General features: G+C 69.6%; 43 protein-coding genes and 2 pseudogenes (1 of these 45 cut by a window edge). 23 read left to right on the plus strand and 22 right to left on the minus strand.

Features of this window, described 5'->3' with window-relative positions; translation table 11 throughout:
- Positions 1 to 141, plus strand: partial view of a TerD family protein gene (locus ACFZBP_RS20630; RefSeq protein WP_391414908.1) — the 3' portion only. 1,143 nt of this gene lie to the left of the window's left edge; only the last 141 of its 1,284 coding nucleotides appear in the window; its start codon lies beyond the left edge, outside the window; it ends in the stop codon at positions 139 to 141.
- Here the strand turns inward: ACFZBP_RS20630 and ACFZBP_RS20635 are convergent, their stop codons facing one another.
- Positions 142 to 1,335 carry a glycosyltransferase gene (locus tag ACFZBP_RS20635; RefSeq protein ID WP_391414910.1) on the minus strand — a complete coding sequence of 398 codons (1,194 nt, stop codon included), beginning with the start codon at positions 1,333 to 1,335 and terminating at the stop codon, positions 142 to 144.
- Positions 1,336 to 1,374: 39 nt separating this feature from the next.
- On the opposite strand from ACFZBP_RS20635, the gene ACFZBP_RS20640 reads away from it, so the two are divergent.
- Positions 1,375 to 2,160, plus strand: coding sequence for an aspartate/glutamate racemase family protein (locus ACFZBP_RS20640; RefSeq protein WP_391414912.1), 786 nt, complete (start codon positions 1,375 to 1,377; stop codon positions 2,158 to 2,160).
- 105 nt (positions 2,161 to 2,265) lie between these two features.
- Positions 2,266 to 2,808, plus strand: coding sequence for a hypothetical protein (locus tag ACFZBP_RS20645; protein WP_383449105.1), 543 nt, complete (start codon positions 2,266 to 2,268; stop codon positions 2,806 to 2,808).
- 3 nt (positions 2,809 to 2,811) lie between these two features.
- Here the strand turns inward: ACFZBP_RS20645 and ACFZBP_RS20650 are convergent, their stop codons facing one another.
- On the minus strand, positions 2,812 to 3,885 hold the full coding sequence (locus tag ACFZBP_RS20650) for an O-antigen ligase family protein (RefSeq protein WP_383449106.1): 1,074 nt from the start codon (positions 3,883 to 3,885) through the stop codon (positions 2,812 to 2,814).
- Positions 3,886 to 4,166: 281 nt separating this feature from the next.
- Here ACFZBP_RS20650 and lnt point away from each other — a divergent pair, with 281 nt between their 5' ends.
- From lnt to ACFZBP_RS20670, 4 genes are all read left to right on the plus strand, one after another.
- Entirely contained in the window at positions 4,167 to 5,777 is a 1,611-nt protein-coding gene (gene lnt / locus ACFZBP_RS20655) for an apolipoprotein N-acyltransferase (RefSeq protein WP_391414915.1), read from the plus strand.
- A gap of 68 nt (positions 5,778 to 5,845) precedes the next feature.
- Entirely contained in the window at positions 5,846 to 6,325 is a 480-nt protein-coding gene (locus tag ACFZBP_RS20660; RefSeq protein WP_383449108.1) for an NUDIX domain-containing protein, read from the plus strand.
- A 54-nt stretch (positions 6,326 to 6,379) separates the two neighbouring features.
- A complete protein-coding gene (locus ACFZBP_RS20665) occupies positions 6,380 to 7,189 on the plus strand; it encodes a 3-hydroxybutyrate dehydrogenase (protein ID WP_383449109.1) in 810 nt (269 codons plus the stop codon).
- A 75-nt stretch (positions 7,190 to 7,264) separates the two neighbouring features.
- The gene (locus ACFZBP_RS20670) at positions 7,265 to 9,211 is read left to right on the plus strand and encodes a helix-turn-helix domain-containing protein (protein ID WP_383449110.1); all 1,947 of its coding nucleotides are present in this window, start codon (positions 7,265 to 7,267) and stop codon (positions 9,209 to 9,211) included.
- A 73-nt stretch (positions 9,212 to 9,284) separates the two neighbouring features.
- On the opposite strand, the gene ACFZBP_RS20675 is transcribed toward ACFZBP_RS20670, so the two are convergent.
- The 4 genes from ACFZBP_RS20675 to ACFZBP_RS20690 all read right to left on the minus strand — a co-directional run bounded on the left by ACFZBP_RS20675 (position 9,285) and on the right by ACFZBP_RS20690 (position 13,959).
- On the minus strand, positions 9,285 to 10,670 hold the full coding sequence (locus tag ACFZBP_RS20675) for an MFS transporter (protein ID WP_383449111.1): 1,386 nt from the start codon (positions 10,668 to 10,670) through the stop codon (positions 9,285 to 9,287).
- Between the two features lie 467 nt (positions 10,671 to 11,137).
- Positions 11,138 to 12,646 (minus strand): DHA2 family efflux MFS transporter permease subunit, encoded by a 1,509-nt coding sequence (locus ACFZBP_RS20680; protein ID WP_391414919.1) that lies wholly within the window; start codon positions 12,644 to 12,646, stop codon positions 11,138 to 11,140.
- 111 nt (positions 12,647 to 12,757) lie between these two features.
- Positions 12,758 to 13,726, minus strand: a complete 969-nt coding sequence (locus ACFZBP_RS20685) for a DUF2236 domain-containing protein (RefSeq protein WP_391414921.1) — start codon at positions 13,724 to 13,726, stop codon at positions 12,758 to 12,760.
- Positions 13,723 to 13,959: a hypothetical protein gene (locus ACFZBP_RS20690; protein WP_383449114.1), complete on the minus strand. Its 237-nt coding sequence runs from the start codon at positions 13,957 to 13,959 to the stop codon at positions 13,723 to 13,725. Before ACFZBP_RS20690 ends, ACFZBP_RS20685 begins: the two co-directional genes overlap by 4 nt.
- 352 nt (positions 13,960 to 14,311) lie before the next feature.
- Between ACFZBP_RS20690 and ACFZBP_RS20695 the strand changes: the two genes are divergently transcribed.
- Positions 14,312 to 14,917 (plus strand): TetR/AcrR family transcriptional regulator, encoded by a 606-nt coding sequence (locus tag ACFZBP_RS20695; protein WP_383449115.1) that lies wholly within the window; start codon positions 14,312 to 14,314, stop codon positions 14,915 to 14,917.
- A gap of 509 nt (positions 14,918 to 15,426) precedes the next feature.
- The gene (locus ACFZBP_RS20700; RefSeq protein ID WP_383449116.1) at positions 15,427 to 16,053 is read left to right on the plus strand and encodes a TetR/AcrR family transcriptional regulator; all 627 of its coding nucleotides are present in this window, start codon (positions 15,427 to 15,429) and stop codon (positions 16,051 to 16,053) included.
- Positions 16,054 to 16,066: 13 nt separating this feature from the next.
- Here the strand turns inward: ACFZBP_RS20700 and ACFZBP_RS20705 are convergent, their stop codons facing one another.
- From ACFZBP_RS20705 to ACFZBP_RS20725, 5 genes are all read right to left on the minus strand, one after another.
- Entirely contained in the window at positions 16,067 to 16,198 is a 132-nt protein-coding gene (locus ACFZBP_RS20705) for a hypothetical protein (protein WP_391414924.1), read from the minus strand.
- An 82-nt stretch (positions 16,199 to 16,280) separates the two neighbouring features.
- Positions 16,281 to 16,670 carry an SDR family oxidoreductase gene (locus tag ACFZBP_RS20710; protein ID WP_391414926.1) on the minus strand — a complete coding sequence of 130 codons (390 nt, stop codon included), beginning with the start codon at positions 16,668 to 16,670 and terminating at the stop codon, positions 16,281 to 16,283.
- Between the two features lie 587 nt (positions 16,671 to 17,257).
- Positions 17,258 to 18,280, minus strand: a complete 1,023-nt coding sequence (locus tag ACFZBP_RS20715; RefSeq protein ID WP_391414928.1) for a substrate-binding domain-containing protein — start codon at positions 18,278 to 18,280, stop codon at positions 17,258 to 17,260.
- 263 nt (positions 18,281 to 18,543) lie between these two features.
- Positions 18,544 to 19,683: a cellulose binding domain-containing protein gene (locus ACFZBP_RS20720; protein ID WP_391414930.1), complete on the minus strand. Its 1,140-nt coding sequence runs from the start codon at positions 19,681 to 19,683 to the stop codon at positions 18,544 to 18,546.
- Positions 19,684 to 20,133: 450 nt separating this feature from the next.
- Positions 20,134 to 23,049: a glycoside hydrolase family 48 protein gene (locus ACFZBP_RS20725; protein ID WP_391414932.1), complete on the minus strand. Its 2,916-nt coding sequence runs from the start codon at positions 23,047 to 23,049 to the stop codon at positions 20,134 to 20,136.
- 1,253 nt (positions 23,050 to 24,302) lie between these two features.
- Between ACFZBP_RS20725 and ACFZBP_RS20730 the strand changes: the two genes are divergently transcribed.
- Positions 24,303 to 26,030: a glycoside hydrolase family 6 protein gene (locus tag ACFZBP_RS20730; protein ID WP_391414934.1), complete on the plus strand. Its 1,728-nt coding sequence runs from the start codon at positions 24,303 to 24,305 to the stop codon at positions 26,028 to 26,030.
- Between the two features lie 406 nt (positions 26,031 to 26,436).
- Here the strand turns inward: ACFZBP_RS20730 and ACFZBP_RS20735 are convergent, their stop codons facing one another.
- The 5 genes from ACFZBP_RS20735 to ACFZBP_RS20755 all read right to left on the minus strand — a co-directional run bounded on the left by ACFZBP_RS20735 (position 26,437) and on the right by ACFZBP_RS20755 (position 32,409).
- Positions 26,437 to 27,762 carry an amidohydrolase family protein gene (locus ACFZBP_RS20735; protein ID WP_391414936.1) on the minus strand — a complete coding sequence of 442 codons (1,326 nt, stop codon included), beginning with the start codon at positions 27,760 to 27,762 and terminating at the stop codon, positions 26,437 to 26,439.
- Positions 27,763 to 27,821: 59 nt separating this feature from the next.
- Entirely contained in the window at positions 27,822 to 29,351 is a 1,530-nt protein-coding gene (locus tag ACFZBP_RS20740; RefSeq protein ID WP_391414938.1) for an FAD-dependent monooxygenase, read from the minus strand.
- On the minus strand, positions 29,348 to 30,253 hold the full coding sequence (locus tag ACFZBP_RS20745) for an alpha/beta fold hydrolase (protein ID WP_391414940.1): 906 nt from the start codon (positions 30,251 to 30,253) through the stop codon (positions 29,348 to 29,350). Before ACFZBP_RS20745 ends, ACFZBP_RS20740 begins: the two co-directional genes overlap by 4 nt.
- Before the next feature lie 19 nt (positions 30,254 to 30,272).
- The gene (locus ACFZBP_RS20750; RefSeq protein ID WP_391414942.1) at positions 30,273 to 31,106 is read right to left on the minus strand and encodes an alpha/beta fold hydrolase; all 834 of its coding nucleotides are present in this window, start codon (positions 31,104 to 31,106) and stop codon (positions 30,273 to 30,275) included.
- Between the two features lie 622 nt (positions 31,107 to 31,728).
- Positions 31,729 to 32,409, minus strand: coding sequence for a TetR family transcriptional regulator (locus ACFZBP_RS20755; RefSeq protein WP_391414944.1), 681 nt, complete (start codon positions 32,407 to 32,409; stop codon positions 31,729 to 31,731).
- A 135-nt stretch (positions 32,410 to 32,544) separates the two neighbouring features.
- Here ACFZBP_RS20755 and ACFZBP_RS20760 point away from each other — a divergent pair, with 135 nt between their 5' ends.
- The 10 genes and pseudogenes from ACFZBP_RS20760 to ACFZBP_RS20805 all read left to right on the plus strand — a co-directional run bounded on the left by ACFZBP_RS20760 (position 32,545) and on the right by ACFZBP_RS20805 (position 42,393).
- A complete protein-coding gene (locus ACFZBP_RS20760) occupies positions 32,545 to 33,690 on the plus strand; it encodes a VOC family protein (protein ID WP_391414947.1) in 1,146 nt (381 codons plus the stop codon).
- Positions 33,691 to 33,720: 30 nt separating this feature from the next.
- Positions 33,721 to 34,680: a fumarylacetoacetate hydrolase family protein gene (locus tag ACFZBP_RS20765; RefSeq protein WP_391414949.1), complete on the plus strand. Its 960-nt coding sequence runs from the start codon at positions 33,721 to 33,723 to the stop codon at positions 34,678 to 34,680.
- Complete coding sequence (locus ACFZBP_RS20770; protein WP_391414951.1) at positions 34,677 to 36,260, plus strand: bifunctional 3-(3-hydroxy-phenyl)propionate/3-hydroxycinnamic acid hydroxylase; 1,584 nt, start codon at positions 34,677 to 34,679, stop codon at positions 36,258 to 36,260. The genes ACFZBP_RS20765 and ACFZBP_RS20770 overlap by 4 nt, the downstream gene beginning before the upstream one ends.
- Positions 36,257 to 38,224 carry an acetoacetate--CoA ligase gene (locus tag ACFZBP_RS20775; RefSeq protein ID WP_391414953.1) on the plus strand — a complete coding sequence of 656 codons (1,968 nt, stop codon included), beginning with the start codon at positions 36,257 to 36,259 and terminating at the stop codon, positions 38,222 to 38,224. The genes ACFZBP_RS20770 and ACFZBP_RS20775 overlap by 4 nt, the downstream gene beginning before the upstream one ends.
- Positions 38,221 to 38,574, plus strand: a complete 354-nt coding sequence (locus tag ACFZBP_RS20780) for a DoxX family protein (protein WP_383449131.1) — start codon at positions 38,221 to 38,223, stop codon at positions 38,572 to 38,574. Before ACFZBP_RS20775 ends, ACFZBP_RS20780 begins: the two co-directional genes overlap by 4 nt.
- A 333-nt stretch (positions 38,575 to 38,907) precedes the next feature.
- Positions 38,908 to 39,324 (plus strand): annotated as a pseudogene (locus ACFZBP_RS20785) (ATP-binding protein); the annotation flags it as partial.
- Between the two features lie 305 nt (positions 39,325 to 39,629).
- Positions 39,630 to 40,709 (plus strand): cytochrome P450, encoded by a 1,080-nt coding sequence (locus ACFZBP_RS20790; RefSeq protein WP_391414956.1) that lies wholly within the window; start codon positions 39,630 to 39,632, stop codon positions 40,707 to 40,709.
- 42 nt (positions 40,710 to 40,751) lie between these two features.
- On the plus strand, positions 40,752 to 40,949 hold the full coding sequence (locus ACFZBP_RS20795) for a ferredoxin (RefSeq protein ID WP_391414958.1): 198 nt from the start codon (positions 40,752 to 40,754) through the stop codon (positions 40,947 to 40,949).
- 605 nt (positions 40,950 to 41,554) lie between these two features.
- Positions 41,555 to 42,241, plus strand: a complete 687-nt coding sequence (locus ACFZBP_RS20800; RefSeq protein ID WP_391414960.1) for an FCD domain-containing protein — start codon at positions 41,555 to 41,557, stop codon at positions 42,239 to 42,241.
- 20 nt (positions 42,242 to 42,261) lie between these two features.
- The gene (locus ACFZBP_RS20805; protein ID WP_391414963.1) at positions 42,262 to 42,393 is read left to right on the plus strand and encodes a hypothetical protein; all 132 of its coding nucleotides are present in this window, start codon (positions 42,262 to 42,264) and stop codon (positions 42,391 to 42,393) included.
- A gap of 171 nt (positions 42,394 to 42,564) precedes the next feature.
- Here ACFZBP_RS20805 and ACFZBP_RS20810 read toward each other — a convergent pair whose 3' ends face one another.
- Both ACFZBP_RS20810 and ACFZBP_RS20815 read right to left on the minus strand, forming a co-directional pair.
- Entirely contained in the window at positions 42,565 to 43,644 is a 1,080-nt protein-coding gene (locus tag ACFZBP_RS20810) for a phosphotransferase (RefSeq protein WP_391414965.1), read from the minus strand.
- Between the two features lie 22 nt (positions 43,645 to 43,666).
- On the minus strand, positions 43,667 to 45,016 hold the full coding sequence (locus tag ACFZBP_RS20815) for an aminotransferase class III-fold pyridoxal phosphate-dependent enzyme (protein WP_391414967.1): 1,350 nt from the start codon (positions 45,014 to 45,016) through the stop codon (positions 43,667 to 43,669).
- Positions 45,017 to 45,340: 324 nt separating this feature from the next.
- Here ACFZBP_RS20815 and ACFZBP_RS20820 point away from each other — a divergent pair, with 324 nt between their 5' ends.
- Both ACFZBP_RS20820 and aspA read left to right on the plus strand, forming a co-directional pair.
- A complete protein-coding gene (locus ACFZBP_RS20820; RefSeq protein ID WP_391414969.1) occupies positions 45,341 to 46,510 on the plus strand; it encodes an ROK family protein in 1,170 nt (389 codons plus the stop codon).
- Positions 46,511 to 47,025: 515 nt separating this feature from the next.
- Positions 47,026 to 47,203, plus strand: a pseudogene (aspA, locus tag ACFZBP_RS20825) (aspartate ammonia-lyase); the annotation flags it as partial.
- Positions 47,204 to 47,235: 32 nt separating this feature from the next.
- On the opposite strand, the gene ACFZBP_RS20830 reads toward aspA, so the two are convergent.
- Both ACFZBP_RS20830 and ACFZBP_RS20835 read right to left on the minus strand, forming a co-directional pair.
- Complete coding sequence (locus ACFZBP_RS20830) at positions 47,236 to 49,863, minus strand: SpoIIE family protein phosphatase (RefSeq protein WP_391415127.1); 2,628 nt, start codon at positions 49,861 to 49,863, stop codon at positions 47,236 to 47,238.
- Between the two features lie 451 nt (positions 49,864 to 50,314).
- Positions 50,315 to 51,412 carry an extracellular solute-binding protein gene (locus ACFZBP_RS20835; RefSeq protein WP_391414972.1) on the minus strand — a complete coding sequence of 366 codons (1,098 nt, stop codon included), beginning with the start codon at positions 51,410 to 51,412 and terminating at the stop codon, positions 50,315 to 50,317.
- Between the two features lie 324 nt (positions 51,413 to 51,736).
- On the opposite strand from ACFZBP_RS20835, the gene ACFZBP_RS20840 reads away from it, so the two are divergent.
- A complete protein-coding gene (locus ACFZBP_RS20840) occupies positions 51,737 to 52,192 on the plus strand; it encodes an ABC transporter permease subunit (protein ID WP_391414974.1) in 456 nt (151 codons plus the stop codon).
- Between the two features lie 217 nt (positions 52,193 to 52,409).
- Here ACFZBP_RS20840 and ACFZBP_RS20845 read toward each other — a convergent pair whose 3' ends face one another.
- A complete protein-coding gene (locus ACFZBP_RS20845) occupies positions 52,410 to 55,298 on the minus strand; it encodes a glycoside hydrolase N-terminal domain-containing protein (RefSeq protein ID WP_391414976.1) in 2,889 nt (962 codons plus the stop codon).
- Between the two features lie 140 nt (positions 55,299 to 55,438).
- Entirely contained in the window at positions 55,439 to 57,670 is a 2,232-nt protein-coding gene (locus ACFZBP_RS20850; RefSeq protein ID WP_391414978.1) for an alpha-L-fucosidase, read from the minus strand.
- Between the last annotated feature and the right edge of the window lies 1 nt (position 57,671).

Genomic DNA, 57,671 nt, shown 5'->3' on the forward strand with positions numbered 1-57,671 from the left:
GCCCTGATCACCAACACCGGAAGCGATCTGGTCGTCCAGCGCGAGGCCCGCTACCTGGTGCCCGAGCGGGGGGTGAGCCCGCAGCGCACGGTCGACTACGCGTACGCGTGGGGCATGAACTGGACGCCCGGCCGCAAGTAGTCAGCCCTCGTCGGGCACCGCGTCCGGACGCGTGTAGGTGCGGCCCTTCCAGGCCGCGCCGCGCCCCCGGTAGTGCTGCACCGCGGAATCGACCGTCATGAGGAGATAGAGGAACGCGGTGAACGGCAGCACGGGAGCGAGCCACAGCGGCTGCCGGTAGTAGCGGAGCATCGGGACGTACGTCCCTGTCATCACCAGCCACGCGAGCCCGCCGGCGAGGGCCGCTCCCGTGTCCCCGACGGCCGCACCGGCGATCAGGGACACGGGCGGCACCAGATAGACCAGAGCGAGCCCGGCGACCGTCCCGGCCAGCAGCGCGGGGTTGTGCCGCAACTGTGCGTACGCGCTGCGCGACACCATTCGCCACAGGTCGTGCAGCCGGGGGTAGGGGCGCACGCTGTCCACGCGCTCGGCGAGCCCGAGCCAGATGTGGCCGCCGCCGCGCTTGACGGCCCGCGCGAGGGCCACGTCGTCGATGACGGCGTGCCGGATGGCGTCCGGAATCCGCGCCCGCTCCGCGGCCTCGGCGCGCAGCAGGACGCAGCCGCCCGCCGCGGCCGCCGTACGCGCACCCTTCCTGCCGATCCGGCGGAACGGGTACAGCTGCGCGAAGAAGTAGACGAAGGCCGGCACCACCAGCCGTTCCCACACGCTCTCCACCCGCAGCCGGGCCATCTGGGACACCGTGTCGAAGCCGCCGGCGCGCGCCGCCGCGACCAGCTCCCGCAGACTGTCGGGCGCGTGCGCGATGTCGGCGTCGGTCAGCAGCAGGTACTCGGGGCCACGCGCGCGTGCCAGCCCGATGCCGTGGCGCACGGCCCACAGCTTGCCGGTCCAGCCGGCCGGCGGTTCACCGGGGGAGGCCACGGTCAACGGCAGCCCGCCGTGCCGCCCCGCCAGCTCGCGCGCCAGCTCTGCGGTGCCGTCCGAACTGCCGTCGTCGATCAGGAAGATCTCCGCACGCCCCGGATAGTCCTGCGCGAGCAGCGACGGCAGGCTTGCCGGGAGTACCGCGGCCTCGTCGCGTGCCGGGACCACGACGCAGACCGACGGCCAATCGTCCGGTTCCGTCCGCCGGGGAAGCCTGACGTCCGTACGCCAGAAGAAGCCCTGGCAGAGCAGCAGCCACAGCCAGGCGGCGAGTGATCCGGCGGCGGTCCACACGATGGCGCTCACGCGCGCAGTCTGCCCCATACGGAGGGCCCGCAAGGGTCCATCGTCTATCGTGGCCGGGTGAAGATCGCGCTGATGGACTCCGGAATCGGCCTGCTCGCGGCCACCGCCGCCGTACAGCGGCTGCGACCCGACGCAGATCTCGTGCTCTCACTCGACCCCGACGGCATGCCCTGGGGCCCCAGGACCACCGAAGACCTCACGCGGCGCGCCGTCGCCGTGGCGGAGGCCGCCGCCGCGCACCGGCCTGACGCACTGATCATCGGCTGCAACACCGCGACCGTGCACGCCCTGCCCACCCTGCGCGCCCGCCTCGAACCCGGCATACCGGTCATCGGCACGGTGCCGGCGATCAAGCCGGCCGCGGCAGGCGGCGGCCCGTTCGCCATCTGGGCCACACCCGCCACGACCGGCAGCCCCTACCAGCGCGGACTCATCAAGGACTTCGCCGATGGCGTCACCGTCACCGAAGTGCCGTGTTTCGGGCTGGCCGAGGCCGTCGAGCACGCGGACGAGACGGCGATCGAGGCGGCCGTCGCCGCGGCCGCCGCGCTGACCCCCGACGACGTGACGACCGTGGTCCTGGGCTGCACGCACTACGAACTCGTGGCCGAACGCATCCGCGCCGCCGTCCAGCGCCCCGGCCTCCCCCCGCTCGTCCTGCACGGCTCCGCCGGGGCGGTCGCCGCGCAGGCCCTGCGCCGACTGGGCGAGAAACCCGCCCCCGCCGCCGCGGCGACCGGGACGCTGACCGTGCTCCTGAGCGGCCGCGAGGGCATGCTTCCCGAGCCCGCCCTCACCTACGAAGAGGGTCGTCTCCTCCAGGCGATCAGCCCCGCACGCTGACCCGCGGACCCGAAGCGGACGCCCTTGATCCGCCATGGCCCGGTCGGCGCAGTCACCCTGTGCAGCCCAGTACCAGCGCAGCGAAACCTGAGTAACCTCATAGGCATGAGGGACCACCCCCACGGCAGGAAGACGCACCCCGATGTCTGGACCGGGCGGGCGACCAACCGGGTCCAGTGGCTGTTGGCGCTCGTCGGCGCCGCCTGCATGGCGCTCGGGATCGAGCTCGCCATCGACTCCGCGTGGACCGGCGGCGTCGCCGCGCTCGCCATGGCCGTCGTCGGCTGCATCGCCGCCGGGTTGCTGGTCCTCTTCGGCACGCTGGCCTTCGTGCATGTCGCGCTGAGGGTCGACCAGGAGTGCCTCGAGGTGCGCTGCGGCCATCTCGGTGTGCCGCGCCGCCGGATCCCCCTGTCCGAGGTCGTGGGAGCCGACTTCGTCCCGCACGTCACCCCGCGCCACTGGGGTGGCTGGGGCTACCGGTGGCGGCCCGAGAAGGGCACCGCGGTCGTCGTACGACGTGGTGAGGGCCTGGTCCTGCGGCTGTGGGACGGCCATACGTTCACGGTCACCGTGGACGACGCCGAGGCCGCCGTGACGATCATCAGGGACCGGTTGCGCGCACGGACGGCCGACACGGCGCTCTGACCGCTACCCGTCAGGGGCCGATCGATCGCCACGCGCGCGTACGTCGATCTCGTGCCGCGCCGACTCGTAGGCGATCGGCCGTGCCGTGGCCAGTCCCGCCAGCAGGCCCGCGCCCACCGAGACCATGGTGAAGCTGAGCGCGTTGCCGACCGCGGCGATGGCCGCCAGCGCCGTCAGGGCCGCGCCCGCGGTGAGCGCGACCGGCGTGGGGCGCGCCGTGCGCCACAGCGCGAACAGCATCCAGCAGAACGCCGCCGCCAGCAGCAGTACGCCGACGACACCCTGTTCCGCCACCTGCTGCAAGGGCGCCGAATGGGGTTTGCCGTCGGACGGCAGCGTCGTGGCGGCCGTGGCACTGAGCTCTCCGAAGCGGCCCGGGCCCACACCCAGGGCGGGCTCCCGGCCCGCCATGTCCAGGGCGTCGTGCCAGAGCTCGACCCGATGGCGTGTGAGTTGAGCCTCCAGCCAGGCGGCGAGTCCGTCGGGCACCGCGTTCGCGGCGACCGTCCAGGTCAGCCCGGTGACCGAGACGGCGGCCAGGGCCAGCCCCGCGATGCCGACGCCGCGGCGGTGGAGGTGGCCCGCGGCGAGCGAGCACAGCAGCACGGCGGAACAGGCCACGAAGCCGGTGGTCGAGCCCAGCACCGCCGCGGTCACCGCGATCCCGGCGGCCAGCAGACGAAGCCCCAGGCGCAGGGCCGGCACCGACGTGACCCAGGCGGCACAGCACGCGGCGCCCGCCGAGAGAGTCAGTACGGCGGCGGTGGCCCCGGCGTGACCCAGCGGGGCGACGATCTGCGGGCCGGGCGAGAGGTGCGGAACGCCCAGTGTCAGGCCCACGCCCGCCAGTGCCCCCACGCAGGGCGCGGCGACCGGCAGCAACGCCCCGCTGATCCGCCCCGCGGCGTAGCCGGCGGCCACCGCGAGGATCGCGAGCAGGACCCCTTCCGGCCGTCCGTCGTGCACGGCGGCCGAGATCAGCGACCAGGCGGCGCAGGCCCCCAGCACCACTACACCGACCGCATCAGAAACGTTTCGTCTGTCGCTGTCCTCATCCGGACCTGCCGCAGACGTCATCCCCGTGACATCCACCCCGCCCCCCGAACCCGGTCCCCCGACCTGTGACGGACCCCGGCCCTCCGGACCTGACCGGCCGGTACGACTGAGGCTCCGGCTTACCGTAACGGCTGATGGTCGATTTGTGGACGTGTCGTGCAGGAACGACAGTCGACGCATCCCACAGGGCAGGACCGGTCCCCGGCGCCGACAGGACCGGGCCCCCGGCATGGCGCACCGAGCCCCCCTGCCGGCACGGACCGCGCTGTCCGTGCCGAGGTCAGCCGCCGTACACTCCCGGAGTGACCGTCACCGCAACTTCCGTGGGCGAGTCGGACCAGCTGCCGTCGCAGTCAACGCCCGCCTCGCGCGCGGCACGGCTCGTACGCCTGGTTCCCGCCCTCGCCGCCGCGCTCTCCGGAGTGCTGCTCTACGTCAGCTTCCCGCCGCGCACCCTGTGGTGGCTGGCCCTGCCCGCCTTCGCCGTCTTCGGCTGGGTGCTGCGCGGCCGCAGTTGGAAGGCGGGCCTGGGCCTCGGCTATCTCTTCGGCCTCGGCTTCCTGCTGCCCCTGTTGGTGTGGACCGGAGTGGAGGTCGGCCCCGGCCCCTGGCTCGCGCTGGTCGCGATCGAGGCGGTCTTCGTCGCGCTGGTGGGCGCGGGAGTCGCCGCGGTGTCGAAACTGCCGGGCTCGCCCCTGTGGGCGGCGGCCCTGTGGATCGCCGGAGAGGCGGCACGCGCGCGTGCGCCCTTCAACGGCTTCCCCTGGGGCAAGATCGCCTTCGGCCAGGCCGACGGCGTCTTCCTGCCGCTGGCCGCGGTGGGCGGCACACCCGTGCTCGGTTTCGCGGTCGTCCTGTGCGGCTTCGGTCTGTACGACGTCGTCCGGCTGCTCCTGGAGCGGCGCCGCACCCGGACCGTACAGCGGTCCGCCGCTGCCGTGGCCCTCCTGAGCGTGGCCGTACCGGTGGCGGGCGCCGTGGCGGCACGGCCGCTGGTCAGCGACAAGGCGGAGAACGGCACCGCGACCGTCGCCGTCATCCAGGGCAACGTCCCGCGCGCCGGACTGGACTTCAACGCCCAGCGGCGAGCCGTGCTGGACTACCACGCGCGGGAGACCGAACGCCTGGCCACCCAGGTCAAGGCGGGCAAGGTCGAACAGCCCGACTTCGTGCTGTGGCCCGAGAACTCCTCCGACATCGACCCGTTCGCCAACCCCGACGCCCGAGCGGTCATCGACACCGCCGCCAAGGCCATCGGCGTACCCATCTCCGTCGGCGGCGTCGTGGAACGCGACGGCAAGCTGTTCAACGAGCAGATCCTGTGGGACCCGGCCAAGGGCCCCGTCGACACCTACGACAAGCGGCAGATCCAGCCGTTCGGCGAGTACCTGCCGCTCCGCTCGATCGTCGGGGCGATCAACGAGAACTGGACCTCGATGGTCCGCCAGGACTTCAGCCGGGGCACCGAGCCGGGCGTGTTCACCATGGACGGCGCCAAGGTCGGCCTCGTCACCTGCTACGAGGCGGCCTTCGACTGGACCGTGCGCTCCGAGGTCACCGACGGCGCCCAGATGATCTCGGTGCCGAGCAACAACGCGACCTTCGACCGCAGCGAGATGACCTACCAGCAGCTCGCGATGTCCCGCGTCCGCGCCGTCGAGCACAGCCGAACTGTCACCGTCCCGGTGACCAGCGGCGTCAGCGCGATCATCATGCCGGACGGGACGATCACGCAGAAGACGGGCATGTTCGTCGCCGACTCACTCGTCCAGAAGGTGCCGCTGCGCTCCTCGGAGACGCCCGCGACCCGGCTCGGCACCCTGCCGGAGATCGCCCTGCTGCTGGTCGCGGCGGGCGGTCTCGGCTGGGCGATCGGCGCCGGGCTGCGGGCACGGCGCCCCGGTGACGTGTAGCCGTACGCCGGGCGCACGCCCCCGGAAGTCACCGAACGCGCTGTCATCGGCCCGTTAGGGTCGTGGTCATGGCTACTCCTGACTTCATTCGTACGATCCGGGCCGCCGCCGGTCACCAACTGCTGTGGCTCCCCGGTGTCAGCGCCGTCGTCTTCGACGACGAAGGGCGGGTCCTGCTGGGGCAGCGCGCGGACAACGGCAAGTGGACGGTGGTCAACGGCATCCCGGATCCGGGCGAGCAGCCCGCGGTCGCCGCCGTGCGGGAGGTGTACGAGGAGACGGGCGTCCGCTGTGTCGCCGAGCGGGTCGTCCTCGTCAGGGCGGGCAGCGAGGTCACCTATCCCAATGGCGACACGTGCCAGTTCATGGACATCACCTTCCGCTGCCGTGCCGTCGGTGGCGAAGCCCGCGTGAACGACGACGAATCCCTTCAGGTGGGCTGGTTCGAGGTCGACGCGCTGCCCGCGATGGACGAGAGTCAGCTGTTCCGGATCAAGCAGGCCCAGTGCGATGAACCCACGTGGTTCGAGCCCATGAGCTCGGACTGAAGTATGGGCTGTGACCATATGTGGCCTGGCGAGGGTGCTGCCTAGGGTCGAGCCATGACCCTGCCCAGCATCCTGCCGGCCCAAGGCTCGCCCTCGCCCGTCCCGCTCGACCTCGGCGGCCGCACCGCCCTCGTCACCGGCGCCGCCGGCGGTATCGGCCGTGCCTGCGCCCTGCGGCTCGCGGCGGCAGGGGCCAAGGTGAGAGCGGTCGACCGGGACGCCGCGGGGCTGGAGGAGCTCGCCGAAGCGGCCCGGGGCCTCGCCGGGGCCGTCGAACCGCACGTCCTCGACCTCACCGACCTGGACGCCGCCGAGCTCGCCGCCGCCGGCACCGATGTCCTCGTGAACAACGCCGGGCTTCAGCTGGTGCGTCCCCTCGAGGAGTTCCCGCCCGAGGTCTTCCACACGGTGCTCACCGTGATGCTGGAGGCGCCGTTCCGGCTCATCCGCGGGGCCCTGCCCCATATGTACGGGCAGGGCTGGGGCCGGATCGTGAATGTGTCCTCCGTACATGGGCTGCGCGCCTCTGCCTTCAAGTCGGCCTATGTGGCCGCCAAACATGGTCTGGAAGGACTCTCCAAAACCGCCGCCCTGGAGGGCGCACCCCATGGCGTCACCTCGAACTGTGTGAACCCCGCCTATGTGCGCACACCACTGGTCGAGAAGCAGCTCACCGACCAGGCGCGGGCCCACGGCATCCCCGAGGAACGGGTGCTGTCCGAGGTGCTGCTCCAGGACAGCGCGGTCAAGCGGCTCATCGAACCGAAGGAGGTCGCCGAGGCCGTGGCGTATCTGTGCGGCCCGCACGCCTCCTTCGTGACCGGCACGTCGCTCGTGCTCGACGGTGGCTGGACCGCGCACTGACCGGCCTGCGCCGGTGGAGTCCCGAGTTTTCCACAGGCCTGACGGAGTGGCGGTGCGATGAGCAATCCTGTCGGCATGTCTCGCGATCACGTGCACCCCGCCGAGCGCTCCGCAGCCCCTGCCGGAGCGCCCCTGAGCAGCGCGGAGACGCCGTTCCTCGAGCTGCTGGCCCGGGGCGCGTCCGCCGACGCCTATGAGCAGCCGGTGCTGCTCGCCCGCGCCGAGGGCAGATCCACCGAGCGGATCGTCGCCCTCGAACAGGCCAAGCTGCTCGCCCTGCGCGTGCGCTCCGAACTGGAGGGACGGCGCAGGCGCGAGGCCGAACTGTCGGCCCTGTTCGAGACGGCCCACGACCTCGCCGGGCTGCGCGACCTCGATGCCGTGCTCCAGGCGATCGTGCAGCGCGCCCGGTCGCTGCTCGGCACGGACGTCGCCTATCTCAGCCTGAACGACCCGGCCAGGGGCGACACCTACATGCGGGTGACCGAGGGATCCGTCGCCGCCCGCTTCCAGCAGCTGCGGCTCGGCATGGGGGAGGGCCTGGGCGGCCTCGTCGCGCAGACCGCCCGCCCCTACGTCACCGACGACTACTTCAAGGACGACCGCTTCCAGCACACCCTCACCATCGATTCCGGCGTGCGCGACGAGGGGCTGGTCGCCATCCTCGGCGTGCCGTTGATGCTGGGGCACCATGTCATCGGCGTCCTGTTCGCCGCGGACCGGCGGGCCCGGGTCTTCGAGCGGGAGCAGATCGCGCTGCTCGGCTCCTTCGCCGCCCTCGCCGCGGCCGCCATCGACACCGCGAACCTGCTCACCGAGACCCGCTCGGCCCTCGCCGACCTGGAGCGGGCCAACGAGATCATCCAGGACCGCAGCGGAGTCATCGAAAGAGCCTCCGACGTGCACGACCGGCTCGCCGAACTCGTGCTGCGCGGCGGCGGCGTGCACGACGTGGCCGCCGCGGTCTCCGAAGTCCTCGACGCCACGGTCGAGTTCGCGGAGGCCACCGCAGCACCGGCCGAAGCCCTGGAGATCTCCCGCGTCGAGGGCCACGCGGTACGGCACGACGACGACTGGATCGCCGCCGTGGCAGCGGGCGGCGAACTGCTCGGCGCCCTGGTGCTGCGCGGCCACCCCGGCCTCGATCCCGTCGACCAGCGCACCCTGGAGCGGGCCGCGATGGTCACCTCCCTGCTGCTGCTCGCCCGCCGCTCCGCCGCCGAGGCCGAACAGCGGGTCCGGGGCGAGCTGCTGGACGACCTGCTCGACGCCCGCGACCGTGACCCGCGTCTGCTGCGTGAGCGCGCGGCACGGTTGGACGCCGACCTCGACGCCACCCATGTCGTTCTCGCCGCCCGCCTCGACGCGAAGTCGGCCGACGCCGACCAGGAGGCAGCGGCCCGCAGACGCCTGTGGTCCGCCGCGTCCCACCTCGCCGCGACCCGCCACGGCCTGGCGGCCGCCCGCGACGGCGGCACGGTCCTGCTCCTCCCCCTCACTCCCGGCGACACCGCCACCACCATGGCCCGCAGCACCGCCCGGCACCTCGGCACGGCCGTGCACGAGGCGGTCACCGTCGGCGCCTCCGCCCCGGTCGAGGCCCTGGCCGCCCACCCCGACGCCGTGGCCGCGGCCTACGAGGAAGGCCGGCGCTGCCTCGACGCTCTGCGCCTGCTCGGCCGCTCCGGCGACGGTGCTGCCGCCGAGGACTTCGGGTTCGTGGGACTGCTGCTGGCGGGGGACCGTGACATCGCGGGCTTCGTCGACCGCACGATCGGGCAGGTCGTCGCGTACGACGAACGCCGCGGCACCGACCTGCTGCGCACCGTCGACGCCTACTTCGCCAGCGGGATGAGCCCGGCCCGTACCAAGGACGAACTGCACGTCCATGTGAACACCGTCGCCCAACGCCTGGAGCGCGTCGGCCGCCTCCTCGGCGACGACTGGCAGAGCCCCGCCCGCGCCCTGGAGATCCAACTGGCCCTGCGGCTGCACCGGTTGACGGCACCGACGCAGCGCTGACCCCCGTACGCACGGGGTGTACGGGGGCCGCTACTGAGGGGTCGGTGGACCCTTGGGGTGCCGGGAGGTCGGATCAGACGATGCGTGCGTCCGCCGCCCGGGCCGCAGCGGGCTCCGTGTCGGTCGGGGAGTCGATGTCGGCCAGGTCCCGGTGGCGGGTCTCCTTGGCCACGCCGACCGCGATCAACGTCAGGACGGACGCGGCGACGACGTACAGGGCGATCGGCGTGGAGCTGTCGTAGTCGGCCAGCAGCGCGGTCGCGATCAGCGGTGCGGGCGCGCCCGCCGCGACCGAGGCGAACTGGGCACCGATCGAGGCACCGGAGTAGCGCATCCGGGTCGCGAACATCTCGGAGAAGAAGGCCGCCTGGGGTGCGTACATGGCGCCGTGCAGCACCAGGCCCACGGTCACGGCGAGGATCAGGTTGCCGAAGCCACCGGTGTCGATGAGTGAGAAGAACGGGAACATCCACAGCCCGACGCCTGCGGCACCCAGCAGGTAGACGGGGCGGCGGCCGATCCGGTCCGACAGCGCGCCCCAGGCCGGAATGACCGCGAAGTGCACGGCGGAGGCGATCAGCACGGCGTTGAGGGCGGTCTGCTTGGAGACGCCGGCCGAGGTGGTGGCGTAGACGAGGATGAAGGCGGTGATGACGTAGTAGCTGATGTTCTCCGCCATCCGCGCGCCCATCGCCACCAGCACATCACGCCAGTGGTGCCGCAGCACCGAGATCAGCGGCGGCTTCTCGGCGTCGGCCGTGGGGGTGGCCTTGCGTGCCTCCGCCTGCGCCAACGCCTGCTTGAAGACGGGTGATTCATCGACAGACAGACGAATCCACAAACCGACGATCACGAGCACGCCGGAGAGCAGGAAGGGGATGCGCCAGCCCCAGCTGCCGAACGCGCTCTCCGACAGCAAGGCCGTCAGCAGGGACAGCACTCCCGTCGCCAGCAACTGCCCCGCGGGTGCGCCGGTCTGCGGCCACGAGGCCCAGAAGCCACGCCGCCGCGCGTCCCCGTGCTCGGACACCAGCAGCACGGCCCCGCCCCACTCACCACCGAGCGCGAAGCCCTGCACCAACCGCAGCACGGTCAGCAGCACGGGCGCCGCGGACCCGATGGTCGCGTGCGTCGGCAGCAGCCCGATCGCGAACGTCGCGCCGCCCATCAACAGCAGGCTCAACACCAGCAGCTTCTTGCGACCGAGCCGGTCACCGTAGTGCCCGAAGACCAGCGCGCCCAAGGGGCGGGCGGCGAATCCGACGGCGTACGTCAAGAACGACAGGAGCGTGCCGACGAGCGGGTCGGAGTCGGGGAAGAACAGCTTGTTGAAGACGAGGGCGGCGGCGGAGCCGTAGAGGAAGAAGTCGTACCACTCGATGGTGGTGCCTATGAGGCTGGCGGCGACGATGCGCTTGAGGTTGCCGGGGGGTGGGGGAGCGGTGGTTCCGGAGGCCATGTGCGCCACTTCCTCGTGTGCGGTGGGGACGGGTGGGTGTTCGCACACGGTAGGAATCTGCAGGTCAGGGGCACATGTGGTGGGACTACATAGTTCGGGGGTGGGGTGTGCGTGTTGGCCCTATGCCCGTGCTTCGAGGGCCGTATCCATGGCTCAGTCAGCTTGGGCTGGTCGGGCAGCAGCTGGTACACGGAGTTCGACCGGGGGACCGAGGCCGAGGCGACCGGGTGTCACCCGGCTGTCCCCCGACTCGCCGCGCGGAAAGCGCGCACGCACCAACGGGCTTTGGAGGCACGTACTCTCGGTTCACGCTGTCCGATGCGAGGCGCCGTGCGCCGACGGCCGGGCACCGCACTCCGGTCCGGGTGACCGGTCCTTGGCGCGGCCGCAGAGGACCGGCGAAGCCAGGTCGCCGAAAGGGCCGAACCGGCCCGATGCACAAGGTCGGTTCGGCCGCTGCTCCGCCGTCACATGTGCACGACGGGGACGGCGTCGGGGTTTTGCTCCGGTACGCCGCGCCGGTAGAGGACGACGCTGATGGCCAGGCCGACGGCGAAGAAGACGGCCGACCACCCGTAGGCGGTGGAGTAGGCCTCCAGGCCTGCGTGGCCCTGCACGGCGGGGTCCCTGGGGTCCTTGCCGGCCAGGTAATCGGTGGCGGCGCTGGTGGCGAGGGTGTTGAGCAGGGCGGTGCCGATCGAGCCGCCTACTTGCTGCATGGCGTTGACGGTGGCGGAGGCGACCCCGGAGTGCTCGAGGTCCACGCCCTCGGTGGCCAGGGCCATGGCCGGCGGCATCACCAGGCCGAGGCCGAGTCCCGTGACGACCAGTGTCGGCAGGACGTCCGTGACGTAGGAGCTGTGCAGGTCGAGGGCGGTCATCCAGGCCATGCCGGCGGCGGCCAGACCCATGCCCAGCGGCACCACCGGCTTGGGGCCGATGCGGGGGAGCAGCACGCTGGTGGCGAGGGTGGCGGTGATCATGAGCGCGCCGGACATGGGCAGGAAGGCCAGCCCGGTCTGGACGGGCGTGTAGCCGAGGCTCTGCTGCAGGTAGTAGGTGAGGAAGAGGAACACGCCGAACATGCCGGCGCCGCTGATCAGCACGGCGATGAAGGAGGCACCGCGGTTGCGGTCGAGCAGCACGCGCAGAGGCAGCAGGGGGTGGGAGGACCTGGTCTGCCACACGGTGAACGCGGCGAGCAGGACGGTCCCGGCGACCAGCCATCCCCAGGTCTGTGGCGAACTCCAGTCGTGGCTCTCGGCGTTGGCGAAGCCGTAGACCAGGCTGAACAGGCCGCCGCCGACGAGTACGGCGCCGGGGATGTCGAGGCTCGCGGTCTTGTCGCGGGCGGTACGGCGTAGCAGGAGGGCACCGCCGATGAACGCGGCACCGGCGAAGGCGAGGTTGACGTAGAGAGTCCAGCGCCAGTCGAGGTGCTCGGTCAGCACACCCCCGAGCAGCAGGCCGATGGCACCTCCGGCGCCGGCGATGGCGCCGTAGACGCCGAAGGCCTTCGCGCGTTCCTTGGGGTCGGTGAACGTCGTGGTCAGCAGTGAGAGCGCGGCCGGGGCGAGGAGGGCTCCGAACAGGCCCTGGCCGGCGCGCGCGGCGACCAGCATCTCGAAGCTCTCCGCGGCGCCGCCCAGGGCGGAGGCCCCGGCGAAGCCGACCAGCCCGACCAGGAAGGTGATCTTGCGGCCGAAGAGGTCGGCTATGCGTCCGCCGAGCAGCAGCAGACTGCCGAAGGCGAGGGCGTAGGCGGTGACGACCCACTGCCGGTCTGCGTCGGAGAAGCCCAGGTCCTTCTGGGCCGAGGGCAGGGCGATGTTCACGATGGTCGCGTCGAGGACCACCATGAGCTGGGCCACGCCGATGACGACGAGGATCCACCAGCGATGGCGAGGTGACGCGTGGCTGGACGGGAGCGGGGACACGGTGGCCGTGCCCGTCCTGTCGAGGGAGGTTTGGGACATGACGAGGTCTCCAGACGACATGGTCGAGGACAAGGAAGGTGCGGTGGCGCGACGCGGACAGGCTGCTTCGTCGGAGCTCGTCACGTGATGCGTTCAGTGATCGCGTAGCCGTCAAGCCGCCGGCGTACTTGAGCGGCGCCGGAGAGCGACGCCGAGGGGAAGGACTGCCGCGATCGGTTCGGGTTCGGGCCCGGGTTCTTCGGCGGCCTGCCGGCGAGCTGTCTGGGCCGTGGCGAGGAAGAAGGTCTGCCAGTACCGGGCTTGGCGGTTCAAGGTCTTGTTCAGCGGCATGAGGCCGGCAGCGGCCGCGACGTCGGGGATGCCCAGCCGATCTGCTGCCGTGCCCCCGAGGGACCGCCGGAGCAGGCAGTGGATGAGGTCGCGCAACTCGTCCTCGTAAAGAGCCGCGCCCGGCGCGTGAGCAGTCGCGTGGGCGTGCGCGCCGATCACGGCAGCGGTAGCAGTGCGTGAAGTGCCGTCGGGTGCAGGTGCCATGGCGTCCAGCAGGTCCCGCAGGTGGCAGGCGCCGGCATGGTCGACGACGGGCCTGTACAGGATCTCGTCGAGCCCCAGGAGATGGGCGACGCACGACCAGTACCGGTAGAGGTGGCGCTCCTCCTCGGACGTGGTGCCGATGCCTACGGCTGCCAGGGCATGGTGAGCGACGAGGGTGAAGCCGAGCCAGGTGCGTGCCACGTCGAGCCGGCCGATCGGCAGAGCCGGGCCGCCCGAGTCCCAGTCGGTGAGGGCGGTGGCCCGCAGACGGGCGTGTCGCAGCCGGGCCCCGACGGTGGTCACGTACCCGGGCTCTCCGCGCAACAGCCCGCCGGGCCGGATGGTCTGCCGCGCCCACACCCTGGACTCCGCGAGTCGGCGCGCAACGGTCTGCCTCGGCTTGTCGGTTCGCCTCAGCAGCCGGGCGGTGGCCGGGGAGGCGTAAGTGTGGGTGAGCGCACTTGTGATCGCGCGGAGACCGAACCACATGGGCGTGATGGACAGGCTCACGGCATCGCCGCTGTGGAGCATCAGGGGGTCGACCCAGGCAGGGGGCGTCTCCACCTGCTCCAACAGTGCGGTCACGGCGTCGGGGGGCGCTGGTCGAGACCTGCCAGCCCTTTCCTCAGACCGGTGTCGAGGGCCTGCCGTGCCTTGGGGCCGTAGAGGTCCAGTTCGGCGATGACGGCGTCGGCGAGCAGATCCCCGGCGGTGAGCAGCGAGGCCATGCGGTCGGCCTCTATGGAGGGCAGGTCGCCCACGGGTTCCAGGTCGATCACTCGTTCGGAGGGTGTGTGGGGTGTGTGGGGCGCGTTCATGTGGCTCTCGCTTCCGAGAAGGCGCGACCGGGGCGTTTGGGCGCACGCGGTTCCCCGAGTCGGTCGGCAAGGTGGGGATGTCCGTCACAAACGCACTCTGACACCTGTCAGATTAGAGGCAATCTGACAGGTGTCAAGTAAGCTGTCTCTCGTGGGCCCGGAGCCGGGGTACGGGTAACCCTCGTGGGCCGCCGAGGCAGGAGTCTCTTCGGGGAGGCGCGAGGAATCGCCGGCGTACGACACCTGTGAGGTACACGCCGCGCAGCCACGAACCAGCAGTCATGGAGGCGTGATGGGAGTACGAACCGAGTCCGCCAGGCGGCCAGGGCGCCCCGGCGCAGGCACTCCTGCGGTGCCCGGGGAGGAGAGCATCCTCCAGCGAGGCCTCGAGGCCTTCGCGGAGCTCGGCTACGACCGTGCCTCGGCACGTGAACTGGCCCGCCGCCTGGGCGTCAGCCACAACTTCATCAACGACCGGTACGGGTCGAAGGCAGCCTTCTGGCGGGCGGTGATGGACCATGCGATGGGGCCGCAACTTGAGCGCCTGCCCCAGGCGGACTCCGGGACCGACGACGCCGAGCGGCTGTGCCAGATCATCACCGGCTTCTACCGCGCCGCTGCGGACACACCGTTGATCGGACGTGTCCTCGTGGACGAGTCGTCCCGGGACACCGAACGGTTGGACTACCTGTACGAGCGCTACCTCGCTCCGACCCTGCAGCTCATGACGCCCAGCATCGAGCGCCTCGTCGCTTCCGGAGACATGGCACCCATTCCGATGGACGTGCTGTTCTTCGCCGTAGTCCCGCCCGTTGCGGGAATGGTGGACGGCCCTCTGGCGCGACGCCTTGGCCGACCCGAACCCGTCTCGTCGCAGCAGCTCACGGACACAGCTCAGGCGCTCGCGACGCTCGTGGTCAACGGACTCCTCGCGACGGGTACGCCAAGAATCCGGTGAGCTCGGCCGGTGCCCTGTCCGCCGGATCCTGGTAGCTCGCGTCAGGGCCGATGCGCAAATCGGCCGGGACGAGCTGCTGTAGCCGGCACCGACGGCCGGTTCACCCCTTCAAGGAGGTCATGCCGTCCCGCTCATGCTGGCGTCGGGGCGCAGATGACGTACCCGGGCGGCCGCACTGTGTGCGGACGGCGCCGCCCCGTTGGGCGGGTCTCACCCGCCGCTGGTGCGGATCAGTCGCGATCGGCGACGCCGAACACCTCGCCGCCATCTACCCCCGCTTCGGAGAGTTCACCGACTGCGCGTCAGGCTGGACCCCGACCGGCGCTTCACCACCCCGTACCTGCGCCGGGTGCTCGGAGTGATCGCGTCTCGCCCAGCCGGTGATTTTTCATATCGGTTACGGTGTTGCTGTCATGGTGCTGCTCGAGGAGGTGGGACGATCCGTGGCAGAACCTGGGCGTGCGCGAGCGGGCGCGACATCGACTCGGCGTTCTCCGGGGCGGCCTCCGGTGCCGTTGGAGCGCATCGTCGCTACAGCACAGTTGATCGTGGACGAGGAGGGCTCCGACGCTCTCTCGATGCGGACGCTGGCCCAGCGCCTGGGCTCGGGGACGGCGACGCTGTACCGGCACTTCGACAACCGCGCGGCTCTGGTCGCACATGTCGTGGACCGCATGTTCGGCGCCGTGGAGCTGAACGGCGACGAGCTCCTCGCGATGGGCTGGGAGCGGGCGCTGCGGACGGTGGCGCACACCATGTTCGACGCCTTGGCCCGACACCGGAACGCGGCGCGTCTGCTGGTCGAGCAGATTCCCGTGGGGCCGAACGCCATGGCGCTGCGGGAGCGCTGTGTCGCGGTGCTGCTCGGCAGTGGTTTCCCGCCACGAGTGGCCGCGTACGCGTATGCGACACTGTCCCGCTACGTCCTCGGGTTCGCGGTACAGGCCAGCGGGCATGGTGGCGCTGGACAACCTGACGATGCACAGCCGACGGCCGTGTTTCAGAGTGCGGATCCGCACCTGTTCCCGGCTACCGCGGCCGTCGCCGGGTCGATGCCGGTTCCGATCGAGGACGAGTTCTCCTTCGGCCTCGAACTTCTTCTCAGCGGGCTTGCCCGCCTGCGCGACGAGGTCTGACCGAGCGACATGGTCACGCGGACACGTCCTGGAGACGGACCGCTCCTTCGGGCAGATCCCGTTCCGCGGCCAGTGGCAGCTCCAGGGAGGTGAGCATGTCCCGGTAGCGTTCCGCCAGCTGGGAAGGGGTGTCTCTGCTGAACACCACCAGCTCCCGAAAGCAGCCGGACCCGATCCGCCGTGCGTGGCGGACCAGTGCAGGGGTACCGCGGTCTCCGGTGCCACCGTCACACCGATCCCCTCGACCGCGAACAGGAGCGCCGCCGACACCTGACCGGTGCGCGCCACAGCACGGGAGTGAACCCGAAGTGGCCCGCCAGGCGGTCTACCACGACGATCGGCAGGTCGAACTTGCCCTCCCGCTCGGCCTTGGCCCGATCCAGGAACCCCGTCCGCTGGGTACCGATCCGGCCGGGAACGACCACGTTGCAGGTGACGCCGTCGGCCGCCACTTCCCGGGCCAGCGTCTTGGACCAGCCGAGGAGGCTGGCACGCAAGGCGTTCGACAGCCCCAAGTCGGGGATGGGGGCGATCACGCCGGAACTGGCGCTGGTGATGATCCTGCCCCAGCCGCGGCTCCTCATCAGCGGCGCAACCCTGTCGATGATCGCGATCACCGGCACCACCATGGACCGAAGTGCTTCAGCCAGGTCTCCGGGGGCAACGCCATCAAGGTCATGCTGGACATCTCCGAGGACCTGGAGCCGGCCCGTGCCCGGTGACGGAGCAGCCCCTGCGCCCCACGTCCCGGTAGCCGGACGGGAGAACGCGGCGACCGCCATGGCCGAGGCCGCCACCTGGCTGGGACTGAGCGAGGACCAGCTCCCGCTCGCTGCCAATGACTGGAGAGCCTGTGGGTCGTGAAGACCGTCCGCGGTGTCGAGCGCGTCGCTCGCAGGAGCGGGTTCGGCGTGCCGGTGTCGGAGTTCGGGCTCCATGACACGGCGGCCAGGACCATCGACGACACGACCCGGCATGGGCGCATCGCCATGATCAGCAGACAGGATCACCCCTTCTGCCGTGCCTGGCTGTCCGGCTGTCCGGCTTTGGATCGTCCCCGATGGCCCCGAGGCTCTGAGCCGAGTTGATCCGCACCGGCCCCTCACACGGGGTGCACGCCCAGCACGACCCAGCGATCGGGAGCGCTCCCAACGTCCTTGGCGGCTGTCTCCGATTCGGGTCGCCAGGCGGGCGCCGACGCTTTTCACGCCGATTCACGGACCTGCAGCTCCGTGCGGAGGATGACGTGACGGTAGGCCACCGACGGCTCTTCCATGTCCTCCATCAGCAGCCGGATCATGGCCCGCCCCATCTCCTCCAGCGGCTGACGCACCGTGGTCAGGCGTGGCTCGGTGCGCTGAGCCAGCGGAAAGTCGTCGAAACCGATCACTGCGACGTCCTGCGGTACTCGCCGCCCTGCCGCACGCAGTGCATGCAGAGCGCCCACCGCCGTGGTGTCCGACGCGGCGAGTACGCCGTCGATCTCCGGGTGCCGCTCGAGCAGCTCCACCATGGCGCGGCGCCCGCTCTCCTCCGTGAAGTCGCCCTCGACGACCAAGGACTCCTCGTACGGCAGGCCGGCCAGCGCCAGGGCATCCTGATAGCCCCGCAGCCGGCACTGGGCGACGTACATGTCCAACGGCCCCGCGATGGTGGCGATCGCTCTGCGGCCCCGTGCCAGCAGATGGGAGACGGCGCTGCGGGCACCGCCCACGTTGTCGGCGTCCACGTAGCTGACATATTCGTCGCCCGAGCGGCGCCCCAGCATCACGGTCGGCAACCGTGCCTCGGCAAGCATGTCGGGCAGCCGGTCTCCCGCGTGCACGGACAACAGCAGGACTCCGTCGACACGGCCGCCGCGGGCGTATTCCAGAAAGCGCTTGCGCTCAGTGTCCGAGCGGACCAGGGTCAGCATCAGTTGCATCCCGGTGTCCGTCAGCGCGTCCCCGAGTGAGCCCACGATCTCCGAGAAGAACGGCTCGGCGAACACCCTCCAGTCGGGTTCCGTCAGAACGAGAGCGACGGCGTCGGTGCGCCGTCCGGCCAGGGAGCGGGCCGCGAGATTGGGCACGTACCCCAGTTCCTGGATGGCTCGCTGCACGGCTTCGCGCGTCGACTCCTTCACGCCGGCCGCGTTGTTGATGACACGGGAGACTGTGCCCCGCCCCACCCCGGCGCGAGCGGCCACCTCTTCCAGCGTTGGCGCACCGGGGCGTCGCCTGCCCATGACCACCTCCCCCACGAGATCATCCGATCTTACGGGGCGAGGGAACGGGGCACACGGCTTCGAGGGTGACCTGGGCTCTGTGGGCCAAAAGACGTCTGGTTCGCCTCATTCATGAGCGATTGCGCTCTGCAGAAGGGAGGACCCGCCCCTCAGACAGCAGTCCGGCGGGCGGGTCCGGGTGGCGGGCGCGACTCGGGTCCGGTGTGTGCTCGGCAATGGGCGGCCGGCCGGTGTCTCGGGTCGGGTGAATCATCCTGAATACGTCATGCGGTGGTGCAGGCAGTGCCGTTCAGGCTGAAGGCGGACGGCTTGGCGAAACTGCCGCTGTAGGAGGCCTGGAAGCCGAAGGAGGCCTGACCGCCGGGTGCAAGGGACGCGTTGTGCGCCAGGTTGCGGGCCGTTACCGCTCCGGAGGACGGTGAGATCCCGGCGTTCCAGGCGCCGGTGATCGCCTGCCCTGCGGGCAGCGTGAACGCGAGGTTCCAGCCGTTGACCGGCGAGGAGCCGGTGTTGGCCAAGGTGATATCGGCGGTGTAGCCGCCCTGCCACACGCTGGTGCTGTAGGCCACCTTGCATGCCGCGGGTCCGCTGGGAGTGCCGGGGCCGCCGGGGGTGCCGCCACCCAGGTTGACGGTTGAGGAGAAGGAGTTCACCGCCAGTCCAGCACCGTTCCGCCAAGGCTCGAAGCCTGCCTGAACGCTCGTCAGGTACCAGTCGTTCTGTGCGAGTCCGCGGGAGACGGCCTGCCGGACGAAGTCCATCGCGTTGAAGCTCCAGCTGTCGATCGCCGATGGTGCGACGAAGGACAGCACGTCGTTGGAGCCGTTGCTGCCCGACCACACCTGCCAGGTGCGTCCGCCCACGCTCGCCGTGCCGACCTGAGAGCCGATGGGCTGGATCGGTCCCACCTTGTTGAACCAGATCATGATCTCGGTCCGGTTCACGCCGTCGGTGCGGGGTGTCGGGTCCAGCCAGATGTCGTACGAAGCGTTGTACGCGGCGTCGCCGCCCACGTAGCTGTAGGAGATGCCCGTGGGCGCGTCGGCGATGGAGCTCAGCCGGGCCGGGAGGTTCGTGCCGGGGGAGCAGTTGGTGTAATGGCAGCCGTTGTACACGGACGGGTAGGACTTCGGAGCGCCGTTCGTGGGGACCGAGCCGTCGGCCTGGGCAACTCTGAAGCCCGAGTCGGTGACAGTGATGCACTGGGGCTGGCTGATCCCCCAGCGGTTGTTCTGCACGACGTAACGGCCCTGGATGGTCGTGGAGCCGAATTGCTCGCAGATCGTCGTGTCGGCGTGCGATGTCGAAGCGCCGGTGAGCAGCGCTGCCAGCGCGGCGAGTGAGGTGAGTAGCGCACCGGACAAGGCGCGCACCCGGAGGGCTTGGTCACGTAGTGGTTGCATGCGGCTCCTCCGCAATGGATGTGTGTGGGGGAAGAGAGACGAGCGCCCAGGAAATGGGAGCGCTCCCAATGCATTCTCCGGGGACTGTAGGAGAGGATCATGGACCTGACAAGACGTTGTCTCGTAGACCCCTCGAGCGACTCCCGTTACCGCAGGTCATCCAGGGGAAAGGCGAATCGATGCCCTGGTGCTCGGCCCAGCGCCGTGACGCGTCGTTCTGGCCGGGTCTCATCCATGCCGCCTCCTTCGATGCGGCCTGCCGGTGCGGAGTCGCGCGCGGCAGGCCGGCGACGCTCCTGGGTGCCTCACCCCGCTCACGGCCGACAGCTCAGGGAGCGGCGGGAGAAATGGGTGGTCACCGGGCGGCCCCCGTGCAAGTGGGGGCCGCCCGGCGGGTGACCCCGTCTCCTGGTGACGGGGTCGCGCACGCGGAGCCTCAGCGGGGGGGGTCTACTCGAGGAGTTCCGCGTACGAGCCCATGGCCAGGGCGATGTCCGCCTGAGCCCAGAACCGGTGGTACGTGAACGACGGAACCGCACCGCCCGAGAGATAACTCTCGATCTTCGACCAGGCCGGGTCGTCCTCGTAGAAGGACCGGATCGAGTCGAACGTCGACGACGAGTTGATCGCGTCACCGTTCGGCATCGTGCCCGTCCAGCCGCTCGGGATGTACACCGGGTCGTCGAACCGGTTGTAGTCGGCCCGGTTCTCCGGGACCGCGATCCCGAGCGCGTCCTGGTGGTTGTCCCACATGCCGTCCAGCAGCTTCTTCGCCGCCGTGCCGGCCTCCGTGTCGCCGGAGCGGTCCGCGTAGTACGTCAGGGTCTTGGCGTACGCGGCCGCCACGCCGACGTCGTTGGTGTAGTCGGCGACCGTGACGTGCAGCCCGTTGTTGTCGCCCGGATTCGAGGCGTTCCAGGTGTCGGGCTGGCCCGACCACTGGAGCGTCGACGGGATCCGGTAGGTGCCGTCCGGGTTGAACGTGGTCTCGGACAGGGCCCACTTGACCCACTTGTCGAGGACCGTCTTGGCCGCGGCGTTGCCCGTCTGCTGGTACAACTCGGCGACGCGCTCCATGGACCACGCCTGGAAGCCGAACCACTGGTTGGACGGCGGGTCGTGGTACACGGGCTTCTCGTCGTAGTACATGCCGTGGAAGGTCGACTTCCCGGCGGGCGGGGTCGCGTACCGGCCCGCCCAGCTGTTGGTCGCGCCGCCGGCGATGGCTCCCTCGCTGGACTGCAGCCAGCGGTAGAACTCCAGTTGCCGGTCCATGGACTTGGCCCAGTCCGCGGCGCCCGTCGCCGACTTGGGCTTCAGCGGGGCGTAGTTGCCGAGCGCGTACGCGGCCAGCGGGTTCTGGTAGCCGCCGTGGGCGTGGCTGGAGCCGATGCGCCAGGCCCAGCCGGCATTCGTGTCCGTCGCGCCGCCCCAGGCGTAGTACCAGGACATCAGGTACATCGAGGCGTCCTTGCCGGTGCCCGCCGGGCAGGTGGAGGGACCGACGCAGTTGCCGACCTTCTTGAAGTACTTGTCGAACATGGAGTAGCGCAGATAGTCGCCCATCTTGGCGGCCTTGCCCACCGTCGCGGAGACGGCGGAGCCCTTGCCCTGCTCCTTCGCCCACAGGTCCGCCCAGTACGCGGCCTGCACCGCACGGGCGTCGGCGTCCGGGGCGTTGGTGAACTTCCACTGCTTGGCGTAGGAGGCGTCACCGGTGAAAAGGTCCAGGTAGCCGTTCTTGCCGCCGTACTTGAAGGCGTCGCAGGTTGGCTGCGGCACCGTCTCCCACACCGACTCCTGTGGCCCGCGCTGGAAGGTGTTGATGTACGACGGCCCGGTGTCCGACGGACCGGCCTCGCACTTGCCTGGCGAGTTGCCGAATCCGTAGACGTTGTCCACGTCCTGCAGCCAGTGCATGCCGTAGACGTCGTCCGTGCCGTACGCGCTCTTCAGCTCGGCCGCGATCGGGTCCGAGCCGGCCGCGACGGACGGCTCGAGCTTGGCCGGGTACTCGTTCGGGGTGTCGTGCTCGGGCGCGTAGGTCGCCGGCTTCGAAGGGTTGTAGAAGGAGTTCGTCGGCTGGTCGGCCTTGGTGGGGATCATGTACTTCTCCATGATCTCCCAGGCGCCGTTGAACTTGGACCAGTCACCCGTCACCTTGCCGTACATGGCCTGGAGCCACAGGAGGTAGCTGTACGCCTCCGACGTGGTCTCATGGCCGTGGTCCGGCGCCTCCACGATCAGCGTCTCCACCGAGTGGTAGGGGATGCCCTCGGGGGAGAAGTAGCCGTTCGCCGGGTTGGTGATCTTCCCGTACAGCTCCAGGAAACGGGCGTCGTACACCTTCGCCGCCGCCAGCTGGGTCACGGTGACCGAGGCCTTCGCATGGCCGTTGGCCGTCGACTCGAAGGTCGCCGCGCCGGTACCGGAGCTGTCTGCGGCGATGGTCACCTTCTGCGCGGTGTTCCAGTTCGACGGCGTGAAGGTGAGCGAGGCGCCACCCGTCACCGACAGGCCCGTGTTACCGCTCGCGCGAGCGGTCGCCACCGTCACGTTCGCGCTCGGCTGCTTCGACAGTTTCACCTCGTACGTGCCCGTCTTGCCCTGCTGGACGCCCAGTTGCGTGGGCGTGGCGACCACCGTGGGCCCTGAGGCGACCCTGATGCCGACCGGCGTGGACGATGCCGACGCGCCCAGGCTGTCGTAGGCCTTCGCGACGAGCGAATGACTGCCCACGGTCAAGCTGGAGACCGAGAGCGAGTACGGCGCCGTCGTGTCCGTGCCCAGCAGTGCGGTGTCGTCGTAGAACTCGACCTTGCTGATGGAGGCGCTGTCCGCGGCGGCGGCGGTGGCAGCGAGCGGGACGGCGTCGCCCTGCGAGTAGACCGCGCCGGCCGCCGGGCTGGTCAGAACGGTGATGGGGGGCTGGTGGGCGCCGGTACAACTGGTGCCGTTGAGCGCGAAGTTCGTGGGTGCGGCATTGGAGCCGCTGTAGCTGAACTGCGCACCGGTGCTGACCGCGGCTCCGGCGGTGATCCGCCCGTTGTAGCCCGCGTCCTTCACGGTGACGGACTGGCCCGACTGGGACCAGGTGCCGTTCCAGCCGTTGCTCAGCTTCTGGTTGCCCGCGTAGCTGTACGTCAGGGTCCAGCCGTCGATGACGTCCGTACCGCGGTTGGTGATCGTCAGGTCCGCCGTGAAGCCGGAGCCCCAGTCGTTCGTCTTGTAGTCGACACTGCACTGAACCGGGGCCGCCTGGGCGGGAGTCGAACTCGCGGCCAGTAGTGACAGGGGCAGGGCTAAAGCGGTCGCCACGGCGGTCCACGCCCGCCGAACGGCTCTGTGTTTGCGTCCGGGATCCATGAACTGGTTCCTCCTAGCGGCTTGCGGCTCGGGGAAGGACAAGTCTTGGCCAGTGGGAGCGCTCCCATAATGAGGACGCGGGTGACGGCGGTCAAGACGCTTGAAGACTCGAAGGCTCAGAACGGTTTAGTTCAACGAAAGTTTCGGCGACCCTCTGGGCAACCGCGCCACTCGGCGCTACCGTCCTTCGCACCAGTGGGAGCGGTTCCAATCAGGCGACGCGTCGGTCACGGCGCGCTCAACTGCAAGGAGTCGCTCATGCGACACCCCCCACCTGCGTTACTTTTGGCCGCTGCAGGCGCCGACGCGCTCGTCGCCACCGTGGTCGTCCCGATGGTCTTGGCCCAGGGAGCAACGCGTCCTGGGCCGAGGGAGCACACCGTCGACGACCAGCGGGCCAACGGCTTCCACGGATCATTGAGAAGTACCGGCGGGTCTGCCGCGCCGAGCGGTCAGGCATCGTCGTTCGGTCTTCGTCGAAGGCCAAAAACTCACGTGGGACCGGCAGGCCGCCTGGTCCCGGTCCGGCATGACGGTGATTGCCACGACCGTCCGGTTCGAGTCGACCGGCAGCGCGGAGCGCCGACTCCGCCTGTCCGACGAAAGACCGGATCACCTGGGCGAAGAGACGCCGCGGCCGACAACAGCCTGGTGGCTCCCATCGAGCCGCACGCCATGACGTGGATCATCGATCAGCACCGTCCCCGCGTCAGGTGCACCGGCATTTCGGCAGGGTGCTCCGACGTCCCCTCCACCTGCCGGAAGCCCATTACGGGCGCGCAGTCCGCGCTGTCAGTCCGGGCAGCTGTCGAAGAGCGCAGAACGTGATCCTTGCGGGTGGACCGACATGCTCCGGTGATCTCGGTCAGTGGCTGTCGCACGAGCCCACCGGCCCGGCGGGCAATCCGATCGCCCCCAGCGTGTCCACAACTCCAACACCAGCACCGACACCTCCACCGACGAGAGCCGGCGGACGTCCACGCTTGCTCCCGCCGCCGCGCAAGTGCCTCTGTTTACAGGGGAGATCGGCTAGGGCGCCTCCACCTACAGGGTCACCGACCAGGTCATGCACTGGTTCGGCGACCGCACTCCGTCCCACCTGGGCTGGAGCGGGATGCCGGGCACTGCTCCTGCTGCCTGTCCTCGGTCTCGCACCACGACGGTAAGCCCACCCCCGTACGGCATCGGACCGCGCGAGCGTCGGCGCGGCCGTAATCGGTAGAAGGATCTCGAAGGAGAAGGAACCCACACTCATGAGTCGCACCAGGACCTCACTGCTCACTGCCCTCGCGCTGCTCACCGGAAGCTCAGGGGCCGCGCTTCTCACGGCGCCGGCAGGTGCCGCCACCGCCTCCGTCCCCTGCACGGTGGACTACAAGGTGCAGAACCAGTGGGACAGCGGCTTCACCGCTGCCGTCACCATCACCAACAAGGCTGCCGGCAAGTCGAATTGGTCGGTGAAGTGGTCGTACGCCGGCAACCAGAAGATCACCAGCGGATGGAACGCGAAGATCAGTCAGAGCGGGAGCGCCGTCACCGCCACCAACGAGAGCTACAACAGCACGCTCGCCACGGGCGGTTCGGTCAGCTTCGGCTTCCAGGGCACCTACAGCGGCACCAACGCAGTCCCGGCCACGTTCACCCTCGACGGCGCGGCCTGCAACGTCGATGACGGCAGCGGCTCGGGCGGCGGAGGCGACGACGGCGGGGACGGCGATGGCAACGGCAGTCGTGTCGCCAACCCCTACGTCGGAGCCAAGGCCTATGTGAACCCCGAGTGGTCGGCCAAGGCCGCGGCCGAGCCGGGCGGCAGCCGTATCTCCGACCAGCCCACCGCCGTCTGGCTCGACCGGATCGCCGCGATCAACGGCGTCAACGGCGGAATGGGGCTGCGCGCCCACCTCGACGAGGCCCTGAAGCAGAAGGGCTCAGGCGAGCTCGTCATCCAGGTGGTCATCTACGACCTCCCGGGCCGTGACTGCGCCGCCCTCGCCTCCAACGGCGAGCTCAAGCCCGACGAGATCGACAAGTACCGGACCCAGTACATCGACCCCATCGCCTCGATCCTCTCCGACTCGAAGTACGCGTCCCTGAGGATCGCCACGATCATCGAACCCGACTCCCTGCCCAACCTGGTCACCAACGCCGGCGGCACCCCCACCACCACTGACGCCTGCGTGACCATGAAGGCCAACGGCAACTACGAGAAGGGCGTCTCCTACGCCCTCGACAAGCTCGGGGCCATCCCGAACATCTACAACTACATCGATGCCGCGCACCACGGCTGGCTCGGCTGGGACAGCAACCTCGCCCCGGCCGTGCAGCAGTTCCACAAGGTCGCCACCACCAACGGCGCGAGCGTGAACGACGTGGCCGGGTTCATCGTCAACACCGCCAACTACAGTCCGACCAAGGAGCCGTACCTGAAGATCACCGACACGGTCAACGGGCAGACCGTGCGCCAGTCGAAGTGGCTGGACTGGAACCAGTACGCGGACGAGCAGTCCTTCGCCCAGGCGCTGCGGGACAAGCTCGTAGCGGCCGGATTCCAATCCGGCATCGGCATGCTGGTCGACACCTCCCGCAACGGCTGGGGCGGCGCCGCCCGGCCCACCGGCCCGGGGCCGATGACCTCCGTGGACGACTACGTCAACGGCAGCCGCATCGACCGGCGCATCCACGCCGGCAACTGGTGCAACCAGAGCGGCGCGGGCATCGGCGAACGGCCCACCGCGGCACCGGCCGCCGGTATCGACGCCTACGTGTGGGTCAAGCCGCCGGGGGAGTCGGACGGCTCCAGCGCCGCCATCCCCAACGACGAGGGCAAGGGCTTCGACCGCATGTGCGACCCGACCTACGGCGGCAACCCCCGCAACGGCAACAACCCCACGGGGTCCCTGCCGAACGCGCCCGTGGCGGGACACTGGTTCTCCGCCCAGTTCCGGCAGCTGATGCAGAATGCCTACCCGCCGCTTCCGTAACCCCTTGACGCGGTGAGCGTCCCGCCGGGGTCGGTCCGCCTTCCCGAACAGGCCCCGGCGGATGGCGCTTTGTACCGGCAGCGCGGCTTGTCTGGACCGCCTTGCCCTCCACGCCGCCGGTGACATCAGCCGGCAGGTCGATGACCGCGACGGTGCACATGACTACAACGGTGGCGCCGCACCCATGGCCCAGCGAACCTCGACAGCTCCACCGGCTACATCGGCGGCAGCGCGCCAACGGCAGCCACGGGACCCGCAAGTCCACGACAACCGCGATTGCAGCACCATCATTTCGAGACCCCGCAGGCTTCCACGGCGCAGACGCGCGACCGGGTCAGCAACACCGGTGGCTGGTCCAAGCTGCGCGACGAAACCCCGGTACCTGCTGGGAGGCCGCTGCAAGGTGTCAGCCCTGACGGCCTGCGGGACCGATGCTGCGCAGCAGCCGCTCTCCGGACTCGCGGAGCCGGCCCTTGACGTCGTCGAGCCGGGACGTGAGGAGGGCGTGATCGCGTTTGCGCCAGGTTCCGGCGACCATCACCGCTTCGATGTTGGCGATGTCGGCGTGCAGAGCCGTAGCGACCGGGTCGTGTGCCGGCCACAGGTTGAATGCCCGGGCGTCGACGGCGACCAGGTCGGCTTGCATGCCCACCTCGATCCGGCCCACCCGGTCGGCCAGGCCCAGCGCCTTCGCCCCTTCGACCGTGGCCCACGCCAGTGCCTGTTTGGCGGTGACCGAGGGTGTGTCGGCGTACCTCCCGGTCGTCTGCCGGTGCCGCGCGTGGTCCAGGCTGCGCTGGTGGGCCAGGGCGATGCGGGCGGCGGTGAGGAGATTGCCGGGTACGGCGGTGTCGATATCGGTGCCCAGGGAGGGCGCCGCGCCCGAGCGCAGCAGCGACCCGGTGATGGGCGTGCCGTGTCCCTGGCCCAGTTCGTTCTCGGGCGTGGTGGTGAAGGTGACACCCGCCTCGACGAGCGTCTTGATCCAGTCGTCGGGCAGGCCGGATCCATGGACGATGTTCGTCCTGGGACCGAACAGTCCGGCTGTGCGCAGCGCTTCCCAACCGGGTGAGGGTTCTCCGCCGCTCTGGTGCATCGAGACGACGAGGCCGCGTTCCGCGCCGGCCTGGAAATCGGCCACCGCGGTCTCGACGGAGGAGTACTGCGGCCCCTGGAGCGCCATGCCCAGGGTGAGGAGAGCATGGCCCCGTACGGGGCCGTCGAGCAGCCGGTCGATCTCGGCGAGGGGGTGGGGGATGTCCGGCGACCGGTAGGGGGTGCCGTGCAGGAAGGCGGCGCGGATTCCGGCTTGAGTCAGGCCCTCGACCGCGGCGTCGGCGTGTTCGGGCGACAGGACGTTGTGACAGAAGTCGCCGAGGGTGGTCGTCCCGCAGTTGAGCTGGTTCAGCGCGCCGGCGAGATTGCTGATGTGCATGTCGCCCGGGGTGTAGTGCTCGACGCACTCACCGTGGAGGTGGGTGAGGTACTGCATCAGCGTCCAGTCGGCGCCGACCGAGCGCAGCGCCGTCTGCCAGGTGTGCAGGTGGGCGTTGATCAGGCCGGGCATGAGGATACGACCGGAGAAGTCGACGACTTCGGCGTCGGGTGCCTCGATGTTTTCGCCGAGGGCGGCGATGCGGTCGCCGTCGACGAGGATGTCGAGGTGTTCGGCGTCGGGCCGGTCCGGGGCCATCGTGATGACCTGCGCTCCGCGCAGCAGGACGCGGCTCATGCGGTGGCTCCCCGATCGGGGCGGATGTGGCCGTGTTGGGACATGGTGCGGCTCCTTGCCTACGGCGTCATGGCGCGTACGGCGGTGTGTGTGGTGGTGAGGAAGTCCCGGGTGGCGATGTGCCCGATGTAGCCGTCGGGACGGATCAGCAGCAGCGTGTCGCCGGTCAGTCCGTAGGCACGCCGCAGCGTCTTCCCGGGGTCGGAGAGGGCGAGGCCGTCGAAGGCGGACGGACCGACGAATAGCCGCTTCAGCCTGGCGCCCGCCGTCGGCCAGGCGAACTCTTCGAGGTCCCGCGCGGCACCGGGGCCGTAGGCGATGGCAGTGAAATGCGGCCCGCGCAGGACGTCGAACAGCCGGGTCTCGGCGCCCTGGGCGTTGAGCAGTCGGGCGTCCGGGGCGCGGTCACCCACGCGCAGGGTCTCGGTACGCATGCCGTCGGCGGGAGCGAGGGGTCCGCCGTAGTAGGTCAGGCCGAGCTGCTGTTCGTCCTTGCCCCGCTTCATGCTCGACGGGTCGAGCTTGGCGATGCCGCCCCACTTGTCCGTGGACAGGCCCAGGACTCCGGCGGCGATCGGCTGCCGCTCGGTCTCGTAGGTGTCCAGCAGCGCCGGGTCCGCACCGGCGAGGACCTGACTGATTTTCCAGCCAAGGTTGTAGCCGTCCTGTATGCCGGTGTTCAGACCCTGGGCGCCGGCCGGAGTGTGGACGTGCGCGGCGTCACCGACGAGGAAGACACGTCCTCGGCCATAGTTCTCCGCCAGGCGGATGTTGGGCCGGAACACCGACGTCCAGTGGATGTCGTGCAGCTGAATGCGCTGGTCATGGGTGTGGGAGTGGATCCGCTGGATGATGGCGTCCCTCTTCGCGGGCGGCTCCTCGTCCGGTGTGAGTCGGATCATCCACTGGAACATGTCGCTGTCGGGCAGCGGGCAGGCGCCGATGAACCTGCCGCCGCGGCCGGGCCACATGTGCCACCGGTTGCGGGCCAGACCTGTCACCGAGGCGTCGACGATGAGCATCCGGTCGCTCTCGTCCGTCGTCCCGACGAACCCGACTCCGAGCTGCTTGCGCACCGCACTGGAACCGCCGTCGGCGCCCACGACGTAGCGGGCCACGATCTCCTGCGCGCCTTCCGCGCCCGACACCTTGGCCACCACCGTGTCCTCGTCCTGCGTGAGCTCGGTCAGTTCCTTGCCGAACTCGATCTCATGGCCGAGCTCGCTGAGCCGGGCGTGCAGGGCTCGGTCCGTGCGGAACTGGGGGATCAGCCAGGTGTTCGGGTACGGGACGGCGGGGGTGATCTCCTTGTGGGTGAACATCTTCCACGGCAAGGCGAGGGGTCCCGCATGGAGCCCGACCTTGGGATAGACGCTGCCGCCGGCCAGCACCTCGTCCAGGGCGCCGAGGTCTTCGAGGACTTCGAGGCTGCGAGGCTGGACGCCCTTGGCGCGGGAGCCGTCGAAAGCGTGGGGAGATCTTTCGACGATGCGAATGTCGAGTCCCCGGCGTACGAGGTCGATCGCCAGCGCGGAGCCCGAAGGGCCCGCACCGACGACCAGTACGTCGATGACCTGCGGGTTGTTCATGAGTCGAGCCTTTCGGTGCGTGCGGCCACGAAGGGGACGATCTGATCGGCGACGTGGCACGGACGCTCGAATGGGGCCATGTGGCCACACCTGGGAATGACGTGATGATGCTGGGGCTTCAGCAGAGTGCGAGCCACGTCGAGGTCGGTCAGTGGCGTGACGTTGTCCTCGTCGCCCCACAGGAGCAGCGTGGGAATGCCCAGTGCGCCCGTTCGTCGGAAGAGGTCGTCACGCCCCGAGACCGGCAAGTGCTGAAGCGTGTCGAATACCGCGTACAGCGAGCCCTCGAAGCGGAAGGCGTCGAGGACCATGTCCGTCAGTCTCGCGCCGAGCCCGGGGTCACGGACGTTGTGCCCGAGGTGCTCCTGGAGTATCCGGTGGCCGCGCCGCCGGGCGATGACACCGGCCAGCAGGTCGCTGCGCAGCAGCCGGTGAGGTGAGGTGGGCCGCGGTTTCGCCAGACCGGCGGGTCCGACGATGGTGAGGGTGGACACCGACGAGGGGTACTGGGCGGCGTAGGTCATGGCGACGAGCGCGCCCATGGAGGTGCCGACGAGGTGCAGTGGGCGCGTCGTCAGTCCGAGCCGCTCGGTCAGCTCGGTCAGCTGCCGCGCGAAGAGGGTTTCGTCGTATCGTGCCCGCACCCGGTCCGAATAGCCGCGGCCGTAGGCACTGTAGGCCAGAGTCCGCAGCCCGCGGGCGTTCAGCTCGGTGACGAGGCCGTCCCAGTAGAAGAGCGGGATGGTCAGGCCGCCCGTCAGCACGACCAGCTCCCCGTCCTCGGGGCCCTCCAACTCGTAGTGCGTGACGCCGTCGGAGAGTGCGACGAAACTGCCGCGCAGGGCTTGCCGCGATTCGGCGGTGAGCCGTCGGTCCTCGCCCTGTGCGACGAAGTACTTCATGGAAATGGCCTCCTTGGCCTCAGTGCGTGGGGGTGTCGGTGGAGGAACGGAGGAACTTCGCGATCGCGTCCGAAACCCACTGAGGCTCCTCTTCGGGCAGCAGGTGGCCGCTGTGGGGGTGCACCAGTTCCTCGGCGCCGGGGATGTCGCGGGTGAAGTGCTGGCCGTCGACGCCCGCGCTGCGCAGCACGAGCGTGGGTGCCGTGATGCGGGGGATCTGCGCGCTGCGGTCGGGCTGGTCGGTGTTGCAGAAGTCGACGAAGGCCGAGCGGTTCCCGGGTCGGCTCATGAGCTGATAGGCCCGGTCCACCATGGCGTCGTCCAAGATCGTGGAGTGCGGGCCGACGTTCGAGCGGAGGCTGCGCGCGATGGCGCCGCGCGGCATCACCCGCCGCAACACCGGGCGCAGCAGAGGGTGGCGGGTCAGGCGCATGCCTGCCGGCATCTCCTTCTCCGGGTACCCGGTGGCATTGACCAGCACGAGGCCGGTCAGCCGCTCGGGGCGATCCAGCGCGAGGTTCCAGGCGATGTTGCCGCCCAGCGAATTGCCGGCCACCGCGTAGCGCGGCACGCCCAGTGCCTCCAGGAAGTCCGCCACCGTCGCGGCGTAGACCGGGACGCGGTAGTCGCGGTCCTCGCGAGGGCCGGTCAGGCCGAAGCCCGGCAGGTCGGGGCGGATGACGTCGAACGAATCCGACAGCAGGTCCGCCGCACGGTCGAAGTGCTGGAGCGACGAAGCGCTGCCGTGCAGGAGGACGAGTGCCGGGCCGCGGCCGGCGCGTTTGTAGTGGATCCGCAGACTGTCCACCGCGACGAACCGGGAATCGGGCTGGGGCTCGGACCAGGTGCTCATAATGGCTACACTGTTACCGATAAGGTGACCGTGTCAAGTGGAAGGCCCCGGGCCTGTGGTCATGCGTGAAAGCGCGCCATGGCATCCTCAAGGCCGGCGCGGCGGCGGTGCCGTTTCATGTGGTGCACAGAGCCTCGGAGCCGCGGCGGACGCGGCGGATGCCGCTGCCGCCGAGTGGGCTTCGCGCCTTCGCCCGGCGGGAGATCTTCCTGTGCGCGGCGGGCATCTTGAGGGGATCATGGGCATCGCCCGGTACTTCGGCGCACACCGAGACTCGGCTGAGGGTCCGAGATGAGAGTCAGGTCAGGGCGGAGACGGTGACGTATCGGGCCCCCGGCACAGGTCGGGCGGGTCGGCTGGCCCGCCTCCCCCTGTCGCAGGCCTCGCGTCGCGAGATCTGACGATCACTGCCGGTGATCATCATGCCGACTGCGCGGCGGCCCACCCCCCCGGCGGGGGGCATGTGCGCGATCCTGTGTGGTGCGACCCACGGCATCGCGAGACAGGGCATGGCGGCGCGGAGGATGCCGACGCCGGCCATCCGCCCCTACCGGTCGGCATAGTCGGGCGGGCGGCCCCGGCGCGCGAGACGCGGTCGGCGTCGGCTTCACCGGCCGCTCGCTCACCCTCCGGTCGAGCCGGCCGCTCTCCGCGTGGGGGTGGCTGGTGAGGCGGGGTCAGGGAGGGGGCGCCGGGAGACCTCGTGAGCGTCGTCCGGTGGGACGCCCAGCATGCGCAGAACCATCTCGGCGAAGTCGATGGCGGCCCGGTCGCCGTCCACGTCGGGTCGGGCGAATCGCAACTCCACGAGGGAGAGCAGGGATCCACCGAGGGCGGACAGGGCGACCGCGGGGTCGACGGGGGTGAAGCGCCCGGAGGCCAAGCCGGCCTCGAGGTCGCGCAGTGCCCGCCGGGCCAGACCGTTGTCCGAATGGATATGACCGAGACCTCGGCGGCGCAGGACCTGCATGAGCTCGGGGTGTGAGTCGGCCATGAGGGTGCTGAGCCGGAAGCCCGCCGCGACGAGTTCCGCCGGGTCGTCGATCCCCGCAAGGCGCTCGTCGAAGTTCTGGCCGAACTCCTCCAGGGCGTCCACCACGGCTGCCTCGAACAGTTCCGTCTTCGACTCGAAGTGGTTGTAGAAGGAGCCGAAACCGACGTCCGCTCGCTCCGCGATCGCCTGGATGCTGGCGCTGGTGTCCCCCGTCTCGGCGAGGATCTGCCGGGCGGCGTGGATGAGGGCGCGACGGGTCTCGGCGCGGCGCCGCTCGAACCGGTTGCTGAGTGGGGCTGACGTAGGCATCCACGGAGTCTAACCGCGGTGGCGATGACGACAACAGCTCTGATGAATTCATCATTTCTCCTGGCGTATCTCTTGACGACGATGATATCAACCTTGATGATTTCCTCATTATGGTGATGTCGCTCGGAGGGCGCCATGTCTGAAACCCGCATGCACAGGGCCGATGTCAAGACTGCTCACCAGGACTTGCACAGCGAACAGGGCGCCCTGCGCGGCGAGCATCCGGGCCGCTCCCGGAACCCCTTGATCAAGGTGGCGGACCTGGCCTGGCTGGAGTTCGAGAAACCGGACCTGGACCGGGCGGAGGTCTTCGCCCGGGACTTCGGCTTCCAGGTCACCGCACGCACCGAGAGCGAGCTGTGGCTGCGCGGCACCTTCGCGGGTTCGCCTTGCACGGTGATCCGGCGCGGGCGGACCTCCCGCTTCATCGGTCCGGCGTTCCGTGCGGCGGAGCGCGCCGACCTGGACCGGCTGGCGAGGGCAACCGGGTCCGACGTGCGGGAGACGGACGTGCCCGGCGGTGGCAGGGCGGTCGATCTGCTCGACCCGTCCGGCTTCCCGGTGCGGGTGGTGCACTGCGGCGAGCAGTTGCCGTCCCTGCCCGAGCAGCAGCCGCTGCTCCTCAACTTCGGCACCGCTCACCGTCGTACGAACACCACGCAGCGCCCGCCGCGCGAGCCGTCCCGGATCCAACGGCTGGGACATCTGGTGCTGGAGACAAGGGTGTTCGCGCGGGCGCTGGACTGGTACCTGGACACCTTCGGGATGATCGTGTCCGACTTCCTGTTCCTGGACGGGCAGCGCGACCGTGGCCCGACCATGGCGTTCATCCGCTGCGATCTGGGCAGCGTGCCCGCCGACCACCACACACTGGCCCTGCACCTCGGCCCCGGTACCGGGTACGTCCACTCCGCCTACCAGGTGACCGACCTGGACTCGATCGCCGCGGGTGGCGAGTACCTCAAGGAGCGCGGCTACCGGCGCAGTTGGGGCATCGGCCGACACATCCAGGGCAGCCAGCTCTTCGACTACTGGCGCGACCCCGACCACTTCATGCTGGAGCACTTCGCCGACGGCGACCTGTTCTCCAGCGACGTCGAGCCCGGCTGGGCGCCCATGTCGACCAGCGGCCTGGCTCAGTGGGGTCCACCCGCCACACGCGACTTCCTCGGCGCGAGCCCCTCCCCGCAAAGGGTTCGCGACGTCATCGAGGCTCTGCGCGGCGCCAACGAGATGGACCCGGCGCGCCTGCGGGGCCTGCTAAAAGCCGCCAGGTCCTGAACCCCCCAGCCCCCTGACGAAGGAACTGTCATGAGCATCAATGTCCTGCGCACCGCCGACGGATGGTGGGTCGTTCGCGGCGAGCGGGCCGTCGCCGTCGACACCAAGGCCGTCACCACCGCCGAGCTGATCGCCGACCGTGACGCCGTACGGGAGGCGGCACGGTCGGCCGACACGGGCACGCCCGTCGCCGACCTGGCCGCCCTTTCACCGGTCACCACCCCCTGCCGGGTGGTCGCCCAGATGGTCAACTACCGCAGTCACGCTCGCGATTCGGGTTTCACCGGCGACATCCCGCCCACCTTCTTCCGCAAGGCGTCAGGGTCGGTCAGCGGCCCCTGCGAGGCAGTCGTCCGGCCTTCCCACGTCAAGTTCCTCGACTACGAGATCGAGCTCGGCCTGGTCCTGGGGGCGCCACTGCCCGTCGGCACAATGGTCGAGGAGGGGGACCTGCCGTCGTACGCCGCCGGGCTCGTGCTCACCAACGACATCAGCGCCCGTGACGTCCAGCTGACCAAGACGCAGTTCTACGAGAGCAAGTCGTATCCCACCTTCACACCGACCGGGCCCTACCTGGCGCTGCTGGAGCCGGACGACTTCACCCATCTCCTCGACTTGCGGCTGAAGTTGTCCGTCAACGGCGAGCTGCGGCAGGACCGCACCCTTGCCGACATGATCGTCCGCCCCGCGCGGGCGCTGACCCTGCTGGCCCGCTTCCAGACCCTCGATCCCGGTGACCTGCTGCTGACCGGCACGCCCGGCGGCACCGCGCTGAAGGCCCCGCCCAAGCCGGTCGAGAAGATCGGCGCGCTGCTGCCGCCCGCAGTGAAATGGAAGGCGTTCTTCAAGTCCCAGGCGAAGAACCCGCACTACCTGCACACGGGCGACGTGATCACGGCGACGATCGCCACCGCGGACGGCCGGATCGACCTCGGCGAGCAGCGCACCCCCGTCACGGACGCTGGATGGGACCCGGAGAACCGCACATGACCCTCGAACGCAGTGGGGCGGATGTACCGGTAGCGATCATCGGCGCCGGACCGGTGGGCGTGACCGCCGCCCTCCTCCTCGCGCGGCGCGGAGTGCGCACTCTCGTCCTCGAACGTCACCGGGACGTCTACCCGCTCCCGCGCGCCGTCGCCACCGACGACGAGGTCCGCAGGATCCTCCAGGCGGCGGGAGTGGGGGAGGAGTTCACCGCTGTCGCCCGCCCGGCGAAGGGGCTGCGGCTGCTGGATGCCCGGCACCGGCTGATGGCCGAGTTCCGCCGCAGCGAGCTGGGACCGCACGGCTATGCGCAGACCAGCATGTTCGACCAGCCCGAGCTGGAACGGCTGCTGCGCGACGCCCTGGCACGGAGCCCGGAGTGCGAGCTGCGAGGCGGCGTGGAGGTCACCGGCATCGGCCCGGACACCACCGGACCCGTGCGCGTGACCTATCGCGACGACAACGGCGAACACGAGCTGTGGGCCGAGGCGGTCCTCGGCTGCGACGGCGCCAACAGCCTCACCCGCGAGGCCATCGGCGCCGTGTGGGAAGACCTGCGCTTCGAGGAACGCTGGACCGTCATCGACGTCCGCACGAGGGCCGACGTCCGCTGCTGGGAGGGCGTCGACCAGGTCTGCGACCCGGAGCGGCCGGCGACCTTCATGCGCGTCGGTGAGGACCGCTACCGCTGGGAGTTCCGGCTGCGGGACGGCGAGGAGGCGGTCCGCGACCTGGTCGCGCCGTGGCTGCCTCCGTCGTACGACGGGGACTTCGATGTCGTCCGCGAGACGCAGTACACCTTCCGCGCGCGGATCGCCGACCGCTGGCGCAGCGGACGGGTCTTCCTCCTCGGCGACGCGGCCCACCTCACCCCGCCGTTCATCGGGCAGGGGTTGTGCGCCGGCCTGCGGGACGCCTACAACCTCGCCTGGAAGCTCGCTCGTGTCCTTGGGCAAGGCGGCGACGAGCGGCTGTTGGACACGTACGAGAGCGAGCGCAAGCCCCACGCCCGGCATGTGATCAAGCTCGCGGTCGCCACGGGCTGGGCCATGACCGGCGGCCAGGACGGTGCCGCCGCACTGCGCCGCGGACTCCTGGCCGCCGCCTGCCGGATCCCCGGCCTGACCACGCTGGCCGGCCGCGCCCTCAGCCCGCCCCTCACCCCCGGGCCCCTCGTCCGCCGCAGCCTGCGCAGGGGCCTTGCGGGCACCCACTGCCCACAACCATGGATCACCGCCGACGGACGGACAGCCCGCCTCGACGAGGTGCTGGGTGACTCCTTCAACATTCTGAGCGCCGCCGACCCCTGCCCCTGGCTCAACGCCCTCGCCCGCGCGCTCGGCACCCGGGCGATCCCCGTGACCGGTCTCGGCGACGACGGCACGCTCACCGCCTGGATGCACACCGGCCGGGCTGACGCCGTCCTGCTGCGCCCCGACCACGTAGTGATGGACGTCGTCCCGGCAGGGGCGCGCGCCTTCACCGACAGCGCCACCTGGGCGTCGCTTCTGCACACAACGCACAGCCCACTGCCAACCCGACGGACCGCCGAGAGCAGCCTGCTGAGGAGCGCCACACGATGACCGTGCCCGAGCCTTTCATGACGCCTGATCCGCAGGCCGTCGCGGACAGCAACATCATGGACTTCGCCCGCCACGTCGGCATGGCAGCAGCCGACTACGCCGACTTGCACCGCTGGTCGGTCACCGACCTGGAGGGCTTCTGGGGCGCGGTGTGGGAGTACTTCGACATCGACGCGGACACCCCGTACGAACGCGTCCTGGCGGAGGAGCGGATGCCCGGTGCCCGGTGGTTTCCCGGCGCCACCCTCAACTACGCCCAGCACGCGCTGCGCAACCTCGCCGACGACGCCGTGGCGGTCGTCGCCCTCGACGAGACCGGCTCCTGCTACGAGGTGACCGCCGACCGCCTGCGCGCCCAGGTCGCGTCCGTCGCGGCGACCCTGCGCGACCTGGGTGTCGGCAAAGGCGACCGCGTGGTGGGCTACCTGCCCAACACCCCGCACGCGATCGTCGCATTCCTCGCCACCGCGAGCCTGGGCGCGGTGTGGTCGATCTGCGGGCAGGACCACGCCCCGAAGGCCGCCGCCGATCGCCTCGCCCAGCTCGAACCCACCGTCCTGATCGCCGCCGACGGCTACCTCTTCAACGGCACCGCTCACGACCGCCGCGACGCCACCCTCGAACTCGCCGACACATTGCCGACGTTGAAGGCGACGCTGCTGGTGGATCACGTGGGCCTCCCGTGGCCCTCGCAGGCGTACCCGTCGCTGGTCGTCCCCTGGGAGGACGCCGCCACCCGCGTCGAGGAACTCACCTGCGCCCCGGTGCCGTTCGAGCATCCCCTGTGGGTCGTGTTCTCCTCCGGCACGACCGGGCTGCCGAAGGGCATCGTCCACGGCCACGGCGGCGTCCTTCTGGAGCACCTCAAGACCCTGGGCCTGCACTCCGACCTCGGCCCCGGCGACCGCCTCCTGTGGTACACCACCACCCACTGGATGATGTGGAACCTGGTCGCCTCCACCCTCCTGACCGGTGCCACCACCTGCACCTACGACGGCAGTCCTGCACCCCTCGCCCAGCCCGACACACTGTGGAAGCTGGCGGCCCGCCACCGGGTGACCGTCTTCGGCACCAGCCCCCAGTACCTGCTGGGCATGGCCAAGTTCGGCATCGACCCCTCGGTGCACGACCTGTCGTCGATCCGCGTGGTCGGCTGCACCGGCTCCACCTTGCCTGCCTCCGCCTACTCCTGGGTCCGCGACCACGTCGGCGACCGTGTGTTGCTGGCATCCATCAGCGGCGGCACGGACGTCGTCTCCGGCTTCGCCGGCAGCGCACCCAACACCGCGGTCTGGGCGGGAGAGTTGTCAGCGCCCCACCTGGGCGTGGCGCTGGCCGCCTACGACACCGAGGGCTTCCCGGTCGTGGACCGGGTCGGCGAGCTGGTCGTCACCCGCCCGATGCCGTCCATGCCGCTGTACTTCTGGAACGACCCCGACGGCACCCGCTACCGCGAGGCCTACTTCTCCACCTACTCAGGGGTGTGGCGGCACGGCGACTGGATCACCTTCACCTCGCACGGCTCGGTGATCGTCCACGGCCGCTCCGACAGCACACTCAACCGCAACGGCGTACGCCTGGGCAGCGCCGACATCCACGACGTCGTCGAGCGCCTCCCCGAGATCAACGAAGCCCTCGTCATCGGCGCGGAGGAACCCGACGGCGGCTACTGGATGCCCTTGTTCGTGGTACTCGCCGCCGGAACCGAACTGGACGACACTCTGCGCGACCGCATCCGTGAGGCCATCCGCAGCGGTGCATCACCGCGGCACGTCCCCGACGACATCCTCGAAGTACCGGGCATCCCGCACACCCGCACCGGCAAGAAGCTCGAAGTCCCCGTGAAACGCCTCCTCCAGGGAGCCCCGGTCGAGCAGGTCGTCACCCCGGCCGCTGTGGATGCCCCCGACCTCATCGACTACTACGCCCGCCTGGGCGCTGAACGCAGGGACCGAACGGCATGACAACCGCACAGACCGTCCTCGCCGTCGCGCTGTCACTGGTCTTCCTTCCCCTGGGGCTGGCGAAGATCGCCGCGCTGCGGTTCATGCGCCAAGCCGCAGCCCACCTCGGCATGTCGCCGGGCCGCTACCGAATCATCGGCACGCTGGAGACCGCCGGAGCCGCCGGGCTGCTGCTCGGCCTGGCTTCGGTCCCGCTGGGGGTGGCCGCCGCTGCCGGACTGGCCGTTCTCATGGTGGCCGCCGCGGTGGTTCACCTGCGCCATGGCGACCCGCCCGGGCGGGCCCTGCCCAGCGCGGTCCTCGCCTTGACGGCGGTGGCGTACTTCGGGGTCGCGATCGCCGCCGGCTGACGACCGGGTGCGCGCCGCCCGGAGCGGGGACCTGTCGATCCCTGACGCTTCACGAGCCTGGTACGGGGCGTACCGTCAACAGTGGGGAGTACACGGCCGCATCCCTTGTGTCCCGTGTCGCATGCGACCTCGGGCCGAAGGCGGACGAGGTGATCGCCGACGTGCTGCGGTGCCTGCGGCGTGAGGTTCCCGAACTGTGGAGCAATCCGGATCTCGTCCGCATGACGTCCGAGCACGTCGACGAGTATGTCGTCGGTGTGCTGACCGGCCTGGAACACGGCATCGACCCGGGGGAGACAGATCCACCGCCGGCCGAGCTGGAACGCGCAAACCGTCGCTCTGCTGCTGGCCCGCACCCGCGCCCTCGGGGACGGTCAGGTCCCAGCCTGGGACGTGAACGCCGCCCCGGCAGCCGTCGCCCGGGCCCGTTCGAGCACTGCCCGGCAGCTGGCCGCGTGGGGACTGGAGGACCTCGAGTTCGTCACCGAACTGGTAGTCAGCGAACTGGTCGCCAACGCCTTCCGCTATGGCCGCCCCCTGTCCGCCTGCGGCTTATCCGTGACTGCTCCCTCTGGTGCGAGGTGTCCGACGCCGGCAGCACCACGCATCACCTACGCCGGGCCCGAGCCTTCGACGAAGGTCGGCGCGGCCTGCTACTCGTCGCCCAGCTCGCGGAGCGGTGGGAAGCGTCACGCCCGGCAGGGCAAGACGGTCGGGGCGGAGCTGCGTGACCGGCCGACCAGCGACTGACCGCGGCCTGCAGGAGAGAATCCGCAGTTCTGTTGGAATCATCGTCTTCCTCTGCCGCGACCCTTGACTGCGCATTCCATCAAGCTTGAGTATTTCATCATCAAGGCGGTGTCACGCTGACGGCGCCCGTCCGCGCGATGGGACGGTGAGCGGGGACTCACCGAGGCTGCGCTCTCGTCAACCGTCCACGGACCAGGCCGACGCACACGGACCGTCGTGCCCCTTTCTTTCACGACGACCTGTACGCGGCGGCGGCCATCCGCGACACGTATCCGCACTACGCCGCACTGCGAGGCCTCGGCCCTGTGGTCCGGCTCAGCAAGCACAAGGTCTACGCCCTGCCGCGCTACGCCGAATGCAAGCAGGTGCTGCTGGACGACGAGGCCTTCGTCTCCTCGGGTGGGGTCGCCCTCAACCCCGTCGCCAACCGTGTGGGTCAGGGCACCACGCTGTGCAGCGACGGCGAAGAACACGCCCGCCGACGCTCCCTCCTCGCGCGTCGCCTGACCCCCAGGGCGCTGCGCACGATGCAGGACACGGTCGAGCAGCAGGCGGCCGCCGTGGTCGCGGCCGCCGTAGCCCGGCGGACGGTCGATGCGGTGGAGGTTGCCACGACGCTGCCGATGCCGGTCGTCCCCGACCTGGTCGGCTGGCCCTGGCAGGGCCGTGAGCACCTGCTGCGCTGGGCCGGCGCCACCTTCGATGCGCTGGGCCCGCTCAACCGCCAGGCGGTCCGCACACTTCCCGCGTCCCTCGGCATGCTGCGCGACGCGCGAAATGTCGTCCGCGACCGGTCCGTACTGGACGGCAGCATGGGCTACGACCTGCTGCGCGCGTCCGAAGAGGGCCGGATCACGCCGGCCGAGTGCGCCACCATGATGATCGACTACCTGGCCCCGTCCCTCGACACCACGATCAGCGCCATATCCAGCGCTCTGTACCTGTTCGCCACCCACCCCGAACAATGGCGCCTGCTGAAGGCGGACCCCGACCTCGTCCCGAAAGCGGTCAACGAGGTCGTTCGCTACGAATCCCCGATCCGCGCCTTCTCCCGCACAGCCGCCCGCGACACGGAACTGGCGGACGTCCCCCTCCCCAGGGGCTCCCGGGTTCTGGTCCTCTACGGCTCCGCCAACCGCGACCCGCTGGAGTGGGACGACCCGGACACGTTCGACATCCGCCGTAACGCCGCCCGCCAACTCGGCTTCGGGCAGGGCACCCACGGCTGCGCGGGCCAGGGCCTGGCCCGCATGGAGACTTCCGCGATACTCCGCGCCCTGGTCGAACGCGTCGACCGCATCGAGGTAACCGGCACACCCGAGTGGGCCGTGAACAACGTCATCCACCGCCTCGAGCGTCTGCCGCTCGAGCTCGTCCCGGCCTGACACCCGCCGCTCGCCCGCTTGAGGACTGCTGAGGACAGCACCATGAAGATCTCCGTCGACCATCCACGCTGCGAAGGCCAAGGCTTGTGCGCCGACCAGGCCCCCGGCATCTTCAGCCTGGACGACGGCACCGAACTCACCTACCACTTCGAGGGCACCGAGGTCCCCGACGAGCATTGGCTCGCAGCCCGCGCGGCCGTCAACGCCTGCCCGGTCGCCGCCCTGCGCGTCCTGTCGTGACCGCACGGCGCTCGGTGCTCGTCGTTGGCTCCCCACTGGTCGAAGACCTGTTCTTCAACGCGGTACAACCTGGCTCGTTGCACCGGCACGCCATCAAACCGGTGCTGGTTGTGCGATGGGGGAGGGCTGCGGTGATCGTGGGGCCGTGGCGGATGTCCGGCCTGGCGGTGACCTGCGAGGGCAGGGTGTACGAGCGCCGGATGCAGCTCACCGAGCAGGCCGCGAGGGCGGAAACGTCACCGACCCGCCAGGTGCTCTGCTTCTCACGTAAGACCTGGTCCCGGCTCGGGGAAGAACCCCGAACCGTCGGGCCTCCAGGAGGCACGAAGATGCCGCGTCGCACATCCTGTGCACCGCCGAGGCACGGACCGGCGCGTTTCCCTTGGTCGGCTGCCATCCTGCTGCAGATCCACAGGCACCCGCGTCGCCGCACCGGCCCCGGCCTGACAACGAACGGCACCATCGAGACATCGACCTGTCACCGCTCCCGTGAGCCGGGAGCGTGAGCAGGGAGAGGCATGGCATGGCTGCGAGGTCAGGGAACCGGCGGAGGTATAGTCGACAAACGACCAAGTGGTCGGCAACCGCTGAGGGAGGGTCACGGGGTGGACCACAAGTTCGAGTGGCAGGAGCAGCGGATGACGACGCCGGACGGCGTCTACCGCACACTGCGTGCCGCCATTCTCGATGGGACCGTGCCTCCTGGTGGCCAGCTGCGCGAGGCGCACATCGCCGCGGATCTCGGCATCAGCCGGTCCCCGCTGCGCGAGGCGCTGACCAAGCTGGAGGAGGAAGGCCTCGTCGTGAAGATCCCCTACCGTGGGGCGTTCGTCGTCGAGGTGAGCGCTCGGGAGGTCGCCGAGATCGACTCGGTCCGGCTGCGTGTCGAGCCGTACGCCGCCGAGCTCTCGGCCGAAGCACTGCGCGGTCCTGAGCGGCCTCAGTTGCTGCAGGCCGTCGAGGATCTCCGCCGGGCCATGGAGGAGGACGACATCCCGGCCAGCATCGACGCGCACCTTCGCTTCCACAGGCTCTTCTACGATCTCTCGGGCCACGGTGTCCTGCAGGGTCTTTGGAACGGCTGGGAGACCAAGCTGCGCCTCCACCTCAGCGTCGACCACCGCACCTACAGCGAGGACCCGCAGCAACTGGTCGTCGAGCACGAGAGGTTGGCCGCCGTTGCCCTGGGTGGCGACACAGAGGCGTTCCGCCGGGAACTGGCTGCCCATTTCCCCATGGGGCTGGGGGCCAAGACGGAAGATCCGGGGGAGCCTGCGTCCCGGCATGCATGAGGCCATGCCGCCTGCGTGAAGTGTCCGAAGGCAACCTCATTCACGAGGTGGACGCGAAGCGGCACGGCTCGGCGCGGCTGGTGCCGTCCAGCCAGATCACCGTCATCACCGAAGACACCACCCGCCCGGACATCACCTGCCTGCGTACGTGAGTTGCCTCAGCATCACGGTCGTCTTCCTGCCGGAGCCCGATCGGCTCGACCGCAGAATTGCCGAGCGGCTACCCACGAGCCGTCCCTTGAATGAGGTTTCACTGCTCGCGTCAGTACGCCCTGTTCGGGTCGGCGCCGTCGCGCTTGGGCACGACCGGAGGCGCTCCGCGTTCAGGCGAGGTCATGGCGGCCTTCCCGGAGTTGCGCGATGACGTGGCCCAGGGGTACGGCCATGGCCCGCCCGACGTTGGTCCAGTCGTCCTTGGCGTGGCCGAGGAGGTAGTCGCGTCGTTCTGGTACGCGCTCCGCGCGCCAGTTGGTGATCAGCGCGCGCAGCGTGAGTCGTGCCAGCGCGGCGATCGGCAGCAGCGGAAGTTCCCAGTCCTCGATGGGGCGTGCCCGTTCGTAGCCGACGACGAAGGCGCAGGCATCCCGCCAGGGGTGCTCCGGCGCCCGGCCGAGCAGGTTCGCCAGGGAGACCGCAGGGTCGAAGATCACGGCACTGCGCATGGTGTCACCGAAGTCGATGACGCCGGTGACAAAGCCGTCGCTTTGCGGATCCACCACAACGTTGTAAGGGCTGTAGTCGCCGTGGATCACTTGCGTTTCGAGATCATTCAGCCTCGGCACGATGGCTCTGTCAAAGAGCCGGAAGACTTCCTGAGCCAACTTACGGTGCTCGGCGTTCGGCGTGTGTTCGACGAGTCCGGTCAGCTGGTGGAAATGCCGAATGTCCCATACCAGCCCTCGTCGGTCCGCAGGGTGCTCAAATGCTTTCAGCGCCACGTCGACCCGTCCCAGCATCTCGCCCACCTGGGCGAGCTGTTCCGCGGTTGGATTCGTTCGTGCCAGGACCGTACCTTCGACGAAGTCGAACACCCGCAGGACTCGAGTCCTGCCGTCGTTCGTTTTGATGGCCACGTGGTCGTGTCCGTCGACGGTCAGCTTCACCCGCTGGACCGGCAATTCCGGAGCGGCGCCTTGGAGAAATCGGATCACGGCGGTCTGCAGAGCGACTACCCTCTCTGCCTCGTCAGGGGGTGAAACCTTCACGAGGTAGTCGTTCGAGTCGGTCCTGAGCCTGAACGTGTCGTCCTTCTCCGTCGCCAGTCGATCGAGGCGTCCGCCGACGTGGTAACACCTCTCAAGGAGGGCGCTCACCAGCATGATGTCGATGGACTCGTGAGGCGATGCCAGGCCGCTCTCCTCGAAGAGCCGTTGAGCGATTCCCGTTGCCGGTGAGTTGTTCATGATCAGTTCCTTGGCCAGCCTGCTACAGACGGTCCTTCGCGACCTCGGAGAAAGTCTCCAGGAATCGGGTCACATCGGCGGAGGTGAAGGCCAGCGGGGGACGGATCTTCAGAACGTTCGCCGCTTTGCCCGTGCCGCTGATGAGGATCCGACGCTCGCGCATGTCGTTGATGACGTCCTCGGTGCGTGAGCGGTCGGGCTCGAGCGTCTCCCGGTCCTTGACGAGCTCCACACCGACGTAGAGACCGCTGCCGCGCACCTCAGCCACGTAAGGGGAAACCTTCGTGATCTCCTGGAGCCCCGCGCGCAGAGCCGTACCGTTCTCGAGAGCGCGCTGCTGCACGTTCTCGTTCTCGAAGACATCCAGGACTGCGGCGCCGGCGGCCACGGGGATCGAGCTGCCGGCAAAGGTGTTGAAGTAGCGAACGTTCTGTCCGAACTCCTCGCAGATCTCGGGTCGGAAAACCACACCGGAGATCGGCAATCCGTTGCCCATCGGTTTACCCATGGTGACGATGTCCGGCAGCACGGCGTGGCGGGTGAAGCCCCACATCGAATCCCCGAGCCGAGCGAATCCCGACTGCACCTCGTCCGCGATGTAGACACCGCCGGCCGCGTGCACCTCCTCCACGACGGCCCCCATGTAACCGACCGGGTCCGTGAAGATTCCATCGCTGGAGTAGGCGCAGTCGGTGATCAGCGCCGCGAGCCGGTAACCGTGGCGCTCGAGGTCGTCGATCGCGCCGCGCACCTGGCTGCGCATGTGCTCGGCGAGCGTGGATCCGGGTGCGACGAGGCGCGGGTCGGGAGGATCGATGAGCCGGACGTTCGGTCCCAGCGGTGATCCTGTGCCCAGAGTCGGCGAGAAGCTGGCCACTTCACGAGTGAGGCCGTGGTAGGCCCAGCGGGTCACGATGATGCCCTCACCGCCGGTGTGGAACCTCGCCACCCGCACCGCGAGGTCGTTGGCCTCCGACCCGCTGCACGCGAGACTCAGCTTCGACAGCTCCTCGGGGAAGGTCGCGAGGAGCCGCTCCGCATAGTCGACCAGCGACTCCTGGACGTAGCGGGTGTTGGTGTTGACTGCGGTCATCTGGCGGGAGACGGCCTCGGCCACGTGGGGGTGGGCGTGCCCGACGCACGGAACGTTGTTGTACGCGTCGAGGTAGTCGTAGCCGTCGCGGTCGATCAGGTGGGCTCCGTGACCGGAGACGAACTCGACCGGCTCCTTGTAGATGAGCGTGTAACCAGGACCGAGCACCTTGTTGCGGCGTCGGATGGTCTCCTGGAGGTGTTCGGGGAGCTCGCTCAGGCCGCCCGGGTCGAACCGGTTGGGATAGTGGGCGAGGGCTCGACTCAGCGTCGAAGTCATCGTGGACACACCTTTCGGCCTGGTTCCGTCGCGTTGCTCGCTGCTGTGGCTGAGACCCTACCCATTATTGGTTCCAGTTCCAACCTGAAACAAGAAGTCGTCGACGCTGAACCTGGCCGCGGCGCTTGGAGGCAACTTGCCCGCGCCAAGGCACTGACCATGAGCGTCGGCTCGGCGGCGTTCGGGCAGGTCGCTCTCTGAACGCAGTGGGTCCAACGCTGTCAATGTCGTTGAGGTCGTCCACTGCGGCCGACCGCAAAGGGGGTCGTCGCCTCCGAACCGGGCCCGGCTCGCTCGGCGTATCGGGCTCGCTATGGTCATGAGGTGACCAGCAACCCCACATCGCGCGACCACAACAAGGCCTCTGTCCTTGATGTAGTCCTGACCCGGGCGCCCTTGACGCGGAACGAACTCATCGAGCTCACGGGCTTGAGCAAGGCCACGGTGTCCCGAGCCGTGGAGGAGCTCCGGGCGGATGGCTTCGTCGTCGACGGCGGAGTGGATGAGGTTGCCGGCCGCGGCCGCCGGTCCACCTATCTGGACGTGCCCGGCACGGCCGGGCACGTCGTGGGTATCAGCTTCGGCGCGCGGACCACCGGCGTCCTCGTGACCGATCTGAGGGGCCGCGAGGTCCACCACGTGACGGTTCCCACCGAGGACCACGACGAGGTCAGGGCCGGCGCCGAATGGCTGGTCGGCCTGATTGCGAAGGCCGGCGAATCCGCACAGGGACCACTGCGCCAGGTCGTCGCCGCCGTGCCGGGCCGGGTCCGGAACGGCAAGGAGATCTTCGGCCCGGCGGAGTCGATGAAGGTCTTCACTGGCTCTGATCTGCAGCGAGCCATCGAAGACCTGGTCAATGCTCCCGTGCTCCTCGACAGTGACGCCAATGCGTCCTTGCTCGGCATCCTCACCGCCGACGCCGCCGTCAGGAACGCCGCGCTCTTCAGTCTCAGCACCAACCTGAACTTCGCCAGCTGCACAGATCATGAGCTCGCCCGCGGGCGGACGCCTGCCTTTGGGGACATTGGTGTGCTCTCCTCCGGGGTTGCCGACGAGCTCCTCGATGAGCTGCTGAGCACAAGCGGTCTTCTTCGCTTTGCCCGTGGGCGCGGACTCGACCTGGAACGCATCGAAGACCTCTGGCTGGAACCGCACGAAAAGACGGCGCACGCCGAGGTGCTGGAGGCGTTCACCACGGCAATCGCGACTGCTGTCAGCGTCGTCGCCGTGATGCTGGACCCTGAATCGGTCTATTTCGTGGGTCGATTGCGTCCGCTTGTCGAAGAAGTGCTTCCCGAGGTGCGCAGGCGACTGGATCAGAGCCTTCCGGCGGTCCCAGAGGTAAAGGCGGTGACGCAGGTGATGGGGCTGTCGACGGCGGAAGGAGCGGTGCACGCGTGCCTGACCATGGCTCAGGGCCGGCTACGAGACGCTGTGCTCGGGGCACGTCGCCAGAGCCAACCTACAGAGCGATCCGCACCAGCCTTCTGATTCGGCCACCAAGCCAACCCACGCTTCATGCCGAAGCGAGATTCCCCCGCCGCGCCGGGGTGGCTGTTCGTGGCGACGACTCCGCCTGTGCCGGCCCTGGCCGCCCGGTCCGTGCAAACCCCAGGGCTGCAGCCGTCGGAGGCCCGACGCCGGGTGAAGGGGCGCCGTTCTGAGAACTGCCGACCGCGAGGAGCGGGGAGTTGGCGCAGAGTTCAACGGAGCTCCATGCCACAACGACCGCACGGCATGCCGATCTGCAGCGTCGTAGGGCGATTCGCCCACCCCAGGTCCGGTGGCACCCGGGTCGTTCCAGCCGATGGCGGAGGGCTGGGGAGGACGAGGTGCCCCCAAAGGCGAGCAGGACCAGAACCTTCGGTGGCTTGCTGCCGCAAGTGCCGGTACGGCGGCGAGGAGAAGGCACGGCACGGCGGCAGGGAGGCCCAGGTCGAGCAGGGAGCCGGTGGCCGAGCCGCAGATGAGGACGATCAGGCCGGAGACGGCGGACAGCGCGCCCCGAGCGCTGCGTGGACGGCATCGCCGCAAACACCGAGGCGCTGCGCCGCAGCGTGGAGAACTCCGTCGGCCTGGTCACCGACCTGAACCCGCACATCGGGTACACGGCGGCCACCGACATCGCCAAGGAGGCCCTCGTCAGCGGCCGGGGCGGGGGTCGAACTCGTCCTGGAGAAGGGCCGGAGGTGTGCACCGGCCGATGGTCAGAGCGGTCACCAGTCCGCGTCGGTCCATTGGTCCAGCAGTGCGTCGGCCGTTTCCGCGGCAGGCTCGATCGCCGAGCTGTTGAGTGACTGCTCGGTCCAGATCACTTTGCCGCGAGGCACGTAACGGGTGCCCCATCGCTGCGTGAACTGGGCCACGAGGAACAAGCCCCGCCCGCCCTCGTCGGTGTCGGCCGCCCGGCGCAGGTGCGGTGAGGTGCTGCTGCCGTCGGCGACCTCGCAGATCAGGCTGGTGCCGTCCCGCAGAATCCGCAGCTGTCTCGGCTCGGTGCCGTAGCGGATGGCATTCGTCACCAGCTCGCTGATCACGAGTTCGGTGGAGAAAGCGAGCTCCTCCAGTCCCCATTCTTCCAACCGGTGGGCGACCTGGGCTCGGATACCGGCGACGAAGGCGGGATCACCGGGGACGTCCCAGCTGGCGACCTGAGAAGGATCCAGCAGGCGGGACCGGGCGACGAGCAGGGCGATGTCGTCGTTCGGGCGGGCAGGCAGCAGGGCGTCGAGGACGGCCTGACAGATTTCCTCCGGGCTGCGGCCGGGGCCTTGCAGGGCGTCGCGCAGAATGCCGAGGCCGATGTCGATGTCCCGGTTCCGGTCCTCGACGAGACCGTCGGTGTAAAGAACCAGCTGGGAGCCCTCGGACAGGGTGAACTCGGCGCTCTCGAAAGGAAGACCGCCGCCCAGCCCCAGGGGCGGGGAGACAGGTACCTGCAACTGCTCGACCGTGCCGTCGGGGTGTACCAGGGCCGGTCCCGGGTGCCCGGACCTGGCCAGCGAGCACAGGCCGGCCACCGGGTCGTAGACGGCGTACAGGCAGGTCGCACCCGTGATTCCTTCGCTCTCGTTCCCCTCGCTGTCGACCCGGGCGACCAGCTCGTCCAGGTGTCTGATCAGCTCGTCCGCGGACAGATCGAGGGACGAGAAGGTGCGCACCGCTGTACGCAGCCGGCCCATGGTGGCCGCGGCGTGCAGGCCGTGGCCGACCACGTCGCCGACCACCAGAGCGACCCGGGCACCGGGCAGCGGGATGACGTCGAACCAGTCGCCGCCCACGCCGGCCCGGGCAGGCAAATAGCGGTAGGCGACCTCTACGGCGGACTGCTCGGGCACGGAGCGAGGCAACAGGCTGCGCTGCAAGGTCACGGCCAGGGCATGCTCGCGGGTGTAACGGCGGGCATTGTCGATGGCCACCGCGGCGCGAGCGGCGAGCTCCTCGGCGAAGGCCCGGTCCTCTTCCTCGAAGGACCCCTGCTCGACCCGCCAGAAGTTGACCATGCCCAGCACCACACCGCGGGCCTGGAGCGGCACGGTGATCAAGGAGTGGAGGCCGGAATCCAGGATCTGCCGGGCACGCTCGGGGTCCTGGACACGCCAGCCGTGGGACGCGGCCAGGTCGGCAGTGAGTACGGGGTGGCCGCTCTGGACGCTGAGGCCCACGGGGTTGCTGGGCACGAAGCGGATCAGCTCACCCACCGGGAACAGGGGCCAGGCCCCCTGGATGCTGTGAACCGCTGTGCGGCGCATCTCGGGGGTCGGGCCGCTTGGCTCATCACCTTCCAGGACGGGATTCTGCAGGTCGACGGTGACGACGTCGGCGAATCGGGGGACCGCGACCTCGGCCAGTTCCTGGGCGGTGCGCACCACATCCAATGTGGTGCCGATCCGCACCCCTGCCTCGTACAACAGACGCAGTCGCTCCCTCGCCACTTCTGCCCGGCCCGCCAGTGCCCGCAGCTCCGTGGTGTCGCGCAGCGTGGCCACGCTGCCCTGGCCGCCGCCGTGGCGGTCGACCGGTCGTATGTTGACCGCCAGCAGATGGTCGCCGCTCAGATGGACCTCGTCGGTGGCTGCCCGGCCCGAAGCCAGCAGCTCGGCGGTGCTGGCCTCCAGGCCCAGATCGGTGACGCGGCGCTGCTCGGCGTCCGCAGGCAGATCGAGCAGTCGCCGAGCCTCGTCGTTGGCCAGCAGCAGCCGGCCGTCACCCCCTACGATCAGGACCCCTTCCCGCACCGCGTGCAGCACCGCGTCATGGTGCTCGTACATACGGGTCATCTCGGATGGATCCAGGCCGCGGGTCTGCCGTCGCAACCGCCAGGAGACCAGTGCCGTCCCACCCGCGGCGACCGCCAGAGCGCCGCCGGCGAATCCGAGCAGCTTCGGGAATTGCTTCCGCACCACGTCGTTCACGGTGTCCACCGTGATCCCGACCGCCACGAACCCCACGATGGTCTTCCCACCGGTGTCGTAGACGGGGATCGTCGAGTCCACGGAGAGGCCGAGACTGCCCTCGAAGGTCTGGGTGAAGGGCCTGTCGACGGTTCGGCCCTCGCGGAGGGCGAAGATGTGCTTCCCGATCAGCTTCGGGTCGGGGTGGGTCCAGCGGTAGCCCTGAGGATCGAACGCGACGACATAGTCGACACCAGCCTTCTTCCGGGCTTCCTCCGCCCGTGGCTGCAGCAGCGCACTGGGGTTTCTGGATTGCATGGCGGCCACTGTTCCCGGGGCTTGGGCGAAGCCCTCGGCTACTCCGAACGTCAGGTGCCGGGCGTTCTCCATGGTCGAGTTCCGGGCCTGCACCACGAGTGCCACTCCTGCGGCCGCGGCGAAGAGCACCATGATGACCAGCTGCAGCAGGAACACCTGGCCCGCGACGCTGCGTACTTTGGGGGAGCTGAAGCGCGGCCCCGAACGTCGCCCGCCGGACTCCTCGTGCTGCTGAGGGGCACCCGCCGAACGGCGACGCGAGCCGTTGCGTGCGTGGCGTCGGAAAGCCGAGAAGCGACCAAAGTGCCTGGTCATATCTCTTTATCTCACACAGGTACTCCGGGCATAAGGCCGTGGGACCGGGAGCGGTCGATCTTGCCCGCCCGCCTCCTCTCGTGAGGTGCCATGTCGCTCGGGGTGCCCGCCGGCTGCCCGCCCGGTCGGTGGCCGTCGCGAATCCAAGCGGCCAGGGAGTGGCGCCGCGCTGCTACCTGGACCGTGACCCGACAGCGTCAGCCACTTCCCGTGGCTGGCGAAGACGCTGCCATGACCCGCGGCTCAGAGATCCGAACGCGCGTCGGGTTCAGGCACGCAGCCACTCCTGCCAGCGCTTGGTCACGGCTTCCATGTTCGTCACCCACCAGTCGACGTCCAGGTCGAAACCGATGTAAAGGTGCTCCGGGGAGCTGGCCAGGTCCGCGGCCTCTCTGGGCAGGTACCTGTAGGCGGCGGGCACGACCGGGCCATTGGGATAGGCCTCGGCGAAGTCGGACTGCACCTCGGGGCGCAGGGCGAAGTCGATGAGCCGGTAGGCGGCGTCGACGTGACGGGCGCCCTTGGGGATGCCGAAGCCGCTGCTCTGGCGGCGGGCGCCGTTCCACTGGTACGCGAGCGGTGCGCCCCGCTTGATGAGCGCGTTCGGGCGTCCGTGCCAGACGCTGGAGAGCAGGACCTCTCCGCGTTCCAGCAGGTCCCCCGGCGTGGCGCCGTCGACCCAGAATTCCCGTACGTCGTCCTTGACGGCGTCGAGGACGCGGAAGGCGCGGTCGACGTCGAGCGGATAGAGCCGGTCGAGGGGGACGCCGTCGGCGAGGAGGGCGAACTCCAGCTCCGGCGGGCCCGCGTCCGGGCTCTGCAGGGCACGGCTGCCCGGGAACGTGCGCGTGTCCCAGAAGTCCGCCCATGACCGGGGCGCTCTCCCGTCGAACTGGTCGGTTCGGTAGGCCATGACGCTGGCCCAGTAGTTCTTGCCGATGCCGTGGGAGGTGAGCAGGGACTTGGCGATGCCCGCGTTCCTCGCGTTCTCCAGCCGGTCGTAGTCGAGCTCCTGCGTGGCGTCGGCCCTCTCGAAACGAGCCAGCGCGCTCATCTCGATGTCGATGAGGTCGAACTGCGGCCGGCCCTCCTTGATCTGCGCGAGCATCTGCGCGTACCGGGGGATGTGGACCACATCGACCTGGATACCGGTCTCTTTGCTGAACGGCTCGTAAATCGCCTTGCGGTTCGCTTCACCGTAGGCGCCGCCGATGTCGCGGACGACGAGCGTCTTGCTGCTCCTGGGGGCGTTCCCGCTTTGCCGGGCGTGGTCGCTGCATGCGGCGACGGAGGCGGCGGCGGTGCCCGCAGCCACTCCGCCGACCGCGCGTAGGAATGTCCTGCGGCCGATGCTGGCGTCCGTCACCGTCTGCCTCCGAAGCCCGGGTCGCGGCGCCCACCGACGGGGCTGTTCACGGGGGGCGCCGCCACGCCTGCTGCAAGGGCGGAAGCCGGCTCATGGGTCAGCCAGGGCGAGGGTGAGCCCGGTCATGTCATGGTAAAGCCATCCGTCGTGGATGGCGTGACCTCGTCCGACCTCCTTGGTTGAGGATTCACTTACCAGGGTGGATCAAGTCAGGCTTGCGGTCCGTGGGAGCAACCACTCCCGCCCTCGGCCGCACACCCGTCGGGCACGGACGCGCTCGGCCGCGATCTGCTGGCCCGCCTCGGCCAAGGCGCGCTGCGCACGGTGGGCGTGGCCCTCGCGGTGACCGCGGTGTGCACGCTCATCGGCCTGTTGCTCGGCATGGCGGCGCAGGTCGGCGCGGTGCTCACGCTGGTGTCGACGAGGCCGGCGGTCCTCGCCGGACTGCTGACCACCGCGGTGACCGGCCCGTCCGCCTCGGGTGCCGCCCTCGCGGTCTGCATGGCCGGCTGGACGCCCTACGCAGCCCGGGCCGCGGCGTTGCTGGAACACGAGCGGGCCAGAGGCCACATGCTCGCGTCCGTCTCCTTCGGCGCCGGCCCCGGCTATCTCCTCCGCCACCACCTGCTGCCCGCTGTACTGCCTCCCGTCCCGCGCAACGCCCTCCTGCGCCTGCCCACCACCGTCCTCGTACTGGCCTCGCTCGGCTTCCTCGGTCTCGGAGAGCAGCGCCCACCGCGGAGTGGCGCCGCCTGCTGTCCTGGAACCAGCCGTACGTAGAACTGGCGCCCTGGACCGTGCTCGGCCCGGCGTGCGCACTCGTCCTGCTCTCCGTTCTTGAGGTCGGGACTCGGGCCGAAGGACCGTCCGGTGCACGGGACCCGGCGGTGCGCTGTCGGTGCGGCCCCAGCTGACACGTGATCACGACCTGGCGCTCAGGGCCGCCGATGCGGTGCCGGGCAGACCATGGACGGGGATCTCGTGTGCGCGGCGACGATCACAGGGCGACCAGTCGCCACTGCTGGTTGGTACCGTCACCGACGGGCCACTGGATGACCGGGGCGCCGTCGTCGGCCGATCCGCTCTGCACATCCACGCACAAGGCATTGCGGACGTTGACGAGCCGGACGTATCCACCGCCCGCGTCGACGAGCTTCCAGTGCTGGTTGTCGCTGCTGGTGTCCCCCCACTGGATGAGTTGGGCACCCTGGCCGGCGGCCCCGGGGCTGTCGATGACCCTGCCGCTGTGGCGGGCGACGAGGCGGAAGGAGCCGTCGGCGTCGGGCTGGAGCCGCCACTGCTGGTTCTGGCTGCCGGACCAGGTCCACTGGATGATTCCGGCGCCGTCGCCGGTACTGCCGCCTGTGACGTCGAGGACCTTGCCGCTGCGCCGGTTGACCAGCCGGAAGAAGCCGCTGAGCAGGGAGACGGTGATGTCCGTGCGCTGCCCTGCGGCCAGCGAGACCTTCTTGGCGTGGGCACCGACAGAGGAGGGCGTGACGGTGGCCGTGGTGGTCACGGAGTTCATGCCGCGGCGGCTGATCAGGGTGACGTCCTGGTTGACGGCGGAGGTGACGGACAGCTTGGCGGTCCGCGCGTTCAGGTCCCAGTCGAAGCTGTGGATCCGGATCCGGCCGCGGGCCCGGACCCCGGTGATCGTGCCCTTCGGCAGCTGTTCGGGCAGCGCGGGGAGGATTTCCAGCACCCCGGGCCGGCTGTAGATCAGTGCCTCGGCCAGCACGCCGGGGATGGCGTTGGCGGCGTCGGCGTTGTAGATGTCGAGGTTCGGGTTGTGGGAGGTCATCAGCGACTTGAAGACCATGTTGTTGCCGAGGATCTTCCGCAGGTTGCCGTAGACCTGCCCGCCGTCCTTCAGCCGGGCCCCGGCCAGGGCGCGGTGCAGGCTGCCGTGGGCGGAGATGTTCTGATCGCCGCGCACCTCGAGGGCCCGCTGTGCCGGGCGGACCAGGGAGGGCTCGTCCTCGGGGTTGATCTCGTGCAGCGGCCAGGCGCCGTACAGGTGCTGGACATGCCGGTGGTTGTAGCGGTCGGTGAGGCTCGGCCAGGACCATTCGGCCAGTGCGTTGTCCCCGTTGACGCGGTAGGCCGGGATCTTCTTCAGCAACGCCGTCCAGCGGGCGACGCCCTGGCCGCTGCCCTGTTCGACACCGAGGGCGCCCGCCGCGTCGATCGCGGCCTGCAGGGCGTGCTTGCCGGCCATGATGTCGCCGGTGGCGTTGATCGAGAAGCAGACGCCGGTGTTGCCGGGGGAGTTCTCCATGGAGAAGGACGGCACGAAGACCGCCTTGCCGTTCGCGTCGGTGCGGGTGAGGAAATCCTCGTAGAACAGGGCCAGTTCCATCAGGGCCGGGCCGAGCTTGTCCCTCAGGAACGTCTGCTCCCCGGTGACCTCGTAGTACTCCAGGAGCGGGTGGAGCAGCCAGTCGGCGCCGCCGGTCCAGCAGTGACCGGGGAAGCCGCCGTTGTTGAAGTGGAGCATGTGGCCGTACTCGCCGTCGGTGCGCGAGGGGGCGAGGAATCCGCGAGCTCCGTAGAGGTTCTTCGCGTTGGTGCGCCAGTCGTCGAGCTGGCCGAGGACGAGGTTGAAGTAGCCCTCCATGGCCTCGGGGAGGTCGAGGATGTTCGCGCCCGCCACCTGAAGGTTGATGTTGGCGTCGGTGGTGAAGTCGTCGGCCCAGGCGGCACCCCACGATCCGGCCCAGATGCCGGTGAGGCGGGGTGGCAGGATGCCGCTGGAGCTGAGGAAGAAGTAGCGGCCGGAGTCGTAGAGACGCTCCAGCAGCGTCGTGTCGATGACACTGCGGTCGGTGTTCTGACGGGAGATCAGTTCGCTGACGGAGAGCTGCCGGTCGGCGGCCGGGACGTTCAGGTCGAGGCGGGAGCGGTCGTAGAGACCGGTGTGCACGGCGGTGTGCCGCGAGCACAGCGCGGTGTAGTCGGTGCCGAGCGCGGCGAGTTGGGCGTGCAGGGGCTCCGAGTCCCAGTCGGTGGAGGACTCGTAGCGGCCCAGCTTCGTCAGCAGCAGCACCCTGGCCGCCCTGGCCACCACGATCGTGGAGCCGTTCACGGTGACCGTGGCGCCGGTGCCCGAGGCGACGACGCGGGTGACGCCCTCGTAGCCGAAGGCGCCCCGCCCCGCGGGGTAGGTGCCGCGCAGGTTGAGGTAGCCGGAGCCGCCTGTGACGGTGGCGCGCGTGGTGAAGCTCAGGCTGCCGGGCAGACCGTCGAGTGCGGTGTGGGCGCTGAGTGTGGTGTCGACGGTACGGCCGGAAGCGGGTGTCAGCTCGTGGACGATGACCTTGTCGGCCCGGGAGACGAACGCCCGGCGGGTCCAGGTGCCGAACCGATCGGTCCAGCTCGAACTCACCTCGCCGGTACGGAAGTCGGTGACCCGCCCGTAGTCGTTGACCGTGGTCATGCCCGGGGTGTCGATGCGCAGTTCGTACGCGGGGTGGTAGGCCTGCGTCCAGCGCAGCGACCAGCCCGCGGCGAAGTCCTGGTTGGCGCCCGCGTAGTCACCTGCGAGCGCTTTGTCGCGTGCGCCTTCCAGACGGCCGGAGAGCACCGGCGGGGCCACGTCACGGGTGCCGTTCGGCAGCACCAGCCGGTGGTGGTTGAGCACCACCTTCTCCAGGGCGGGAGCGCCGTACAGCACTGCCCCGTATTCGCCGTTGCCGGTGAGGAAGCCGTCGGTCCAGGAGGTGGCCGGGGACGTGTCGTGGATGCCGCGCTCGGGGAGCGTGATCTGCGGTGGCACGGCCGCTTCCGCCCGACCCGAGAGCGGGCCGCCGGGCAGGGCGGCGGCTCCTGCGGTCAGGGCGGCGGCGGTGAGGAAACGTCTGCGGTCGATGGAGCTGTCCGTCACGAAGACTCCTTGGTGCCGTCGGCGCGCCGTGCTGTGGTGGGGGAGGGAGTGCAGTGGTGACTCACCGCTGTGGTGACCCACCGCCGCCCGGTCGACTCGGAACGGAATCCGGGCGGCGGCGGGGGTCCGGGGAGCAGGGATCAGACGGGCGTGACGGCCCACAGCAGGTTGGTGCTGCTGCCGTACGTCCACTGTTTGGTGACGGAGCCCGAGTTGACGTTGCCTCCGCCGTCCAGGACCAGGCCGGTGGTGCGGTTGGCGAGGGAGTAGCGGTCACCGCCCCGGTGGGTGATCTTCCACTGCTGGTTGGTGCCGCCGTTCCAGGGGGCCTGGCGGGCCGGAGAGCCGTCGGCAGTGGCGCCCCAGCCGTCGGCGACCATGCCGTTCGTGCGGTTGACCAGCCGGTAGTAGCCGCCCCCGACCGCCTCCGCCTGCCACTGCAGGTTGGCACTGCCGTCCCAGGTCCACTGCTTGAGGTCGGACCCGGAGGACACGTTGCCGCCGCTGTCCAGGGCGAGCCCGTTGGTGGCGTTGGTGATCCGGAAGTACGTCGCCGGGTTGAACTGGACCCTCAGCGACGTGATCCGGTCGTTGTTGCCGGTGACCCGCAGGTCGGGGTTCTCGGTGGTGAAGGTCCAGGAGGTGCCGGTGAAGTTGTCTCCGGAGTAGCCGATCACCTGGTAGCCGGGCGCCGGCCGCAGGGAGGAGAGCGTGCCCGCGCCCAGTCCGGCCGCGGTCAGGTCGGCCGCGGTGTAGTCGCCGACGGCGAACACGCCCGCGTTGCCGGTGTAGTTGACGTCCGTGAAGGCGACGGCTCCCGCGAGCGGCCGCAGCGCCGGGATCGTGCCGGAGAAGGCCAGCTTCAGGACGTAGGCGTTCGCACTGTACGGCGCCGAGGAGGGCAGAGTCACCGTCAGGCCGGAGGAGTTCTGGGTCGGTGCGGGCAGGTCGATGTAGGTGCCGGCGGTGGTGCCGAGGAGCTTCACCGAGGTCAGCGACGAGAGGTTGATCCGGTCCGAGCTCAGGGTCTTGATCGTCAGCGAGCTGCCCGGCCAGCCCAGGACGGTGGCGTACAGGACGGTGTTCGCCTTGTCACGGGTGAAGCGGATGTCCTGCGGGGTGCCGGCGTGCGGGGTGGTGAACGAGCCGCCGCCCATCTTCGTCGGGCCCTCGCCGTACGCGGTCCAGGCGCGGGTCGCGTACACCGACTCGCCGAAGCGCTTCAGATGGTCTCCGATGCCGAGCAGGATGTCCTTCTGCGCCTGGGGGATGGTGCCGTCGGCCATCGGCGCTATGTTCAGCAGCACGTTGCCGTTCTTGCTGACCCGGTCGATGAACGAGTGCAGCATCTGCTGGATGGTGTAGTAGCCGATGCCCTGCGTGTAGCACCAGCTGCTGCTGGAGATGCTGTCGTCGGTCAGCCAGTACGGGGTGGTCAGGTCGGCCGGGCCGCCGCGCTCGTAGTCGAAGACCTCGCCCTTGCCGTTCATGCCGTCCTTGTACGTGGCGACGACCTCACGGCCCCAGGCGTTGGCCTGGTTGTAGTAGTACGCGAGGAAGTTCAGGCGCTGTTGCTCGTCGACGGCGTCCAGATTGAAGTCCTGCCACAGGATGTCGGGCCGCGCGCGGTCGACGACCTCCTTGAGCTTGTCGAACCACAGCTGGTTCTCCGCGGCCGAACCCAGCTGTCCGTAGAGCTTCTTGAGGCTGGGGTCGGTCTGGGTGGGGGCGTGTTCGTAGAAGCCGGTGAAGTTGTACGCGTGGTGCATGGCCACCAGCAGCTTCAGGCCCTTCGCGCGGATGGCCGTGGAGAAGAGCTTCAGCAGGTCCAGTCCCGGGCCCTTGTCCACCGAGTTCCACTCGTTGACCTGGCTGTCCCACATGGAGAAGCCGTCATGGTGCTCGGCGACCGGGCCGGCGAACCTGGCGCCGGCGTCGACGAAGAGCTGGACCCACTCGTCGGGGTCGAATTTCCCGCCGGCCGACTTCAGCTTCGGCGCGAAGCGTACGAAGTTGCCCGCCAGGTCCTGAGCACCGTTGATGAAGTTGTGGTACGGCCATGTCGAGGGCTGGCCGTAGGTCGCGATGTGGTGCTGGTTGGCGTCGTTGCCCGCCTCGTACATGTTCCGCGGGTACCACTCGTTGCCGTAAGCGGGGACGCTGAAGACGCCCCAGTGGAAGTAGACGCCGAACTTGGCGTCCTGGAACCACTCCGGGGCCGGCGGGTGCTGGTCGACGGAGTTCCAGTCCGGTGTGTAGGTGCTGGGCGCCGCCTGGGCGATGCCGGCGCCGAACCCACCTCCGGCAACGGCCGCCGCGGCGACGCAGGTGGCACTGGCCAGGAAGTGGCGTCTGTTGAACGAACTCGGCATG

The sequence above is a fragment of the Streptomyces sp. NPDC008086 genome (assembly GCF_042957325.1).
Lineage (GTDB): Bacteria > Actinomycetota > Actinomycetes > Streptomycetales > Streptomycetaceae > Streptomyces.

Coding starts and splice junctions, on each gene's coding strand:
- ACFZBP_RS20645 (WP_383449105.1), top strand. CDS start 2,266: ATGAGGGACCACCCCCACGGCAGGAAGACGCACCCCGATGTCTGGACC.
- ACFZBP_RS20815 (WP_391414967.1), bottom strand. CDS start 45,016: ATGACTTCGACGCTGAGTCGAGCCCTCGCCCACTATCCCAACCGGTTC.
- ACFZBP_RS20775 (WP_391414953.1), top strand. CDS start 36,257: ATGACCGTGCCCGAGCCTTTCATGACGCCTGATCCGCAGGCCGTCGCG.
- ACFZBP_RS20765 (WP_391414949.1), top strand. CDS start 33,721: ATGAGCATCAATGTCCTGCGCACCGCCGACGGATGGTGGGTCGTTCGC.
- ACFZBP_RS20750 (WP_391414942.1), bottom strand. CDS start 31,106: ATGAGCACCTGGTCCGAGCCCCAGCCCGATTCCCGGTTCGTCGCGGTG.
- ACFZBP_RS20675 (WP_383449111.1), bottom strand. CDS start 10,670: ATGGCCTCCGGAACCACCGCTCCCCCACCCCCCGGCAACCTCAAGCGC.
- ACFZBP_RS20635 (WP_391414910.1), bottom strand. CDS start 1,335: ATGGGGCAGACTGCGCGCGTGAGCGCCATCGTGTGGACCGCCGCCGGA.
- ACFZBP_RS20720 (WP_391414930.1), bottom strand. CDS start 19,683: ATGCAACCACTACGTGACCAAGCCCTCCGGGTGCGCGCCTTGTCCGGT.
- ACFZBP_RS20665 (WP_383449109.1), top strand. CDS start 6,380: ATGACCCTGCCCAGCATCCTGCCGGCCCAAGGCTCGCCCTCGCCCGTC.
- ACFZBP_RS20660 (WP_383449108.1), top strand. CDS start 5,846: ATGGCTACTCCTGACTTCATTCGTACGATCCGGGCCGCCGCCGGTCAC.
- ACFZBP_RS20715 (WP_391414928.1), bottom strand. CDS start 18,280: ATGGGCAGGCGACGCCCCGGTGCGCCAACGCTGGAAGAGGTGGCCGCT.
- ACFZBP_RS20745 (WP_391414940.1), bottom strand. CDS start 30,253: ATGAAGTACTTCGTCGCACAGGGCGAGGACCGACGGCTCACCGCCGAA.
- ACFZBP_RS20670 (WP_383449110.1), top strand. CDS start 7,265: ATGTCTCGCGATCACGTGCACCCCGCCGAGCGCTCCGCAGCCCCTGCC.
- ACFZBP_RS20650 (WP_383449106.1), bottom strand. CDS start 3,885: ATGACGTCTGCGGCAGGTCCGGATGAGGACAGCGACAGACGAAACGTT.
- ACFZBP_RS20690 (WP_383449114.1), bottom strand. CDS start 13,959: ATGAACGCGCCCCACACACCCCACACACCCTCCGAACGAGTGATCGAC.
- ACFZBP_RS20755 (WP_391414944.1), bottom strand. CDS start 32,409: ATGCCTACGTCAGCCCCACTCAGCAACCGGTTCGAGCGGCGCCGCGCC.
- ACFZBP_RS20760 (WP_391414947.1), top strand. CDS start 32,545: ATGTCTGAAACCCGCATGCACAGGGCCGATGTCAAGACTGCTCACCAG.
- ACFZBP_RS20770 (WP_391414951.1), top strand. CDS start 34,677: ATGACCCTCGAACGCAGTGGGGCGGATGTACCGGTAGCGATCATCGGC.
- ACFZBP_RS20680 (WP_391414919.1), bottom strand. CDS start 12,646: ATGTCCCAAACCTCCCTCGACAGGACGGGCACGGCCACCGTGTCCCCG.
- ACFZBP_RS20735 (WP_391414936.1), bottom strand. CDS start 27,762: ATGAGCCGCGTCCTGCTGCGCGGAGCGCAGGTCATCACGATGGCCCCG.
- ACFZBP_RS20830 (WP_391415127.1), bottom strand. CDS start 49,863: ATGGTGCTCTTCGCCGCGGCCGCAGGAGTGGCACTCGTGGTGCAGGCC.
- ACFZBP_RS20850 (WP_391414978.1), bottom strand. CDS start 57,670: ATGCCGAGTTCGTTCAACAGACGCCACTTCCTGGCCAGTGCCACCTGC.
- ACFZBP_RS20795 (WP_391414958.1), top strand. CDS start 40,752: ATGAAGATCTCCGTCGACCATCCACGCTGCGAAGGCCAAGGCTTGTGC.
- ACFZBP_RS20810 (WP_391414965.1), bottom strand. CDS start 43,644: ATGAACAACTCACCGGCAACGGGAATCGCTCAACGGCTCTTCGAGGAG.
- ACFZBP_RS20740 (WP_391414938.1), bottom strand. CDS start 29,351: ATGAACAACCCGCAGGTCATCGACGTACTGGTCGTCGGTGCGGGCCCT.
- ACFZBP_RS20780 (WP_383449131.1), top strand. CDS start 38,221: ATGACAACCGCACAGACCGTCCTCGCCGTCGCGCTGTCACTGGTCTTC.
- ACFZBP_RS20730 (WP_391414934.1), top strand. CDS start 24,303: ATGAGTCGCACCAGGACCTCACTGCTCACTGCCCTCGCGCTGCTCACC.
- ACFZBP_RS20725 (WP_391414932.1), bottom strand. CDS start 23,049: ATGGATCCCGGACGCAAACACAGAGCCGTTCGGCGGGCGTGGACCGCC.